Here is a 47,739-nt window from a genome sequence, read left to right as displayed (position 1 = left end):
CGGGTGCCCGTCACGTGCGGGAGGCGGATACGGCCGTGCGGCTGGGACCGGCACCGGCTCGGGAGTCGTACCTGAGCATCGAGAAAGTCGTTTCGGCCGCCGTGCGGTCCGGTGCGCAGGCCGTGCATCCGGGATACGGCTTCCTGTCGGAGAATTCGGCCTTCGCGGCGACGCTCGAGGATGCGGGGATCGCGTTCCTCGGCCCGTCGGCGCGGGCCATCGAGGTCATGGGCGACAAGATCACCGCCAAGAACGCGGTGGCCGAATACGGGGTGCCGGTGGTGCCCGGCATCGCCAAGCCCGGGCTCACCGATGCCGAATTGATCGACGCCGCAACCGAAATCGGGTATCCGGTGCTGGTCAAGCCGTCGGCCGGTGGCGGCGGTAAGGGGATGCGGCGGGTGGACGACCCGGCCGATCTGCCTGCCGCACTGGTGAGTGCGCGTCGTGAGGCCGGGGCAGCGTTCGGGGACGACACGCTGTTCCTGGAACGCTTCGTCACCCGGCCCCGGCATATCGAGGTGCAGATTCTGGCCGACCAGTTCGGGCATGTGCTGCATCTGGGCGAGCGCGAATGCAGCCTGCAGCGGCGGCATCAGAAGGTGATCGAGGAAGCACCGTCGCCATTGCTGGACGCGAGGACCCGGGCCCGGATCGGTGCGGCGGCCTGCAATACCGCGCGCAGTGTGGATTACGTGGGCGCGGGGACCGTGGAATTCATTGTTTCCGCGGATGCTCCGGACGAGTTCTTCTTCATGGAGATGAATACCCGGCTCCAGGTCGAGCATCCGGTGACCGAGCTGGTGACCGGCGTCGATCTGGTGGAATGCCAGGTGCGCATCGCGGCCGGGCAGAAGCTGGCGGCCGCGCAGGAGGACATCCGGCTCACCGGGCACGCCATCGAGGCGCGGGTGTACGCGGAGGATCCGGGGCGCGATTTCCTGCCGACCGGTGGCACCGTGCTGGCCTTGTCGGAGCCGGAAGGGCCCGGCGTGCGGGTGGATTCGGGGCTGCGGGCGGGGACCGTGGTCGGGACCGATTACGACCCGATGCTGTCGAAGGTCATCGCGCATGCCTCGGATCGGGCCGCTGCGATCGCCAAACTGGATGGGGCGCTGCGGGATACGCAGATTCTCGGGGTGCGGACGAATATCGACTTCGCGCGGTTCCTGCTCGCGGATTCGGATGTGCTGGCGGGGCGGCTGGATACGGGTCTGCTGGATCGGCGGGCCGTGGATTTCACACCTGCCGCTGTCACGGACGAGCAGTTCATCGCTGCTGCCGCGCAGTTGTGGGTGGGGCGGTTCCCGGATGGGCCCGCCGATCCGTGGCTGCAGCCCAGCGGTTGGCGAGTCGGGGAACATGCGCCCGTTGGGGTTCGGCTGATCGGAGGCGATCGGACGGCGCATGTGTACATCGAAGGGACCCCGTCGCAAGCCACCGCCTGGGTTGAGGAGGGCGAAAAGCGCTCGCTGGCCGTCCTTTCCGAGGGTTCCTCGCTGACGGTGACCCTTGACGGCCTTCGCACCGCCTTCCGCGTCGCCACCCAGCCGGGCCAGATCTGGGTCGCCGACCGGACCGGCACCGCGCTGCTCCGCGAGGTCGCCGAACTCGACGTCCGCGCCGGTGACGCGCACGTCGGTGACGCCGAAATCCAAAGCCCCATGCCGGGTTCCGTCATCGCCACCCCCGTCGCCGATGGCGCGCACGTCGAGGCGGGGACGCCCATCGTGGTGGTGGAGGCCATGAAGATGGAGCACGCCCTCACCGCACCCATTGCCGGCCGCGTCGAGCTGCTGGTCGAAGCGGGTGCGCAAGTGAAACTCGAACAGCCGCTGGCCCGCATCATCGCCGAGGAGAACATTCAGTCATGACCGATTTCCTGTCCACCGGAACTTTGCCCGACGAGTACCGCCAGCTCGCGCTCACCGTGCGTGATTTCGCCAATCAGGTAGTGGCCCCGGTCGCCGCCAAGCACGATGCCGAGCACAGCTTCCCGTACGAGGTCGTCGCGGGCATGGCCGATATGGGCCTGTTCGGCCTGCCGTTCCCGGAGGAATTCGGCGGCATGGGCGGGGATTACTTCGCGCTGTGCCTGGCGCTCGAGGAACTGGGCAAGGTCGACCAGAGCGTGGCCATCACGCTGGAGGCGGGTGTCTCGCTGGGCGCCATGCCGATCTACCGGTTCGGCAATGACAAGCAGAAGGCGGAGTGGCTGCCGCTGCTGGCCTCCGGTCGTGCGCTGGGTGCGTTCGGGCTGACCGAGCCGGGCGCGGGCAGCGATGCGGGCGGCACCCGGACCACGGCGGTGCTGGACGGCGACAGCTGGATCATCAACGGCTCCAAGCAGTTCATCACCAACTCGGGCACCGATATCACCCGGCTGGTGACCGTGACCGCGGTGACCGGCGGCGTGGACGGCAAGAAGGAGATCTCCACGATCATCGTGCCGACCGACACTCCCGGCTTCACCGCCGAGCCGGCCTACAACAAGGTCGGGTGGAATGCGTCGGATACCCATCCGCTGTCGTTCGACGACGTGCGGGTGCCTGCCGAGAATCTGCTGGGCGAGCGGGGTCGCGGCTACGCCAACTTCCTGCGGATCCTCGACGAGGGCCGAATCGCCATCGCGGCGCTGTCCGTCGGCGCGGCGCAGGGCTGTGTCGACGAGAGCGTGCGGTACGCGCATGATCGGCAGGCGTTCGGGCGGGCCATCGGCAGCAATCAGGCCATCGCGTTCAAGATCGCTCGCATGGAGGCGCGCGCCCATGCCGCCCGCACCGCCTACTACGACGCGGCCGCGCTCATGCTGTCCGGCAAGCCCTTCAAGAAGGAAGCCGCCATCGCCAAGCTGGTCGCCAGCGAGGCCGCCATGGACAATGCCCGCGACGCCACGCAGATCTTCGGCGGCTACGGCTTCATGAACGAATATGCTGTGGCCCGGCACTATCGCGACAGCAAGATCCTGGAAATCGGTGAGGGCACCACGGAGGTGCAGTTGATGCTGATCGGGCGGGAGCTCGGCCTGTGAGCTCTGTGAAGCGGGTCGTCCAGCGCGGCTTGTGGTTCGAGGAGTTCGAGACCGGTGTGGTGTACGAGCACCGGCCGGGCCGCACCATCACCGAGGCCGACAATGTGCTGTTCACGACGCTGACCATGAACACCCAGGCCCTGCATCTGGATGCCGCGTTCTCGGAGGCGCTGCCGCCTTTCCATCAGCGGCTGGTGAATTCGATGTTCACACTGTCCACCCTGGTGGGCCTGTCGGTGGCGCAGCTGACCCAGGGCACCATCGTCGCGAATCTGGGGTTCTCCGATATCGCCTTCCCCAAACCGCTTTTCCACGGTGACACGCTGTACGCGGAGACCGTGGTCACCGACCTGCGGGAATCCAAGAGCCGTCCGGGCGAGGGGATTGTGACCTTCGCGCACACCGGGCGCAATCAGAGTGGTGATGTCGTGGCCACCGCCGTCCGGAAAACCCTCGTCAGGAAGAAACCGGTATGAGTTGGGAAATGCCCGGTCCCGCTTGGCTTTTCTGCCCGGCCGACCGGCCCGAGCGGTACGCCAAGGCGCTCGCCGCCGCCGATGTGGTGATCATCGATCTGGAAGACGGTGTCGCCGAGTCGGACAAGGCGGTGGCGCGCGAGGCGCTGATCTCGACGCCGCTCGATCCCGAACGCACCGTCGTCCGGGTCAATGCGGCGGGCACGCTCGAGCACATGCTCGATCTGGACGCGCTGGTGCGCACCGAGTACCGGCGCATCATGCTGCCGAAATGCGAATCGGCCGAACAGATCACGCGGCTGGCCGACTACGAGGTGATCGCGCTCGTCGAATCGCCGCTGGGCGCGCTCGCGGTCGGCCGGGCGGTCATGGTGCGCAATGCCATCGGCGTCATGTGGGGTGCGGAGGATCTGGTCGCCGCGCTGGGCGGGAACTCCTCCCGGCACGCCGACGGCGGGTATCGGGATGTGGCGCGGCACGTGCGCTCGCAGTCGCTGCTGGCGGCCAAGGCGTACGGGAAGTTCGCGCTGGATTCGGTGTATCTGGATATCAAGGATCTGGAGGGGCTGGCGGTCGAGTCGCTGGACGCCGTGGCCATCGGATTCGATGCCAAGGTGGCCATTCATCCCAGCCAGGTTCCGGTGATCCGGACCGCGTACGCGCCGGGCGTCGACGAGGTCGACTGGGCGCGCAGACTATTGGCGGAAGCGCCGAATCATCGGGGTGTCTTCACCTTCGAGGGTCGCATGGTGGATATGCCGGTCATCCGGCATGCCGAGCGAATCGTGCAGCGCGCGGCCACGGCCGGCAGCGCGGGATTCGCGCAGTAGATGGGGTATAGCGTGGAACCACAGTGGGTGCCGGACGAGGCGGATATCGCCGAGGCACAGGTGACCAGCTTCGCGCTGTTCGTCGAGAAGCGGACGGGGCTGTCGCTGCCGGACTATCGGGCCTTGTGGCAGTGGTCGATCGAGGATCTGGCCGGGTTCTGGGGTGCGGTCTGGGACTACTTCGATGTGGGCGAGCGGTCCGACGAGGTGCTCGGGTCCACGGATATGCCCGGCGCGCAGTGGTTTCCGGGGACGACGCTGAACTATGTGGATCAGATCGTGCGCCAGGTCCGCGACGACCGGCCCGCGATCCTGTCCGTCGACGAGACCGGTGAGATCACCGAAATCTCTTGGGCCGCACTGATCGCCACCGCGGCCGCCTTCGCCGAGACCTTGCGCGGGCTCGGTGTCGGGCCGGGCGACCGGGTTGCCGGATACCTGCCGAACATCCCCGAGGCCGTGATCGCCTTCCTGGGTACCGCCAGCATCGGAGCCATCTGGAGTGCTTGCGGCCAGGACTATTCCGCGCAGGCGGCGCTGGACCGGCTCGGGCAACTGGAGCCCAAGGTGCTCGTCACCGCCGACGGCTACCGGTTCGGCGGGAAGGTGCACGACAAGACGGCCGATATCGAGGCGCTGCGGGCCGGGCTGCCGTCGCTGGCGGCGACCGTGCTGGTGCCGCGGATCGGTGGTTCGGTTCCCGATACGTTGGCCTGGCGGCACGTCGAGCCGGGTGATGGCGATGTCGATATCGACACCACCGCAGTCGATTTCGCGCATCCGCTGTGGGTGCTGTACTCCTCCGGCACCACCGGCAAACCCAAGGGCATCGTGCACGGGCACGGCGGCGTGCTGCTCGAGCATCTGAAAGCCGTTGCGCTGCAGTCCGATATCGGTCCGGACGACACCTTCTTCTGGTACACCAGCCCGAGCTGGATGATGTGGAACTTCCAGATCGCCGGTCTGCTGGTGGGTGCGAGCATCGTCTGCTACGACGGCAGCCCGGCCGCCCCGACACCGGATGCGCTGTGGCAGTTGGCCTCCCGGACCGGCGCGACGGTCCTCGGGACCAGTCCCGGCTACGTGCTGGCCAGCGCCAAGGCGGGCGCGGTGCCGCGCACCGATCACGATCTGTCGGCGCTGCGGCTGGTCGGCATCACCGGTTCGTCGCTGCCGCCGTCGTCCTCGCTGTGGCTGCGTGACAATGTCGGCGCGGACGTGCCGGTGGCCTCGATCAGCGGCGGCACCGATGTGGTGTCGGCGTTCATCGGCGGGGTTCGCACGGTGCCGGTCTGGCCGGGCGAGCTCTCCGCGCCGTATCTCGGTGTGGCGCTGGATGCCTGGGACGAGCAGGGCAATCCGGTGCGCGGGGAGGTCGGCGAGCTGGTCATCACGAAGCCGATGCCGTCCATGCCGGTGTCGTTCTGGAACGACCCGGACGGGTCGCGGTACCGGGACGCCTACTTCGAGATGTTCCCCGGTGTCTGGCGGCACGGCGACTGGATCACCATCACCGAGCACGGCAGCATCGTCGTGCACGGCCGCTCGGATTCCACCCTGAACCGTCAGGGCATTCGAATGGGCAGCGCCGACATCTACCAGGCCGTGGAGGCGCTCCCGGAGATCGCCGAGGCCCTCGTTATCGGCGTCGAACTGCCCGAAGGCGCCTACTGGATGCCGCTTTTCGTCACCCTCGCACCCGGTGTCGAACTCACCGACGAGGTGAAGCAGCGGGTCAACGCGGCCATCCGCGCCGAGGTGTCGCCGCGCCATGTGCCCGACGAGATCATCGAGGCGCCGGGCATTCCGCACACCCGCACCGGTAAGAAGCTCGAAGTGCCGATCAAGAAGCTGCTCCAGGGCGCGGACCTGAGCCGGGTGGTGGCCCCGACGGCCGTCGACGATCCGGCGCTGCTGGACTGGTACGCCGCCCGCAAGCGATAGCGGCCGGGGCTCAGCGGGGCTGGGCGATGACCAGCAGGACATGCGCCGGCTGGTCGTCGACCAGGTGCCAGCGGTCCCGGATGGTCGAGGGAAAGTCGACGAAATCCCTGGGGCCCAGGCGAATTCGGCCCACGCCGATCAGCTCCACCTCCAGCTGGCCCGACACCACGTAAACCCCGGTCACGCCGGTGGATTCGAACCAGCCGCCTATGAACTGGCCCGGTTCCACCAGGTATTCGATGACCTCCAGCGGACTGTTCGGGCGCATGTGCAGCGCCCGGCCCACCGCGGCGTCGGGGCGGTCGCCGACGGGGAGCCGCAGGCCCTCATCGGCCCGCACCACCGTGACCCGCTCGGACTCGGGCGCGGGCAGTAGATCGCCGGGCGTCACCCCGAGCGCGGTGGCCAGGCGATAGGTGGTGACCATCGAGGGCGCGCTGACCCCGCGCTCGATCTGACTCAGGAACGGCTGGCTGATGCCCGCGCGCTTGGCCAGCTCCCGCATCGACAGCCCTGACTTCTCGCGCAGGTCCCGGACCATGCTCCCGACCAGTTCGGCCAGGGTGGCCTCATCGGGGTCTCGGGGAGTGGCAGCAGTGTCGTTCACACAGGCCAGTGTGCCCGATCCGGGTTTCGCGCGAGCGGGCGGGCGTTAACACAATCGTGACGCGAGTGAACGTCCACGCCATACAAGAACGCCAATCTGATTGCTGTCACTTATCACTCCTGCTTTACTCGGAGCGTGCCCGATGTCGGTCATCGATGGCGACCCACCAGTCACCACCACTACCCAGCCCGTCCCGCGCCTGGTCGAACAGCGCGGCATCGACCATATTCCGGAGGCCGAGCGCACGGGCACCGTGCGACGGCTCGGATTCATGTGGAGCGGGGTCATTCTCAATGTTCAGGTGGTGGTGTACGGCACGCTGCTCGTCGCCATCGGCCTGAACCTCTGGCAGGCGCTGGCGGCGGTGGCCATCGGCACCGCCACCTGGGTGCTCACCGGGCTGGCCAGTCTGCCGGGGCCTGCCGCGGGGACGACGACCTTCGCGGTCAGCCGGGCCGCGTTCGGCCGAAACGGCATGCGGCCCATCGCCTTCTGCAACTGGATTATGCAGATCGGGTACGAGGTGCTCGATCTGGTGATCCTGGTGCTCGCCGGATCGGCGCTGCTGGATCTGGCCGGTGTGCACACCTCCACCGGGCTGAAAGTCGCACTGCTGGTGGTGTTCTCGATCGCGCAGAGCTTGTTGCCCAGTCTCGGGCACGCGGCCATCACCCGGGTGCTGAATCTGCTGGTCGTGCCGTTCGCGGCGCTGTTCCTGGTGATGGCCTGGCTGACCGCCGACAAATGGCATGTGGCCGTGGGGCATCCGGCCGGGTGGGCGGCCTTCCTGGGCGGTGTGGCGCTCGCGTCCAGTGCCAGCGGACTGGGCTGGACCCCCAATGCCACCGATTACTCACGCTATCTGCCCAGCCGCACCTCGCGCCGCGGCATCGTGGCGGCGGTGACCCTGGGCGGCGCGATCCCGCAGGCGCTGCTCATGGTGCTGGGCATCGGCGTGGCCATGCTCACCCAGGACGCGACCGATCCGATCAGCGGACTGCCCAGTGTGTACCCCGGCTGGTTCCTGGCCCCGTACCTGGTGCTGGTGATCGCCCAGATGATCTCGCTCAACGCCATCGACCTGTACTCCTCCGGAGTCACCTTGCAGGCCATCGGACTTCGGATCGGGCGCTGGCAGGCGGTGGTGCTGGACGGGGTGATCTGCGCGATCATCGGCGCGATCGTGGTGTTCTCGGCGAACTTCAACACCTTCGTCAGCAACTTCCTGCTGTTCATGATCGTCTGGTTCGCGCCCTGGGCCGCCATCTACATCGTCGACTACCTGCTGCGACGCGGCCGCTACCGGCTCGAGTCGGCGCGCGGCTGGCACCTGCCCGGCGTGCTGGCCCAGGCCGCGGGCATGATCGCCGCCCTGCTGTGCATCGAGACCACCGTCTTCACCGGGCCGATCGCGAAGCTGTGCGGCGGAGCCGATTTGAGTGTCCCGGCGGGGCTGCTGGTCGGCGGGCTCACCTATTACCTGGCTGTTTCCACTCGGAAGGATGAACTATGACATTCGAAGTACCGATCATCGATATCACCGCCTTCGTCACCGACGGCGACGCCGCAGCCCGCGATGCGGTGGCGCGCGCGATCGACGAGGCCGCCAGTACGGTCGGATTCATGCAGGTCGTCGGACACGGTGTGCCGCAGGCGATCCTGGACGATTTCGCCGCCGCCCTCGACCGCTTCTTCGGTCTGGAATTGACGGTGAAGAAGCAGTATCGGGTGCCACCGCCGATCAACCGGGGCTACTCTCCGCCCAAGAGCGAGAGCTTGAGCCTGAGTCTGGGCGTGGAGTCGGCGTCGCGCATGAACGACTTCTTCGAGGCGTTCAATATCGGTGTCGCGGCCTCCGAGCATCCGGGGCTGGATCTGTCCATCCTCGACTACGCCGAAAACGTGTGGCCGGAAGAGATTCCGGGATTCCGGGAACCGGTGGAAGCGTATTTCGCCGAGGCGGCGCGGGTCGCGCGGACGCTGGCGACGGCCTTCGCCCGGGCGTTGGAGTTGCCCGACGGATACTTCGAACCGTTCATCGACCACTCGCAGGATGTCCTGCGCATGAACAACTATGCGCTGCCGCCGGGCACGGTGGACCTCGACGGCGATCTCACCGGCATGGGCGAGCACACCGACTACGGCATCCTCACCGTGCTGTGGGCCGACCAGGTCGCGGGCTTGCAGGTGCTCGGCGCGGATGGAGTGTGGCACGATGTCGCACCCGCGGACGGGGCGCTCCTGGTCAATCTCGGTGATCTCATGGCCCGTTGGACCAATGAACGCTGGCTGTCCACGCTGCATCGGGTGAAGCCGCCGGTGGTGGACGGAACCATTCGGCGTCGGCGCAGCGCGGCCTACTTCTGCGACGGAAATGCCGACGCCGTAATCGAGACGCTGCCGTCGTGCATCGGCGAGGGCAGCAAGTACGAGCCGGTCACGGTGGCCGAGCATCTGCGCGTCAAACTGGCGGGTTCGCGTTACCTGCAACCGAATACGAACGCACCGCGAGAAGCGGCGCGGGTGCTGGCGGCGCAGCAGGGGGAGCGGGCGTGAGCATTCCCTACCGCATGTTGCCGAAGGTCAGCCTGCACTGCCATCTGACCGGTTCCGTGCTGCCGGAGACGGTGCTCGATCTGGCTCGCAAATACGGGGTCTCCCCGCCCGGCGGGCGCGGCGCGGATGATCTGTACGACATCGACAGTCACGAGGATCTGGACGAATTCCTGCGGGTCTACGACATGGTGGGCCGGGTGATGCGCGACGCCGACGACTTCCGGCGCACCACCTATGAATCGCTGACGGTGCTGGGCGCCGAACACGGCGTGCTCTACCGGGAGATCTTCGTCAGCCCGCAGTCACATCCCGGTGTCGAGTATCGGACGGTGCTCGACGGTGTGCTGGCGGGAATGCGAGAAGCCGAGCAGGACACCGGAATCGGCAGCAGGATGATTGTCGCGATCAATCGCGAGGACACGCCCGCCGCCGCGATCGAACTCGTCGAGCAGGTCATCGAGCACCGGCGCGACGAGGTGGTCGGAATCGGGCTGGACTATGCCGAGATCCACGGTCCGCCAGGGCTGTTCCACGAGGCGTTCCGGCTGGCCGGTCGAGCCGGATTGCATCGCACCGCGCATTCGGAATCGGGTCCGCCCGGGAATATCGAGATTCTGCTGGACATTCTCGGCTGCACCCGTGTCGACCACGGCTATCACGTCGTGGACGATCCGGCGCTCACGGCGCGCTGCCGGGACCAGGGGATCGTGTTCACCTGCACGCCGGTCAGTTCCGATATCGGCCGCTATTCCGGCAGCGGAAACGGTAAGCACGAGAAGATCGCCGCCATGGTCGAGGCGGGGCTGGCGGTCACCATCGACTCCGACGATCCGCCGATGTTCGGCACCGACCCGACCAATGATTTCCGGGTGCTGCACGAGGCGCTCGGTTATGACGCCGAACAGTTGACGGCCTTCACCCTTGCGGCGGTGGAAGGGTGCTGGCTCGACGAGACCGACAAGGCCGCACTGCGGGGTGCGGTGGCCGAACGGATGTCAGTGGGTGCCCGGTAGCCGGCGACGCCCGGTACTCACTTCCGACGCCAAATCCTCGTAGCCGACCGCCAATTCGGCCAGGTGCTCCCACGCCATGGTGAGTTCCACGCCGGATTCGCGGGCGAGCGCGGCATAGGCGGCGGCGGTGAGCCGGGCCAATCGGTCGATGACCGCGCCCAGGGTTTCGGTGTGGACCCGGGCCGCGCCGTGCGACGGCGGCAGTTGCGCGGTCACCCAGCAGTCGATCTCGTGCACCAAATCCGTTCGGATCGTGTCGAGTTTGACCATTTCATCCGGTTCGGCGGCCAATAGTCGCTCGTGTAGCGCGGTCAGATCGTGAGCGGCGCGTAGTAGTGGATGCCTGGGCTGACCGGTCCCTCGACAAGCCTGAAGGACTTGGTTCTTGGAAGGCAGTGTGTCCCTCATCGCGACTGCTCCTAATACCGCGAACTGCGAATTCCCAGCACATTAGACAGCGCAGATGACAGGGGGATGACTGCCGGTTCAACAACCTACTTCCAATTTGCTATTGAAAGTTCGCAGCGCCCGGCAGTCGACTGTGAGATCGCGGGATCAGGCGGTGGCGCCGCCGTCGATGACGAGATCGTGGCCGATGACGAAACTGGATTCGGGGGAGGCCAGCCACACCACCGCGGCCGCGATCTCCGCGGGATCGCCGACTCGGCCGAGCGGATTCGCGGTGGCCATGCGGGCATCACGATCCTCGCGAGTTTCACCGGGGCGGAAGGACATTCGGGTATCGGTCGCGCCCGGACTCACCGCATTGATGCGAATGCCTTCGCCGATATGGTCGCGGGCGGCGGTCTGGGTCAGCACGCTCACGGCGGCCTTGGAGGCGGCATAGGCGGCCAATCCCGGGCGGCGGCCGTGCGAGCCGATATTCGACGCCATATTCACGATGACACCGCCGCCATTGCCGCGCATATGAGAGATCTCGTGCTTCATGGACAGGAAAACGCCGTTCAGATTGACATCGAGGACCCGATGCCAGTCATTGTCGTCCATATCGCCGACCGGTGCGGGTGTGCCCAGGATTCCGGCATTGTTGAAGGCCACGTGCAGGCCGCCGTGGCGGCGCACCACCTCCTCGACCACGGCCGCGACCTGGTAGGCGTCGGTGACGTCGGCGACCACCCAGTCCAGCTTGCCGCCGTCGGCACTGATTTCCGCGGCGGTCTTCGCGAGTTGCTCGGCATTCCGGCCCGCGAGGACCACGGTGGCTCCACGGTCGGCGAAGGCCTGCGCGGTTGCCGTCGCGATCGTGCCGGCGCCACCGGTGATGAGGACAACTTTTTCGTCGAATCGGGCGCTCATGTGAATCAGCAACTCCTATGTAGAACGATCGGTCTTGAATTCGGACGGCCGGGATGACTGTGGATGAATCGCAAAGACGTTCAGGCGAGCAGGGATACGGCGGTTCGGGCCGCATCACGCAGGCGCGCAGCGGAATCCGGCGTGCGCTCGAGAACTCGGACACCCTGGAAGAAGACCAGCAGGAAACGGGCGAGTGCGCGCGGATCGGAATCCGCGGACAATTCACCCTGCGCGCGGGCGCGCAGCAGGGCCGATGTGAGAGTCGTTTCGAAGTGGGTCCAGCTGGACTCGACCAGCCTCGCGACGGCCTCGTCGCAACGCGCCATCTCGACGGCGCTGTTGACGACCATGCAGCCCAAATAGCTATCGGGACTGGAGGCTTCGCGAATGAACCGCTCCACCAACGCGCGCACCGCGGGCAGTACCGGGCCCGGCTGCGACAACTCGGCCATGATCACCGGATCGGTGCTGTCGAGGTAGCGCTGCAGGGCCTTCAGGTACAGCTCGCGCTTGCCGCCGAAGGTGGCGTAGATGCTCGCCTTGGCAATCCCAAGATGCGCAACGAGATCCGACATCGACGTCGCCTCGTAGCCGCGCTCCCAGAACAATTCGAGAGCGCGGCGCAGGACGGTGTCGGGATCGAACTCCTTGGTCCTTGCCATGGCGAGAACCTTACGTCTATCTAGACCGATTGGTCAAGAATGGGAGCTAGCGGAGCTTCGCGAAGAAAGTCTGGATATCGGCGGCGTGGGCCTCCGGGACGTCCATGGCCAGGAAGTGGTTGCCGGTATTGCCCTCGGGCCAGTGGACGATGGTGTTGTCCCGGTCGGCCAGGCGGCGCATGAGCGCGGAGCCGCCCGCGTACACGCCCACCGGGACCAGTTTCTGGCCGGCGGGCCAGGTGAAACCGTCGTCGCCCAGGCCGTTGTACATGGGCCAGGACGAGGTGGCGGCGGTATTGGTGAACCAGTAGACGGCGACGTTGGCGAGCAGGTGATCGCGGTCGACGGCTTCCTCGAGATGCGCTGCCAGCGGCGAGAATTCGTTGAACTTGTGGACCAGCCAGGCGAGCAGGCCGACGGGGGAGTCGGTCCAGGCGTGGGCGAAGGTCTGCGGGGCCTGGCGCAGCAGGACATGGTGGTTCACGCCGGACTGCCATTTCTGCATGAGGTCCCATTCGGCGAGTTCCTCGGCGGTCATGGTGGGGACGTCGGCCGCGGTGGGCAGGCCGATGCCGCCGTCGATATGAACGCCCACAATGTGTTCCGGATCGGCGATCGCCATTTCCTGGACCACGTACGCACCCAGATCGCCGCCCTGCACGCCGTAGCGGTCGTAGCCGAGCCGGGCCATGAGCTCCACCCACATGCGGGCCACGCGTTTCGGCTTCATCCCTGATTTGCCAGGCGCCTGCGAGAATCCGAAGCCGGGGACGGACGGGATCACCAGGTGGAACGACTTCGTCAGCAGCGGAATGGTTTTGGTGAATTCGACGAAGCTGTTCGGCCAGCCGTGAGTGAGGATGAGGGGCAGCGCGTCCGGGTCCTGTGAACGGATGTGGAGAAAGTGCACATCCAGGCCGTCGATCTCGGTCAGGAACTGCGGGTGGGCATTGAGTGCCGCTTCCTGTGCGCGCCAGTCGAATTCGGTGCGCCAGTACTCCGCGAGTTCGCGCAGATAGGCCACCGGCACCCCGCGCTCCCAGTCCTGGCCGGGTAGCTGCGCCGACCAGCGGGCGCGGGCCAGGCGATCGTGCAGGTCGTCCAGATCGGACTGCGGGATATCGATGCGAAACGGGCGAATCGCTGTGCTGTTCATATGTCCACCGTACGAACCATCTAGGACTACTCTCGTCCTATTTCCGGCGGAGGATGGAGGACATGAGCGATACACCCGCCCGGCTGCTCCGGCTGCTGTCCCTGCTGCAGACACCGCGCGAATGGCCGGGCAGTGAACTGGCCGAACGCCTCGGCGTCACCGACCGCACCGTTCGCCGCGATATCGACCGCCTGCGGGAGCTCGGCTATCCCGTCGAGGCCACCATGGGCGCCACCGGCGGGTACCGCCTGGTCGCCGGGGCCGCCATGCCGCCGCTGCTGGTCGACGACGAGGAGGCCGTCGCCATCGCCGTCGGCCTGCGCGCCGCCGCGGGCTCGTCCATCGCGGGCATCGAGGAGGCCTCGGTCCGGGCCCTCACCAAACTCGAACAGGTCCTCCCCACCAAACTCCGCCGCCGCGTCCGGGTGTTGGGCGCCGCCACCACCGCCCCCGGCGCCGCCAGTACCCCGATAGACCCGGAACTCCTCACCGCCCTCGCCGCGGCCGTAACCAACAGGGAGCGAGTCCGTTTCGCCTATCAGTCCGCCAGCGGATCCGAATCCCGCCGCAATATCGAGCCGGTCGGCCTGGTCCCCTACAAACAACGCTGGTACCTGGTCGGCTACGACCTCGACCGCGCCGACTGGCGCAGCTTCCGCGCCGACCGCATCGACCGCGTCCACGCCACCGGCGCCCGCTTCGCCCCGCGTGAGCTCCCCGCCGCCGACCCGGCCGCCTACGTCGTCGGGGCCCGAACCGACTGGGGCACACCGACCTTGCACTACCTGGTCGACATCGACGGACCGGCCGAAAAAGTAATCGGCCGACTGGGCGAGGCCCCGGGCGACGTGGTGCCCCGCGGCGACGACGCCTGCGTCCTGGACATGCACCGTGACGACGACCCCTTCTGGGTGGCCCACCGCCTGCTCGAGCTGGGATTCGACATCCACGTCCACGCCCCCACCGAGCTGGCCGACGAGATCCGCAAGATCGCCGACCGAGCCCGGCGAGCCGTCGAGGGCTAGGCGGCCAAGGCCGTGGATTGCTGGGTGAGGACGCCGTCGACCATGCGGTAGACGGAGTCCATTTGGTCCAGGTGGGACAGGTCGTGGGTAACCAGGAGGGTGGAGGCGCCGTGGTCGCGGACTATGCCGACGATCAGGTCGATGATGGCGGCGCCGCGTTCCTGGTCGAGGGCACTGGTGGGCTCGTCGATGACCAGCAGGGATGGATCGTTCATGAGGGCGCGGGCGATGTTGACGCGCTGGCGCTGGCCGCCGGAGAGTTGGGCGGGGCGCTTGTTCTCGTGACCGGTCAGACCGACCGCCGCGAGCAGATCCCGTGCGCGGGAACGGGCTTCGCGGCGCTTACCGGGGGAGACGAACCAGCTCTGGCCGAGGTGGACCATGGCCTCGAGCTGTTCGAGGGCGGTCAGGGCCGGAACCAGGTTGGACTGCTGGAAGACGATTCCGATCGAATCACGGCGCAGGGTCGCGGCGTCGCCGCGGCTCAGCGAGGTGAGATCGACCGTGCCGGTGGCGGTTTCGAGTTCCACCCGGCCCGAGTCCGGGCGCAGCAAGGTCGAGACGGTGGCCAGCAGGGTCGACTTACCGGAGCCGGAAGGGCCGGTGATGGCCGCGATCTCGCCGCCCGCCACGCGCAGATTCACGTGATCGAGGGCGGTGATGCGCTCCGCTCCGTCGGGGAAGGTGAGGGTCAGGTCGGAGACGGTGAGTGCGTTGGTCATCGCAATGCTCCTGGGAGACAAGGGAACTGTGGTGGTCATCAGCGGGCTTGGTTGAGGGCGGTCAGCGGGTCGGTGGTGACCAGGAAGCGCAGGGCGAAGGCCGCGCCCAGCAAGCCGAGGACGATCAGGGCCGCGGCGGGGAACAGGGTGGTGCTCACGCTGAGGATGAAGGGCACCGCGCCACCCATGAACAGCCCGGCGATGACCGTGATGCCAACGCCCACACCGACTCCGAGCAGCAGCACGATCAGGGCCTGGCTCAAGGCATCTCGGATCAGCGAGCCGGTGGTCGCGCCGAGCGCCTTCAGGGTCGCGATGTCCGGCTGCCGCTGCACGGTCCACACCGTGAAGAACGCGCCGATCACCAGGGCCGAGATGGCGAACAGCATGACGGTCATGAGCGTCAGCGAACCATTCTCGGCCTGGTAGGAGGCCATGGCGGAGAGCGAGTCCTTGGAACTGGTCGTCGTCGTGTGCGCGGAGGCGTTGACCGCCTTCTCATCGCTCACGCCGGAGACGGCGAGGATGGTGGCCGCACCCGAGTGCGGATTGAGGGTTTGCCAGTCGGACAGGGTCATCCACACCACGGGGGTGTGCGCGTACCAGTCGTCGTCGGTGACACCCTGCACGGTGTAGCTGGCCGAGCCCAGTTCGACGGTGTCGCCGGTCTTGGCATTCAGATCCTTGGCGGCCGCCTTGGACAGAATGACCGAGCCCGAATCGGTAGCCACACGCTTGCCGAATGGGGTTCCCTGGACGCCGAACAACGCCACCTGGGTGGGCGACGCGCCGTCGAGGGTGGCGCGGGTGCGGCTGATGCCGATCGGGTCGACGGTGCCGCCGGCTCGCTGCCAGGTCTGCACCTGCTCCTGGGTCAGGGTCGAGGCGTCGAAGGACGGTGACGAGCCGGTGTCGGAGAAGACGACCGTGTCGGTGTTCAAGGCCTGGATGGCGGAAATGTTCTGGTGCGCCAGGCCCGCCGTCAGGCCGCTGAGAAAGCTGACCAGCAGCGCGACCAGCGTGACCACCAGGGAAATGAGGAGGAAGCGGCCGCGGGCGGCCCGCAGATCTCGGAGTGCGACGAACATACATACAGCCTGTCGCCGAAACCGCTTCCGGCCATCGCGCCGCCGAACGAATCCCGCTCCGCCAACGGCACGGCGGCGTTTCCTACTTTCGATGGATGCCGGGGCAATAGCCGGGCATAAGCTGGTCGCGTGCATCGCTCGCCACTCACCCCTGTGTTCTCCGCCCTGCAGCTTGGGCTGCACGCGTTGGTGGTGGCATTGACCGTGGTCGTGGCCGTGCAGGAGGTTGTCGCCGGGTCGCACACGGCGGTGGTCATCGTGCTGGCCGGGCTCTTCCTCGGTGTCTATTTCGCGGGCGGCCGCTTCCGGCACGATCTGGTCGGCGCGCGGGTGTGGCTGGCGCTGCTGACGGTCCTCTGGCTGGGGTTGGTGACCGTCGCGCCCCTGGCCGTCTATCTGGTCTTCGGGCTGTTCTTCCTCTATTTGCACCTGCTGCCGCACTATTGGGGCCTGGTGGCGGTGACAGCCGCCACCGTCGTCGCGGTGGTCGGTTTCGCCGCGCACCGCGGCTGGACGGTCGCCGGGGTGATCGGGCCCATGCTGGGCGCACTGGTCGCGGTCGCCATCGGGCTCGGGTACGGTGCACTGTTCCGGGAGGCGGCCGAGCGGCAGCGGCTCATCGACGAATTGCTCGCCACCAGAAACACTCTCGCCGAGCAGGAGCGCACCGCGGGCAAGATGGCCGAGCGGGAGCGACTCGCCCAGGAGATCCACGACACGGTTGCCCAGGGGCTCAGCAGCATTCAGCTGCTGCTGCACGCCGTGGAGCGCGCCGCACCGGATCATCCGGCGCTGGAGAAGATCCGGCTGGCGCGCGAGACCGCCGCCGACAGCCTCGTCGAAACCCGCCATCTCATAGCCGAACTCACGCCTGCGCCGCTGGAGGGCCAGTCCCTCGCGGGCGCGCTCACCCGCGTCGCCGAGCGGGCCGCAGCGCCCGGCCTCGACGCCCAGGTGCTCGTGGAGGGTGACCCGCAGCGGCTGCCCATGCCCATCGAGGCCGCGCTGGTGCGCATCACCCAGGGCGCGGTCTCGAATGTGGTGCGGCACGCGCAGGCTCAGCGCATGCGGATCACCCTCACCTACGCCGATGACGCGGTGCACCTGGACGTGGTCGACGACGGTGTCGGTATCGCTCCCGCCGTGTTGGCCGAATCACCTTCCGGCAGTTTCGGTCTCAATGCCATGCGCAATCGTGTGGAGCAACAGGGCGGCACCATGGACGTCGAATCCGAACCCGGCCACACAGCCGTCACCGTCTCGTTCCCCTTGGAGGACCAGTGATCCGCATCCTCCTCGCCGACGACCACGCCATCGTCCGCGCGGGCCTGCGCGCCCTGCTCGACTCCGGGCTCGCCGAAACCGATTCCGACGACATCGAAGTCGTCGGCGAGGTCGCGACCGCCGAAGACTCCGTGTCCTTCTGCTCCACCACGCCGGTCGACCTGGTCCTCATGGACCTTCGCTTCGGCCCCGGCAAGTCCGGCGCCGAAGCCACCGCCGCCCTCCGCGCCCTCCCCAACCCGCCGAATGTCTTGGTAGTCACCAACTACGACACCGACGCCGACATCCTCGGCGCCATCGAAGCGGGCGCGGTCGGCTACATCCTCAAGGACACCCCACCCGCCGAACTCCTCGCAGCGGTCCGATCGGCCGCCGAAGGCGAAAGCGTCCTCTCCCCGTCGGTGGCTTCCCGCCTCATGACCCGAGTCCGCAAGCCCGACACCACATTGAGCCCCCGCGAAATCGAAGTCCTCCGCCTGGTAGCCGACGGCCACTCCAACCGAGAAATAGGCAAACGCCTCTTCCTCTCCGAAACCACCGTCAAATCCCACCTGGTCCACATCTACTCGAAACTCGGTGTCAAATCCCGAACCTCCGCCGTGGCCCGGGCCCGCGAACGCGGCGCCATCTGAGCCGTGACTCACTTGGGCGTCAGCGGACCCAGTCTTGCAGCGGTGTGGTGTCGATGATCAGGTCCAGCGGTGCCGGCACCGGCACCTGCTGGCCGAACGCATATTTGCAAATCTGTTGGTAGGCCTTGCCGTTCGGCTCGGCGTACACGACGACCTCGGCATTGTCACGATCGATGAGCAAGTAGAGGGGGATTTCGCTCTGTGCGAAGGCGCGCGGCTTCTCGATGCGATCTCGCCGGTTGGTATCGGAATCGCGTGAGGTGACTTCTACCGCCATAACCACTTGATCCGAGGGCGCCCATTCGCCGGTACCTACGAACGCTTCGAGTGGTGCAAGTACACCGTCTGGTCGGGCGCGGCCCTTGCGGTAGGACTCGACGGTCAACCCTTGGTTCTGGTGGAGCACCAATCCTGGGCTGAGGGGGAGCAGCAGCATCATCAGCCAGAGGATGATGCGATTGTGATCGCCGTCCGGCACGGCCTTGACCCCCATTCGCCCGCCGAGGTATTCGAGCTGCACACCTTCGGTTTCGCGCTCTGTCAAACGTGCGAGGGTTTCGAATTCATCGGTATCGATATCGGGCTCCCGATCGACGGCTGTCATGGCCTGCCTCCTGGGTCGATTCTACGAGCTACCCTGCCTCGCTACTCCGGTCGTTGCCGGTGTGGTGTGCGGTTGTTCGGTATTCGGAGCCGTTACGGTGGCGGGATGGCGACACTCTCCGACCCACGTGTACGCGAGTTCCTGACTGAGGGAACCCGGACCGGGAAGTTGGCGTTCGTTGCGGCGGATGGGCGGCCGTTGGTGGCGCCTATCTGGTTTGTGCTCGAGGGGGACGAGATTGTTTTCAATACCGGGAAGGGGACTGCCAAGGGGCGGTCTATTTTGCGGGATGGGCGGTTGAGTCTGGTGGTGGATGTTGCTGAGCCGCCGTATGCCTTTGTTCAGGTTCAGGGGGTGGCCGAGGTTTCGGAGGATCTGGATGAGTTGGTGCGGACCGCTACCGAGATCGGGGCTCGCTATATGGGTGCGGACCGGGCGGAGGAGTTCGGGAAGCGCAACGGCGTCCCGGGTGAGCTCGTCGTCCGTTTGCGGCCGACGAAGGTGATCGCGGACTTCAAGGTCAGCGGCTGATATCGCGACAGTGGCAGTCAGCGTGGTGCTCTTCGTCATCGCCGTGCTGGTGGCCGCCGGGCGGTTCTGAGGCCGTGTGCGAGACTCGGCCGGTGACAGTGCACTTCATCGGGGCCGGGCCGGGGGCGGCGGATCTGCTGACCTTGCGGGCGGTCGAGCTGCTGCGGCGGTCGCCGGTGTGTTTGTACGCGGGGACCTATCTGGATCCCGAGGTGCTGGCGCACTGTGCGCCGGATGCCGAGCTGATCGATACCCAGAAGCTGGATCTGGACGAGATCATCGCGCATTGCGCGCGGGCGCAGGCGCAGGGCAAGGACGTCGCCCGGCTGTGTTCGGGGGATCCCTCCTTATATTCAGCGCTCACCGAGCAGAAGGCCCGGCTCGACGCCCTGGGTATTCCGTGGGACGTGACGCCGGGCGTGCCCGCCTACGCGGCGGCCGCGGCCCTGCTGGGCGCGGAGCTGACCGTGCCGGAGCAGGTGCAGTCGGTGGTGTTGACTCGGACACATGCCCGCTCGACCGTTATGCCCGAATCGGAGTCGCTGGCCAACTTCGCGCGGACCCGGGCGACCCTGATCCTGCATCTGGCCATCACCCGGATCCGGACCCTGGCAGAGGAGTTGACACCGGACTACGGAGCCGACTGCCCGGTGGCCGTCGTCTACCGCGCGACCCAGCCCGAACAGCAGGTTCTGCGCGGCACCCTGGCCGATATCGCCGACCGCGTGGAGGCCGCCGGACTGCGGCAGGCGGCGGTGATTCTGGTGGGCGGAGCACTGGCCGAATCGGTCAACTGCGCGCAGTCGCACCTGTACGATCCTGCTCGCGATAGGTCGCATATCACTGGCTGAACGGCCGAAATGCGATGATAGCTAAGGGCTATGGCCCTTTCTGGTTGCGGCTTGCACCCTGACGGTAGATTGGACCGAGTGTCCGTCACCAAGATTGCGACTGTGGCCCGGCAAACGCCGGTGGGTGTGGTCGCGCCCATGTAACAAGATCGGCCAGCTGGGGGGATACCCCAGGGAGTCTCAATTTACGGTGAAGTGAGCCCCGAGCACTGGACGCCACGCTGAAGCGGTTGGCGTCCTGTTCGGGTTTATGGCGGGGAACGCTGCCGCGTGCGGTGTTCCGGAAGCGAGGTTTGGGTTGAACCGGCTGGATTTCGGCGGCAACGGCGACGCTGGCAGCGAAATCGCACCGGGAACGGGCGAGCTTTTCCCGTTGTCGCCCGCGCAGCTCGGTATCTGGTACTCCCAGCACCTGGACCCGCAGGTACCGATCAATATCGCCCAGTACGTGGAGCTGCGCGGCGAACTCGACATCGAGTTGCTCGAACGCGCCATGGTGCACGGCTCGGAGGAGTTCGGCTCGGGCTTCCTGCGCATCGTCGAACGTGACGGCGAGCCCATGCAGATGGTGGACCACTCGCTGGACCGCACCATCTACCACGTCGACTTCACCGCCGAGGCCGATCCCGCCGCGGCCGCCCACGCCTGGATGCGCGCCGACTACAGCGCCCCGCTGGAGCTGACCCGCGACCGTCTGATCAAGACGGCCATGTTGAAGCTGGCCGACGGCCATTACTACTGGTACGCCCGCATCCACCACATCGTGCTGGACGGCTTCGGCGCGGTGACCTACCTGACCCGCGTCGCCGAGCTGTACACCGCGTTCGTCAAGGGCGTCGAGCCCGCGCCGCACAAGCTCACCGATCTGCCCACCCTGGTCGAGCAGGAATTCGCCTACCGCGATTCCAGTCGCTTCAAGTCCGACAAGGAGTACTGGGCCGAGCGGGTCGCCGGGCTCGAGGACGGCACCAGCCTGGTCGGCCGTTCCGCGCCGCCGGCCGCCGTCAACCGGATCGCCACCGGTGCGCTCACCGGCGATCAGAACACCCTGCTGGACGAGGCCATCGCCCGCCACGAGTCCTCGCCCGCGGGCCTGCTCATCGCCGCGTTCGCCGCCTACCTCGCGCAGTGGACCGGCAATGAGGACGTCATCCTCTCGCTGCCGGTGACCGCTCGTACCACCGCGATCATGCGCCGCTCCGGTGGCGCCGCGTCGAATATCGTGCCGCTGCGCCTGCGTATCGGCCACGGCACCACCGTGTCCGAACTGCTCAAGCAGGTGACGGTCGAGGTCTCCGGCGCGCTGCGCCACCAGCGCTACCGGGCCGAGGACATTCGCCGCGACAGCGCGGGCGATTTCACCGGCGGCGACGTGGGCGCGCAGTTCTTCGGCCCGTGGGTCAACATCATGTTGTTCCACAACGAGGTCGTGCTCGGTGACATCACCGGTGAATACAGCGTGCTCTCAACGGGTTCCATTGAGGACCTGGGCGTCAACTTCTACCAGTCGGTGAAGGGCACCCGGAACCACATCGACTTCGAGACCAACCCGAACCTGTACTCCGAGGACGAGACCCAGCGCCATCACGCGCGGTTCCTGGAGTTCTTCGATCGCTTCCTGGCGGCGGGGGAGGGCCAGGCCGTCTGGGGCCTGCCCATCACCACCGCCTCCGAGCGCACCCGCACGCTGGTCGAGTGGAACGAGTCCGCGCACGAGGTGCCGGTCACGACGCTTCCGGCGTTGCTGGACAAGCAGATTCCGCTGAACGCCGATCGGGTCGCCGTCGAGTTCGAGGGCGAGCAGCTCACGTACGCCGAGTTCGGTGAGCGCGTCAACCGCCTGGCGCACTTCCTGATCGCGGACGGCGTCGGGCCGGAATCGCTGGTGGCCCTGGGCATGCGGCGTTCGCTGGACCTGGTGGTCGGCATGCACGCGGTGCTGCGCGCCGGTGGTGCGTACGTGCCGATCGATCCGGATCACCCGGCCGATCGCACCGCCTACATCCTGGAATCCGCGGGACCGGTCTGCGTATTGACCACCGCCCGCGACGAGCTCGAGCTGCCGGAGTCGGTGCGGCGCTTGGAGATCGACACCCTGGACGTGTCGGCGTACTCCGCTGAGCCGGTGACCGATGCCGACCGCATCGCCCCGCTGCGCCCGGACAACACCGCCTACGTCATCTACACCTCGGGCTCCACCGGCCGCCCCAAGGGCGTCGCGGTCACCCACCACGCCATCGTCAACCAGGAACTCTGGATGCTCGACGAGTATCCGATGACCGCGGACGACGTCTACCTGCAGAAGACCGCCACCACCTTCGACGTGTCGCTGTGGGGCTACTTCATGCCGCTGCTGGTCGGCGCGAAGCTGATCGTGGCCACCCCCGACGGCCACCGCGATCCGCTGTACGTGGCCGACATGATCGAGCGCCACGGCGTGACGGTCACCGACTTCGTGCCGTCCATGCTGACGGTCTTCGTCTCGCACGCGACGCGCGCCCAATGTGCCTCGCTGCGCTACGTTTTCGTGATCGGTGAGGCGCTGCCGCCGGAGACCGGCGCGGGCTTCCGCGCGATCTCGGACGCGGGCCTGCACAACCTGTACGGCCCCACCGAGGCCGCGGTCTCGGTCACCTACTGGGAGAACACCGAGGCCGACACCGTCACGGTGCCGATCGGTCTGCCCGAGTGGAATGTCGAAGTCTACGTACTGGATTCGCGTCTGCGCCCGGCCGCGATCGGTGCTTCGGGTGAGCTCTATCTCGCGGGCCGCCAGCTGGCGCGCGGCTACAAGGGTCGCCCGGATCTGACCTCGGATCGCTTCGTGGCCAACCCGTTCGGGACTTCCGAGCGCATGTATCGCACCGGTGACCTGGTGCGCTGGAACGAGTCCGGCGCGCTGGAGTACATCGGCCGCACCGACTTCCAGGTCAAGTTCCGCGGCCAGCGCATCGAGCTGGGCGAGATCGAGACCGATCTGCTCGCGCACCCGGCCGTGAGCCAGGCCGCCGTGCTGGTCATGGACACCGCGACCGGTCAGCAGCTGGTCGCCTACGTGGTACCGATGCCGGGCCTGACCGTGGACCCGGCCGAGCTGACCCGCTTCGTCGCCGAGAAGCTGCCGACCTACATGGTCCCGGCGGCGATCATGGTGCTGGATGCGTTCCCGCTCAACACCTCCGGCAAGCTGGACCGCAAGGCCCTGCCGGAGCCGGTGTTCAGCGCGGACGCCGCCGGTTACCGTGCGCCCCGCACCGCCGCCGAGGAGATCGTGGCGGGCGTGTTCGCCGATGTGCTCGGCCACGAACGCGTCGGCGTGGACGACAACTTCTTCGATCTGGGCGGCAACTCGCTGGTCGCCACCCAGGTGGTCGCCCGCATCTCGGCCGCGTTCTCGACGCGGCTGGGCGTGCGCGCGCTGTTCGAGACCCCGACGGTCGCCGGTCTGGCCGCGCGCGTGGAAGCCGCCGGCCCGTCCGATCTTTCGCGTCCGCCGCTGGTCGCGCAGGAGCGCCCGGAGCGGGTGCCGCTGTCGCTGGCGCAGCAGCGCATGTGGTTCCTCAACCAGTTCGACCCGACCGTCCCGACCTACAACCTGCCGTTCGTGGTGCGGATGCGCGGGCAGGTCGATATCGAGGCGCTGCAGCTGGCGCTGGGCGATGTGGTGGCGCGCCAGGAATCGCTGCGCACCATCTTCCCCGAGTCCGGTGACGGCGGCTTCCAGCGGGTGCTGCCGGTCGACGAGGTGGATCTGGGCATCGACATCGTCGACCTCGCCGAGGCCGAACTACCGTCGGCGCTGGCGGAATTCGCCTCGGCGGGCTTCGACGTGTCGACCCAGCTGCCGATCCGCGTGCGGGTGTTCCGCGTCGCCGACGAACCCGACGACGTCGATCTGGCCGTCGCCTTCGTCGTGCACCACATCGCCGCCGACGGCTTCTCGTTCGGCCCGCTCTCGCGCGATATGACCGCGGCCTACCTGGCCCGCATGTCCGGCCAGGAGCCGGCCTGGACGCCGCTGCCGGTGCAGTACCAGGACTTCAGCATCTGGCAGCGCGAGCTGCTGGGCTCGGAGTCGGATGCCGAATCCATGGCCGCCCGCCAGATCGCCTACTGGCGTGAGACTTTGGCGGGCCTGCCGGACCAGCTGGACCTGCCCTCGGACCGCCCGCGCCCGGCCGAACCGACGTTCGCCGGTGATCGGGTGCGCTTCGAGATCGACGCCGATCTGCACCGCCGCCTGGTCGAGCTGGCCCGCGCCAACGGCGTCAGCCTCTTCATGGTCATGCACGCCTCGATCGCGGTGCTGCTGGCCCGGCTGAGCGGGTCCACCGACATCTCGATGGGCACCCCGATCGCGGGCCGCGGCGAGCAGGCGCTCGACGATCTGATCGGCATGTTCGTCAACACCCTGGTGCTGCGCTCCGAGGTGGACGGCGACGAGCGCTTCGCCGACTTCCTGCGCCGCACACGGGAATCCGATCTCTCGGCCTTCGCGCACGCGGACGTTCCCTTCGAGCGACTGGTCGAGGTGCTCAACCCGGCGCGCTCGCAGTCGCGGCACCCGCTGTTCCAGGTCATGCTGTCGTTCCAGGAGATGTCGCACGCCGCGGTCGAACTGCCGGGCCTGTCGGTCAGCGCCGACGAGGTCGACGTCGACATCGCCAAGTTCGACCTGCAGTGGACGCTCACCGAGAAGCGCGGCGCCCAGGGCGATCTGCGCGGCATCGAGGCCGTCGCACAGTACGCGAGCGATCTGTTCGACAAGGCCACCGTCGAGTCCTTCACGACGCGACTGCTGCGCATCCTGGAGACGGTCACCGCCGATCCGGAAGCCGTCATCGGCGATATCGACCTGCTCGACGACGCCGAACTTGCGCTGGTCACCGGCGAATGGATCTCGGCGGGACCGGATTCCGGCCGCGAGCTCACCCTGGTCGACCTGTTCGAGACCGCGGTGGCCGAGCACGCCGACCGCACCGCCGTCGTCTTCGACGGCGAGCGCCTGACCTACAGCGAGCTCGACGAGCGCGCGAATCAGTTGGCGCGCGCCCTGATCGAGGCCGGGGCACGCCCCGACACCCTGGTCGCGGTGGCCCTGCCGCGCTCGGCCGATCTGGTCGTGGCGCTGCTGGCGGTGCTCAAGGCGGGCGCGGGCTACCTGCCGGTCGACCCGACCTATCCGGCCGAGCGCATCGCCTTCATGCTCTCCGACGCCGATCCGATCTGCGTGGTGACCACCGCCCGGCACGAATTGCAGCTGCCCGCAGCGGTTCCCGTGCTGACCGTGGACGATCCGGCTGTCGCGGAGCTGGATTCGTCACCGCTGACCGACGCCGATCGCCGCGGCACCCTGCGCCCGGCCGATATCGCGTACGTCATCTACACCTCGGGCTCCACCGGCCGCCCCAAGGGTGTGCTGATCCCGCACCGAAATGTGGTGCGGCTCTTCGACAACACCGATGCCTGGTTCCACTTCGACGAGAACGACGTGTGGACCATGTTCCACTCCTACGCGTTCGACTTCTCGGTGTGGGAGCTGTGGGGCCCGCTGCTGTTCGGCGGCACCCTGGTCGTGGTCGACTACTTCACCTCGCGCTCGCCCGAGCAGTTCCTGGAGCTGCTGCGCGAAGAGCGCGTGACGGTGCTCAACCAGACCCCGTCGGCGTTCTACCAGCTGGCCGAGATGGACCGGATCGCCGGCAAGTCCGCGGATCCGCTGTCGCTGCGCTATGTCGTGTACGGCGGTGAGGCGCTGGAGCTCCGCCGCCTCAACGACTGGTACAAGCGGCACGAGGACGACGCGCCGCGCCTGATCAACATGTACGGCATCACCGAGACCACGGTGCACGTCACCTACCGTGCGCTCGACAAGGCCGCGGTGGCCGCCGCCAACGGCAGCCTCATCGGCCAGGCCATCCCGGGCCTGCGGGTCTACCTGCTCGACACCCGCCTGCGCCCGGTGCCGGTGGGCGTGCCGGGTGAGATCTATGTCGCCGGTGAGCAATTGGCGCGCGGCTACCTGGGTCGCCCGGATCTGTCCGCGGCCCGCTTCGTGGCCAGCCCGTTCGACGGCGAGTCCGGCGCCCGGCTGTACCGCTCCGGCGATATGGCCAAGTGGAGCGCCGAGGGCGATCTGGTCTACCTCGGCCGCGCCGACGACCAGGTCAAGGTGCGCGGCTTCCGCATCGAGCTCGGCGAGATCGAGGCGGCCGTGCTGGCGCGCCCGCAGGTCAGCCAGGCCGCGGTGATCGTGCGCTCGGACGACCGGCTCGGCGATCAGATCGTGGCGTACCTGGTTCCGGCCAGCGGCGTGATCGATCTGGACGCGGTGAAGGCCGGTGTGCAACGCAACCTTCCGGCCTATATGGTGCCGTCGGCTTACGTTGTGCTGCACGAGATCCCGCTGACCCCGAACGGCAAGCTGGATCGCCGCGCCCTGCCCGCGCCCGCCTTCGAGGTGCGCGAGTTCCAGGCCCCGGCCACTCCCATCGAGGAGATCGTCGCCGAGGTCTTCGCCGATGTGCTGGAGCTGGGTTCCGACCACCGCGTCGGTGCGCACGACGACTTCTTCACCCTCGGCGGCAACTCGCTGATCGCCACCCAGGTGGCGGCCCGGCTGGGTACCGCGCTCGACACCAAGGTGCCGGTGCGCGCGCTGTTCGAGGCCCCGACCGTCGCGGGCCTGGCCGCGCGGGTGGAGTCGCAGGTCGGTGCGGGCGCGCGCAAGGCCCTGGTGGCCCGCGACCGGCCGGCCGATGTGCCGCTTTCCCTTGCGCAGCAGCGCATGTGGTTCCTCAACCGCTTCGACACCGCCTCGGCGGTGAACAACATCCCGGTCGCCATCCGGTTGACCGGTGAGCTGGATATCGCGGCCCTGCAGGTCGCGGTCATCGACGTGATCGATCGCCACGAGTCGCTGCGCACCGTCTTCCCGGAGACGGCGCACGGCCCGGTCCAGCAGATCCTGGACGCCGCGCAGATCGTGCCCGACCTGACGCCGGTGCCGGTCACCGAGGCCAACCTCATCGACCACTTGGTCGAGTTGGCCACCACGGCTTTCGACGTCACCGACGAAGTGCCTTTGCACGCGGCGCTTTTCGAGATCAGCGAGTCCGAGTACATCCTCGGCATGGTGGTCCACCACATCAGCGCGGACGGCTGGTCCATGGGCCCGCTGGCCCGCGATGTCATGGTCGCCTACGCCGCCCGCACCTCGTGGGAGGCTCCGGCCTGGGCGGAACTGCCGGTGCAGTACGCCGACTACGCGCTGTGGCAGCGCGAGGTGCTGGGTTCGGAGAACGATCCGGAGTCGTTGATCGCCAAGCAGATCCGGTACTGGACCGACGCGCTGGCCGATCTGCCCGACGAGCTGGTGCTGCCCTCGGACCGGCCGCGTCCGGCGGTGGCCAGCTACCAGGGCGGGACCTACCCGTTCGCCATCTCCGCCGAGACCCAGCAGGCGCTGGTGGAGTTGGGCCGCAGCCACAATGCCTCGCTGTTCATGGTCATGCACAGTGCGCTGGCGGTGCTGCTGGCCCGGCTCTCGGGGACCTCCGATATCGCGATCGGCACTCCGGTGCACGGCCGCGGTGAGGCCGCCCTCGACGATCTGATCGGCATGTTTGTCAACACCCTGGTGCTGCGCACCGAGGTGGACGGCGCGGAGACCTTCGCCGATCTGCTGGCCCGCTCCCGCGATGCCGACCTGCACGCCTTCGCGCACGCGGACGTGCCGTTCGAGCGGCTGGTCGAGGTCATCAACCCGGCGCGTTCGCAGTCCCGGCACCCGCTGTTCCAGGTCATGCTGACCTTCCAGAACACCCGGCAGGCCAGTCTGGAACTGCCCGGCCTGTCGGTCAACGGCATCGACTACGACGCCCGCCTGGCCAAGTTCGACCTGCAGCTGACCCTGCAGGAGGCCCAGGACGACCATGGCGAGAACGCGGGCATGTCCGCCGAGATCTCCTACGCGCTGGACCTTTTCGACGAGCCGACCATCGAGGCGTTCGCGCGGCGACTGGATCTGATCCTGGCCGCCGTCATCGAGAACCCGGAGCTGCCGCTCGGGGATATCGACCTGCTCGTCGGCGATGAGGGCACGCGCGTTCTGCGCGACTGGAACGACACCGCGCACGAGATCGAACCGGGCACGCTGGTGTCGCTGTTCGAGGCGCAGGCTCTGACCAGCCCCGATGCGCCCGCCGTGGAGTTCGAGGGGACAAGTCTGTCCTACGCCGAGTTCTCGGCGCGGGTGCACAAGCTGGCCCGCAAGCTCATCGCGCAAGGCGTCGGCGCGGAATCGCATGTGGCGCTGGCCATCCGGCGCTCGCTGGATCTGGTCGTCGCCATGTACGCCGTGCTGGAGGCCGGTGGCGCGTACGTGCCGCTGGATCCCGATCAGCCCGATGAGCGCATCGACTACGTGCTCGACACCGCGCGCCCGGCCGCCATCCTGACGACCAGCCGCGACGACTTCGTCACCGGCCGCAATGTGCCGGTCCTCGAGGTCGACACCCTCAACCTGGACGCCTACTCCGACGCTCCGATCGCGGATGCCGAACGGGGACAGGCGATCCGGCCCGAGCACACCGCGTACGTCATCTTCACCTCCGGTTCGACCGGCCGCCCCAAGGGTGTCGCCGTCGAGCACGGCGCGATCGTGAACCGCCTGCTGTGGATGCAGCACGAGTACCCGATCGACGCGAACGACGCTGTGCTGCAGAAGACTCCGGCGACCTTCGACGTGTCGGTGTGGGAGTTCTTCTGGCCCTTGCAGACCGGTGCGCGGCTGGTGGTCGCCAAGCCGGACGGGCACCGCGATCCGGTGTACCTGGCGCAGATCATCGCCGACGCCGGCATCACCACCGCGCACTTCGTGCCGTCGATGCTGTCGGTGTTCGTGGCCACGCTCGGCAACGAGAACGGTGACTCCGCGGTTGCCGCAACGCGTTTGCGGCAGGTCTTCGCCTCCGGTGAGGCGCTGCCCGCGCCGACCGCGCAGAAGCTGCGTGAGCTGACCGGCGCGCGGCTGCACAACCTGTACGGCCCCACCGAGGCCGCCGTCGACGTCACCTACCACGAGGTCGTCGACGCCGACACCGTGTTCGTGCCGATCGGCCGTCCGGTGTGGAACACCCGGACCTACGTGCTCGACTCGCGCCTGAACGCGGTCGCGCCGGGTGTCGCGGGTGAGCTCTATCTGGCGGGCGATCAGCTGGCCCGCGGCTACCTGGGCCGTCCGGACCTGTCCGCCGATCGCTTCGTGGCGAACCCGTTCGCCGTGGGCGAGCGCATGTACCGCACGGGTGACCTCGTCTCCTGGACCGCCGATGGCGAGCTGAACTACCTGGGCCGCACGGACTTCCAGGTGAAGCTGCGTGGTCTGCGCATCGAGCTGGGTGAGATCGAGGCGGCACTGCTGGCGCAGCCGTCGGTGGCCCAGTCGGTTGTGGTGGTCCGCACCGACGCCCATGCCGGTGATCAGCTCGTGGGTTACGTTGTCCGCGAAACGGATTCGGTCGTCGACATCGATGCGGTGAAGAGCTCCTTGGCCAGCTCGCTGCCCGCCTACATGGTTCCGGCCGCGATCGTCGTGCTGGACGCCTTCCCGGTGAACGCCTCCGGCAAGCTGGACCGCAAGGCCCTGCCAGCTCCGGTGTTCGAGGCCAAGCGGTTCCGCGCACCCTCGACCCCGATCGAGGAGATCATCGCGCAGATCTTCGCCGATCTGCTCGGTATCTCCGGATCGGAGAATGGCACCGGGCGCGTGGGCGTGGACGACGACTTCTTCGAGCTGGGCGGCAACTCGCTGGTCGCCACCCAGGTGGTGGCGCGGCTGTCGGCGGCGCTGTCCGCCGAGATCGGCGTGCGCGCCCTGTTCGAGGCCCCGACCGTGGCGGCGCTGGCCGCCCGCGTGGAATCGCACGCGGGAACCGGTGTGCGCCAGGCGCTCACGGTGCAGACCCGGCCCGAGTACCCGCCGCTATCGCTCGCACAGCAGCGCATGTGGTTCCTCAACCGGTTCGATCCGGAGTCGGCCGCCAACAACATCCCCGCCGCTGTAAGGCTCACCGGCGCCCTGGATCTCGACGCCATGCGCGGCGCCATCGCCGATGTGATCGCGCGCCACGAATCGCTGCGCACCATCTACCCGTCGCACGAGGGCGTCGCCTACCAGAAGGTGCTGCCCACCGGCCGCGCCGTGCCCGAGCTCGAGGTCATGGACGTGACCGAGGGCGAGCTGTACGCCGCGGTCTACGCCTTCGCGGCGCAGGGCTTCGACGTCACCGCGGAAACCGCGGTGCGCCTGCGCGCCTACCGTCTGGCCGCGGACGACCACGTGCTGGTGCTGGTGGCCCACCACATCGCCGCCGACGGTTTCTCGATGAACCCGCTGGTGCGCGACCTCATGGCCGCCTACATCGCGCGCAGCCACGGCGAGACCCCGGGCTGGACCGACCTGCCGGTGCAGTACGCGGATTACGCGCTGTGGCAGCGGGAAACGCTGGGCTCCGAAGAGGATCCGCGCTCGCTCATCACCGAGCAGCTGGACTACTGGCGAGAGACGCTGTCCGGACTGCCGGATGAGCTGCGGCTCTCGGCCAAGCCACGTCCGGCCGTTGCGTCCTACGACGCGGGCACCCACCGCTTCCAGGTCCCGGGCGAGCTCATCGCCGGGCTGAACCGAGTGGCGCAGACCAACGGCACCACCCTGTTCATGGTGGTGCACAGCGCTTTTGCCGCGCTGCTGGCCCGCCTGAGCGGCACCGACGACATCGCCGTCGGTATTCCGGTGGCCGGTCGTGGTGAGCAGGCGCTCGACGATCTCGTCGGCATGTTCGTCAATACCCTGGTGCTGCGGGCGTCCGTGGACACCGGCGCGAGCTTCACCGAACTGCTGAAGTCGGTGCGCGAGCGCGACCTTCAGGCCTTCGCTCACGCGGATGTCCCGTTCGAGCGGCTCGTCGAGGTGCTCAACCCGGCGCGTTCGCAGGCGCGGCACCCGCTGTTCCAGGTCATGCTGTCGTTCCAGAACCTCGGCCGCACCTCGCTGGAACTGCCGGGTCTGAGCGTGTCCGAGCTGGCCATCGATCAGCAGTCGGCCAAGTTCGATCTGCAGATGACGTTGAGCGAGGTTGTGGACGGGGACTCGGCCATGGATGCCGAACTCGTCTACACGACAGACCTTTTCGACGCCCAGTTCGCCGATGTCTTCGCCCAGCGCTTCGTCGCCATGCTCACCGCCGTGGCGGCCGATCCGACCCAGCTGGTCGGCGAGGTCGAGCTGCTCAGCGACTGCGAGCGCCGCAAGCTGCTGCTCGGCTGGAACGAGACCGCGTTCGAGCTGGACACCGCGCTGCCGGAGGCGACGGAAGGCGCCGCGGCGACGCTGGTTTCGCTGTTCGAGGCGCAGGTCGCGCTGACTCCCGAAGCGACCGCAGTCACGTTCGAGGGGACAAGTCTGTCCTACGCCGAGTTCGCGGCGCAGGCGCGGCAGCTGGCTCGCCACCTCATCGTCGAGGGTGTCGGCCCGGATTCCTATGTGGCCCTTGGCATGCGCCGTTCGCTCGAGCTACTGGTCGGCATGTACGCCGTCACGCTGGCAGGCGGCGCGTACGTGCCGCTGGACCCGGACCACCCGGTCGAGCGCAACCAGTACGTGCTCGAGACCGCCCAGCCGGTGTGCGTGCTCACCACCTCGCGCGATGCTTTCGAGGTCGCAATCCCTCGTCATCCCGGCGCGCTTCTTGGCCGGGATCCACACGGCGAGGTGGATTCCGGCCAAAAGCACGCCGGAATGACGGGGGTGCTGCTGCTCGATGAGTTGGACGTGTCCCACTATTCCGATGCGGTGATCACCGACGTCGACCGGCGCGCCCCGCTGCGTCCGGAGAACACCGCGTACGTGATCTTCACGTCGGGTTCGACCGGCCGCCCCAAGGGCGTCGCGGTCTCGCACGCGGCCATCGTGAACCGCCTGGTGTGGATGCACGCCCAGTACGGGCTGGCCGCCTACGACGTGGTGCTGCAGAAGACCCCGGCCACCTTCGACGTGTCGGTGTGGGAGTTCTTCTGGCCGTTGCAGGTCGGCGCGCGCCTGGTGGTCGCCAAGCCGGACGGCCACCGCGATCCGGCCTACTTGGCCGAAATCATCGTGCGCGAGGGCGTCACGGTCACCCACTTCGTGCCGTCCATGCTGGCGGTCTTCGTGGCCGAGCCCGCGGCGGCCGAATGCGTCAGCCTCACCAATGTCTTCGCCTCCGGTGAGGGTCTGCCCGCGCCGACCGCGCAGAAGCTGCGGCAGCTGACCGGTGCGCGCCTGCACAACCTGTACGGCCCCACCGAGGCCGCGGTCGACGTGACCTTCCACGAGGTCACCGATGCCGACATCACCTCGGTGCCGATCGGTGCGCCGGTCTTCAACACCCAGGTGTACGTGCTGGATTCGCGTCTGAAGCCGGTTCCGGTGGGTGTCGCGGGTGAGCTCTACCTGGCGGGCGATCAGCTCGCCACCGGGTACGTGGCCCGCCCCGACCTGACCGCGGATCGCTTCGTGGCCAACCCGTTCGGCGACGGCAAGCGCATGTACCGCACCGGTGACCTCGTCACCTGGACGGGCAATGGCGAGCTGGAGTACCTGGGCCGCACCGACTTCCAGGTGAAGCTGCGCGGTCTGCGCATCGAGCTGGGCGAGATCGAGTCGGCGCTCGTCGCGCTGCCGTCGGTCGCCCAGGCCGTCGTGGTCGTTCGACACGACGAGCGCACCGGGGATCAGCTGGTCGGCTACCTCATCGCGGCGGATGGCTGGGTAGATGTCGATGAGGTGCGGGACGCTGTCGCCGAACAGCTTCCGGCCTACATGGTCCCGGCCGCGTTCATGGTGCTGGACGCCTTCCCGCTCAACGCCTCCGGCAAGCTGGACCGCAAGCAGCTGCCCGCCCCGACCTTCGCCGTGCGCGCCTTCCGCGCGCCGGAGACCCCGGTGCAGCAGACCGTCGCCGGCACCATCGCCGATGTGCTCGGCCTGGACCGGGTCGGCCTGGACGACGACTTCTTCGAGCTCGGCGGCAACTCGCTGATCGCCACCCAGGTGATCGCGCGCCTGTCGGCCGCCCTCGACGCCGACATCCCGCTGCGCACGCTGTTCGAGGCCACCACCGTGGCTTCGCTTGCCGCGCAGCTGGAATCGCGCGTCGGTACCGGCGCCCGCGCGGCGCTGGTCGCCCAGGAGCGCCCGGAGCTGGTGCCGCTGTCGCTGGCGCAGCAGCGCATGTGGTTCCTGAACCGCTTCGACAACCGCACCGCGGTCAACAACATCCCGGTGGCGCTGAAGCTCACCGGCGCAGTGGATCTGGACGCCTTCACCGCCGCCATCGGCGATGTGCTGGCGCGTCACGAGTCGCTGCGCACCATCTACCCCGAGGTCGAAGGCGACGGCTACCAGCGCATCCTGCCGCTGGCCGAGGTCGACTTCGAGGTAGCCGCCCAGACGGTCACCGAGGCCGAACTGACCTCGCGCATCGTGCAACTCGCGAGCGTCCACTTCGACGTCACCCGCGAGCTGCCGTTCCGCGCCACCGTGCTCAGCCTGAGCGAGACCGAGCACGTGGTCGTGCTGGTGCTGCACCACATCAGCGCCGACGGCGCCTCGCTGCGCCCGCTGCTGCGGGATGTGGTGGGCGCGTACCTGTCCCGCGCCAATGGCGAGGCTCCGGCCTGGACGCCGCTGCCGGTGCAGTACGCCGACTACACGCTGTGGCAGCGCGAGATCCTCGGCGCGGAAACCGATTCCGAGTCGGTGGCCGCGCAGCAGATCGCCTACTGGACCAACCAGCTGGCCGACCTGCCCGAGCAGATCGAGCTGCCCGCCGACCGGCCGCGGCCGGAGGTCGCCACCAATGCCGGTGGCATCCACGACTTCTCGATCGACGCCGAATCGCACCGCGCTCTGACGAGCGTGGCTCGCGAGCACGACGTCACCCTGTTCATGCTGGTCCACGCCGCCCTGGCGGCCTGGGCGTCGCGCCTGTCGCGCGCCACCGATATCGCGATCGGCACCCCGATCGCGGGCCGCGGCGAGCGTGCGGTCGACGACCTGGTCGGCATGTTCGTCAACACCCTGGTGCTGCGCAGCGAGGTCAAGCCGGATGCCGCGTTCCGCGACCTGCTCGCGCAGGTGCGTCGCACCGACCTGGCCGCTTTCGCGCACGCCGACGTGCCGTTCGAGCGGCTGGTGGACGTGCTCAGCCCGGTCCGCTCGCAGGCGCACCACCCGCTGTTCCAGGTGGCGCTGACCTTCGAGGCCGCCTCCGCCAAGGACGCGCAGACCGTCGAGCTGCCGGGCCTGGAGCTCGAGGTCGTCGAATTCGACGCGGGCACCGCCAAGTTCGACGTGCAGCTCACCGTGAGCGAGCGCGCCGACGGCTCGCTGGGCCTGTCGTGGAATTACGCCACCGATCTGTTCGACGCCGAGACCGTGGCCTCCTTCGCTGACCGCCTGGTGCGCGTGCTGCGCGCGGTCGCCGAGGATCCGGCCGCGCTGATCGGCGATATCGACCTGCTCGGTGAGGCCGAGCGCCACGATGTGGCCGAGAACTGGGTGTCGGCGGGCGAGGATGTCGGGGCCACCGCCTCGACTCTCTCCAGCCTGTTCGACGCGGCCGTGGTCGCGAACGCCGACCGCGTCGCCGTGCGCTTCGGCGACGAGGAGCTCACCTACTCCGAGCTGGACCGGCGCGCGAATGTGCTGGCGCGCAGGCTGATCGGCGAGGGTGCGGGACCGGAATCGCTGGTCGCGGTGCTGCTGCCGCGTTCGGCCGATCTGGTCGTGGCGCTGCTGGCCGTGATCAAGACCGGTGCGGGCTACGTGCCGATCGATCCGACCTACCCGGCCGATCGCATCGCCTACGTGCTGTCGGACGCCAAGCCCACCAGCGTGGTCACCGACTCGACCGTGCAGGTCGAGCTGCCCGCCGGGCTGAACACCGTGCTGCTTGACGGCTTCTCGCTGGAGGCCGGAGATATCGAGGACGCGGCCGACGCGCCCGTCACCGATGCCGACCGCACGGCCGCGCTGCGCCCGGACCACGTCGCCTACGTCATCTACACCTCCGGCTCCACCGGCCGCCCCAAGGGCGTGGCCGTGGCGCACCGGAACGTGGTGCGGCTCATGGCCAACACCGATCGCGAGTTCGGCTTCGGACCCGAGGATGTGTGGACGCTGTTCCACTCCTACGCCTTCGACTTCTCGGTGTGGGAGCTGTGGGGCCCGCTGCTCTACGGCGGCAAGCTGGTCGTGGTCGACTACTACGTCTCCCGCTCGCCCGAGCAGTTCCTGGAACTGCTGCGCCGCGAACAGGTCACGGTGCTCAACCAGACCCCGTCGGCGTTCTACCAGCTGGCCGAGGCCGACCGCATTGCCGGCGACCAGCAGACGCTGGCGCTGCGCTACGTGATCTTCGGCGGTGAGGCGCTCGAGCTGCGCCGACTGTCGGATTGGGTTGCCCGCCACGGCGATTCGAGCCCGTACCTGGTCAACATGTACGGCATCACCGAGACCACCGTGCACGTGTCGGTGCGGGTCCTCGATGCCGAGACCATTGCCGCGGCGACCGGTTCGATCGTGGGCCGGGCCATCGCGGGCCTGCGCGTGTACGTCCTCGACGACCGCCTGCACCCGGTGCCGGTGGGCGTCGCGGGCGAAATGTACGTGGCCGGACCGCAATTGGCGCGCGGCTACCTGGGCCGCCCCGACCTGTCGGCGGCGCGCTTCGTGGCCAGCCCGTTCGGCACGCCGGGCGAGCGTCTCTACCGCTCTGGTGACGTGGCGCGCTGGAACCGCCGCGGCGAGCTCGAATACCTGGGCCGCGCCGACGATCAGGTCAAGGTGCGCGGCTTCCGCATCGAGCTCGGCGAGATCGAATCCGCCGTGCTCGCGCAGGCCGGTATCGCGCAGGCCGCGGTCATCGTGCGCGAGGACCAGCCGGGCGATCAGCGCATCGTGGCCTACGTGGTGCCCGCCGAGGGCGTCGCGCCCGCCGTGGACGCCGTGCGCGACGGTGCGGCCGAGCTGCTGCCGGCCTACATGGTCCCGTCCGCCATCGTGGTGCTGGACCGGATTCCGCTGACCGTCAACGGCAAGCTGGACCGCCGCGCCCTCCCGGCCCCGGCCGTGCAGGCGCGGGCCTTCCGCGCGCCGGAGACCCCGGTGCAGGAGACCGTCGCCGCGGTCTTCGCCGAGGTCCTCGACCTGCCGCGGGTCGGCCTGGACGACGACTTCTTCGACCTGGGCGGCAACTCGCTCATCGCGACCCGCGTGGTCTCGCGCATCGGCGCGGCCCTGGACACCACCGTCGCGGTGCGCACGCTGTTCGAGGCCACCACGGTCGAGGCCCTGGCGGCCCGCATCGAATCGCACGCCGACGGTGCTTCCCGCGCCAAGCTGGTCGCGCGCACCCAGGCCCCGGGTGAGCTGGTGCCGCTGTCGTTCGCGCAGCAGCGCATGTGGTTCCTGAACCAGTACGACACCTACTCGGCGGCCTACAACCTGCCGCTGGCCATCCGCCTGACCGGCGAACTCGACACCGCCGCACTGGAACTCGCGGTCGCGGACGTGGTCCGCCGCCACGAGTCGCTGCGCACCCGGTACCCGGAGCACGGCGGCACGCCGATGCAGCTGGTCGTCCCGGCCGAGGAGATCGCCCTGGATCTGCGGCCGGTCGCGGTCGCGGCCGAGGATCTGACCGCTACCGTCACGGCCTTCGCCACGCTGGGCTTCAATGTCGCGGAACAGGTTCCGCTGCGCGCCCGGCTCTTCCGCGTTGGTGCCGAAGAGGCCGCCGAGCACGTGCTCATGGTGGTCGTGCACCACATCGCTGGTGACGGCTTCTCCATGACGCCGCTGGCCCGCGACGTCATGGTCGCCTACACCGCGCGCACCCAGGGTGCGGTGCCCGGCTGGGCTCCGCTGGCCGTGCAGTACGCCGACTTCGCGCTCTGGCAGCGCGAAGTGCTGGGCTCGGAAGAGGATTCGTCCTCGATCATGGCCCGCCAGGTCGCCTACTGGCAGCGCGTGCTCGGCGGCGTGCCCGACGAGCTGGCGCTCCCGACCGACCGTCCGCGCCCGGCCATCGCCTCGCACCGCGGCGCGACGCTGCAGCGGACGCTGTCGCCCGAGCTGATCGGCAAGCTGGAAGACGTTGCCCGCCAGCGTGGTTCGTCGCTGTTCATGGTCATGCACAGCGCCCTCGCGGTGCTGCTGGCCCGCCTGTCCGGTGGCGACGATATCGCCGTCGGCACCCCGGTCGCCGGTCGCGGTGAGGCCGCGCTCGACGACCTGGTCGGCATGTTCGTCAACACGCTGGTGCTGCGCACCGGCATCGACCCGGCCGAGTCGTTCACCGATCTGCTGGATCGCGTGCGCCACACCGACCTCGACGCCTTCGGCAATGCCGACGTGCCGTTCGAGCGGCTGGTGGAACTGCTCGCGCCCGAGCGCTCGCAGGCCCGCAACCCGCTGTTCCAGGTCATGCTGGCGTTCCAGAACCTGGACCGCACCAGCCTGGAACTGCCGGGGCTGACCGTCGGCACCCTGGATCTCGACGAGAACATCTCGCGCTTCGATCTGCAGTTCACGCTGTCGGAGAACAACTCCGGGATGCTGCTGGCGCTGACCTACGCCACCGATCTGTTCGACGAGGCCACCGCGGCCGGGTTCGCGCAGCGCTGGTTGCGGGTCCTGGACGCCATCGCCGCCAACCCCGAGATCGGCGTCGGCGCGATCGACATCCTGGATCAGGACGAGCGCGCCGATCTGGTGGCCCGCTTCGGTCTGCCCGCCGTCCCGGCGCGCACCCTGCCGGAGCTCATTGCCGACGCCGTCGCCATCAACCCCGACGCCCCCGCGGTCGTGTTCCAGGGGACGAGTCTGTCCTACGGCGAATTCGATTCGCGCTCGAACCGCCTGGCGCGCTTGCTCATCGAGCGCGGCATCGGCACCGAGGATCTGGTCGCCGTCGCCGTCCCGCGGTCGGACCAGTCCTACTTCGCCGAATGGGCGGTGTCCAAGACCGGTGCGGCCTTCGTACCGGTGGACCCGAGCTACCCGGCCGACCGCATCGTCCACATGGTCACCGACTCCGGTTCGCCGGTCGGCCTCACCGTGGCCTCGGTGCGCGCGGACATGCCGGACTCGGTCGAATGGCTCGTCCTGGACGAGCTGGAGCTGAATGCCTTCGCGGACACCGCGATCGCCGACGCCGAGCGGGTGCGCCCGCTGCGTCCGGAGCACCCGGCCTACGTCATCTACACCTCCGGCTCCACCGGCGTCCCGAAGGGCGTGGTGGTCAGCCACGCCGGTCTGGCCAACTTCACCGTGGAGCAGGCCGAGCGCTACGCTCTCGACTCCGATTCGCGCGCACTGCATTTCGCCTCGCCGTCGTTCGACGCGTCGATGCTGGAATTCCTGCTCGCCATCGGCAAGGGCGGCACCCTGGTGGTCGTCCCGCCGGGCACTTACGGCGGCGAGGAGCTCTCCGAGCTGATTCGCGCCGAGCGCGCCACCCACGCGTTCATCACCCCGGCCGCGCTGTCCACCTTCGGACCGGCGGGCCTGGACTCGCTGCGCGTGCTGGTCGCCGGTGGTGAAGCCGTTCCGGCCGACCTGGTCGAGAAGTGGGCGGTTCCGTTGGCGGACGGCACCATTCGTGCCTTCCACAACGGCTACGGCCCGACCGAGACCACCATCATGACCAACATCAGCGACGCGCTGGTGCCGGGCGATCTGGTCACCATCGGTGGCCCCATCCGGGGCATGCAGTCGCTGATCCTGGACAACCGCCTGCGGCCCGTTCCGGTGGGCGTCGCGGGTGAGCTGTACCTGTCGGGCATCCAGCTGGCGCGCGGCTACCACGCGCGGCCGGGCCTGAGCGCCGAGCGGTTCGTCGCCAACCCGTACGTGGACGGCGCGCGCATGTACCGCACCGGTGACGTGGTGCGCTGGACCGCGGACGGCCTGGTCGAATACGTGGGCCGCTCCGACTTCCAGGTCAAGGTGCGCGGCTTCCGCATCGAACTGGGCGAGATCGACGCCGCGCTGGCCTCGCACGAGAGCGTGGACTTCGCGGTCACCGTCGGCCACAAGAACGCCGCGGGCGCGACCGCGCTGGTGTCGTACGTGGTTGCCACGCCGGGCCATTCGATCGATGTGGCGGCCGTGACCGCGCACGTCGAGGGCCGCCTGCCCGCGTACATGGTGCCGTCCTCGGTCATGGTCATCGACCGGGTGCCGCTGACGCCGGTCGGCAAGCTGGACCGCCGCGCCCTGCCCGAGCCGGTCTTCGCCACCGAGGTGGTCTTCCGGGCCGCGCGCAATGCGCTCGAGCAGACCATCGCCGAGGTGTTCGCCGAGGTGCTGGGCCTGGAGCGGGTCGGCATCGACGACTCGTTCTTCGCGCTGGGCGGTGACTCCATCGTCTCCATCCAGCTGGTGTCGCGGGCCAAGGCGCGTGGCGTGGTGTTCTCGCCGCGCGACGTGTTCGAGCAGCGCACCGTGTCGGGCCTGGCCGCGATCGCGGAAACCGCTGACGCCCAGGGTGATTCGGCCCCGCAGCTGACCGAGCTGCCGGGCGGCGGCGTGGGTGTCATGCCGCTGACGCCGGTGGTCCGGTTCATGGCGGGACGGCCGGGCGAATTCGGCCGGTTCAACCAGACCATGGCGCTGGAACTGCCGATCGGCATCGATCGCGCGGGCATCGCCGCCACCGTCGGCGCGGTCATCGACCGCCACGACATGCTGCGGGCGCGCCTGCGCCGGGTGCCGGACGCGGACTGGATCGTCGAAACCGGCGCTCCCGGGACCGTGGACGCCGATGCGCTGATCGACCGCACCGAGTTCGACGCGAGCGCGACCGACGAGCAGCTGCTCGAGATCGCCACCGCCGCACTGGATGCCACGCTCGACAAGCTGGATCCGGCCGCGGGCGTGGTCATCCGGTTCGTGTGGCTGGAACCGTCGGACAACTCTCGTGCCGGACGCCTTGTCGTCGCCGCCCACCACCTCGTGGTCGACGGCGTCACCTGGCGAATCCTGGTGCCGGACTTCGTGACCGCGTGGGGCCAGCTGTCCGCCGGACAGACCCCCGAGCTGGTCGCGCCCGCCACCTCCATGCGCACCTGGGCGCACGCCCTCGAGCGTGAGGCCGCCACCGAGGACCGGGTCGCCGAGCTCGACTTCTGGCGTGGTGTCGTCGAGGGCCCGGATCCGCTGCTCACCGAGCGCGCCATGGATCCGGCCGTGGATGTCACCGCCACCGTCGTCAAGCATCGCGTCGAGCTGTCGGCCGAGGCCACCAAGGCCCTGCTGACCACCGTGCCCGCGCTGTTCCACGGCGGCGTCAACGACGGTCTGCTGACCGCACTCGCGTTGGCGGTGGCCAAGTTCCGCGCCGCCAAGGGACTGGGGGAGAAGTCTGCCCTCATCCGCCTGGAAGGCCACGGTCGTGAGGAAGAGGTCGTGCCGGGCGCCGACCTGTCGCGCACGGTCGGCTGGTTCACCGCCATCTTCCCGGTGCGCTTCGACCTGACCGGTCTCGACGTGGACGCCGCCCTCACCGGCGGGCCCGCCATGGGCCGGGCCATCAAGGCCGTCAAGGAACAGCTGCTCTCGGTGCCGGACAAGGGCATCGGCTACGGGCTGCTGCGCTACATGAACTCCGACACCGCCTCGCAGTTGCCCAAGCAGACGCCGGGCCAGGTCAGCTTCAACTACCTGGGCCGGGTCGGCGACGGCGATGTGCCCGAGGCGCTGCGCGGCTTCGGGTGGATTCCCGCGCCCGAGCTAGCGGACCTGGCCGGCGCCTACGACGCCGACATGCCCGCCATGGCCCCGATCGATATCAACGCGATCGTGGTCGGCGAGAAGCTCATCACCAATATCGGCTACCCGAGCACGCTGCTCGACGCCGAGGAGATCGCGGAATTCGCCGCGCTGTGGACCAGTGCGCTGGAAGCCGTTGCGCAGCACGCGGAATCGGCGCAGGCGGGCGGGCACACGCCGTCCGACTTCGGCCTGGTCCGCATCACCCAGCGCGATATCGACGGCTGGGAGCAGCAGTACGGGCAGCTGAGCCAGGTGTGGCCGCTGTCCGCGCTGCAGGCCGGTCTGCTGTTCCACGCGCAGCTGGCCGCCACCTCCGTGGACGTGTACACCGCGCAGGCGGTGCTCACCCTCGAGGGCCGCGTCGACGCCGACCGGCTGCGGTCGGCCGCGCAGGCGCTGCTCGAGCGGCACGAGATTCTGCGCACGGCCTACGTGAACGATGCGTCCGGTGTTCCGGTGCAGGTGGTTCTCGACAATGTGAAGGTGGCGTGGACCAACCACGACCTCACCGATGCCGCCGACGTCGAGGCCCGCGCCGCGGAGATCATCGCCGCCGACCGGATGCAGCGCTTCGATCTCACCGAGCCGCCGCTCATCCGCTTCACCCTCGTGCGTACGGGTCCTGCCGCCTACCGCCTCGCCGTGGCCAACCACCACATCCTGCTCGACGGCTGGTCCATGCCGCTGCTCATGCAGGACCTGCTGGTGCTCTACGCCACGCACTCCGACACCGCGGTGCTGCCGCCGGTGCGGTCCTACCGCTACTTCCTGGAATGGGTTGCCGCGCAGGACCGTACGGCGTCGCTCAACGCCTGGCAGCAGTCGCTGCGTGGGGTCTCCGAGCCGACCCTGCTGACCCGCCCGGACCCCGGCCACGAGATCACCGCCCTGTCCGGCGAGTACTTCTTCGACCTGGACGAGGCCGCCACCGCGCGCCTGACCGCCCTGGCCGCCGAGATCGGCGTCACCCCGAACACCGTGCTCCAGGTCGCCTGGGGCATCCTGCTCGGCCGCCTCACCGGCCGCGACGACGTGCTGTTCGGCACCACCGTGTCGGGTCGCCCGGCGCAGCTGTCCGGCGTCGAGTCCATGGTGGGTCTGTTCATCAACACCGTCCCGGTGCGGGTCGCCTTCGATCCGGCCGAGTCGGCGCGCTCGCTGCTCACCCGCACCCAGGGCGAGCAGGCCGACCTGCTCGACCACCACTACGTGGGCCTGGCCGACATCCAGTCGGCCGCGGGCATCGGCGGGCTCTTCGACACCCTGGTGGTGTTCGAGTCGTATCCCGTTGACGCCGAGGGCATCCGGTCTCAGGCCGCCGATATCGACGGTATGGCCGTCACCGGCCTGGACGCCGCCGACGCGACGCACTACCCGCTGACCCTCATCGCCCAGCTCGACACCCGCCTGCGCATCCGCGCGGGTTACCTGCGCGACCTGTTCGACGAGGACACCGTCCACCGCATCGCCGATCGCCTGATCCGCGTGCTGACGGCCATCACCACCGAACCGGCCGCGGCCGTCGGCGATATCGAACTCGTCGACGCCGCCGAGCGCGAGCAGGTCGTGAAGCGTTGGAACGACACCGCTTTCGACGTGGATGCCACACTCGCCGATACCTACGCTCTGTCATCCCGGCATGCTTTTGGCCGGGATCCATTGGACACGGGTGTGGATTCCGGCCAAAAGCACGCCGGAATGACGGGGGATGCCGCTGCGACGCTGGTGGCGCTGTTCGAGGCGCAGGCCGCGCGGACGCCCGACGCGACCGCACTGAGCTTCGAGGGGACAAGTCTGTCCTACGCCGAGTTCGGCGAGCGGGTGCACCGCCTGGCCCGCTGGCTCATCGAGCGCGGCGTCGGCGCGGAATCGTTTGTGGCGCTGGGCATGCGGCGCTCCCTCGATCTGGTCGTGGGCATGTACGCCGTCGCCGCCACCGGCGCCGCGTACGTGCCGCTGGACCCGGACCACCCGGCCGAGCGCACCGAGTACATCCTCGAGACCGCCGACCCGGTGACCGTGCTGACCTCCGGTGAGGATCTCCCGATCAACACCGCGCAGGTGCGCATCGACCTGCTGGACCTGTCGAGCTACTCGGCGGCCCCGCTGACCGATGTGGATCGTCGTGCGCCGCTGCGGGATTCGAATGTCGCGTACGTGATCTTCACCTCCGGTTCGACCGGTCGCCCGAAGGGTGTGGCGGTGCCGCACTCGGCGATCGTGAACCGTCTCGTCTGGATGCAGGCCGAGTACGGTCTGACCGCCGATGACGTTGTGCTGCAGAAGACCCCGGCCACGTTCGACGTGTCGGTGTGGGAGTTCTTCTGGCCGCTGCAGATCGGCGCGAAGCTGGTCGTGGCCAAGCCGGACGGTCACCGCGATCCGGCCTACCTCGCCGATCTCATTGCCCGCGAAGGCGTCACGGTCACCCACTTCGTGCCGTCCATGCTGGCCGTGTTCGTCGCCGAGGAAGCCGCCGCGCGCTGCACCAGCCTGCGCATGGTCTTCGCCTCCGGTGAGGCGCTCTCGCCGAAGCCGTCGCACAAGCTGCGCGAGCTGACCGGCACGGAGCTGCACAACCTGTACGGCCCGACCGAAGCGGCCGTCGACGTCACCTACCACGAGGTCGTCGACGCCGACACCGACTCGGTGCCGATCGGCCGCCCGGTCTTCAACACCCAGGTGTACGTGCTGGATTCGCGACTGCGGCCGGTTCCGGTCGGCGTCGCGGGTGAGCTGTACCTGGCGGGCACGCAGCTGGCCCGCGGCTATGTGGCGCGACCGGATCTGAGCTCGGATCGCTTCGTGGCCAACCCGTTCGCCGACGGCGAGCGCATGTACCGCACCGGTGACCTCGTCACCTGGACCGCGGACGGCGAGCTGGAATACATCGGCCGCACCGACTTCCAGGTGAAGCTGCGCGGTCTGCGCATCGAGCTCGGCGAGATCGAATCCGCGCTCACCGCACTGGATTCCGTCGCGCAGTCGGTGGTCGTGGTTCGCAACGACCCGCACGCCGGTGACCAGCTGGTCGGCTACGTCATCCCCGCGTCGGGCCGGACCGTCGAAGTCGAGGCCGTGCGCGCCGAGATCGGCGAGAGCCTGCCCGCGTACATGGTGCCGTCGATCCTGATGGTGCTGGACGAGTTCCCGCTCAACGCCTCCGGCAAGCTGGACCGCAAGGCGCTGCCCGCGCCGGTGTTCGAGGCCGCGGTGTTCCGCGCCCCCGTCACCGCGGTCGAGCAGATCGTGGCCGGTGTGTTCGCCGAGATCCTTGGACTCGAGCGGGTCGGTCTGGACGACGACTTCTTCGCCCTCGGCGGCAACTCGCTCATCGCCACCCAGGTGGCGGCGCGCCTGTCCGCCGCGCTGGACACCCACCTGGGCGTCCGCGAGATCTTCGAGTCCTCCACCGTGGCCGCGCTGGCCGCCAAGGCCGAAACCCATTCCGGCGCGGGAACTCGCGCGCCGCTGGTCGCCCAGGAACGCCCCGAGCGGCTGCCGCTGTCGCTGGCCCAGCAGCGCATGTGGTTCCTCAACCGGTTCGATCCCGAATCGGCCACCGAGAACATTCCGGCGGCCGTGCGTCTGTCGGGTCTGGTGGATCGCCAGGCCCTGCAGATCGCCGTGGCCGACGTGCTGGCGCGGCACGAGTCGCTGCGCACCCGGTTCCCGGAGATCGACGGCCAGGCGTTCCAGGAGATCGTGCCGACCGGCCAGGTCATTCCGGACCTGACCCCGGTCGAGGTCAGCGAAACCGAACTGCCGCAGGCGCTCTCGGCGCTGGTGCTGCGTGGATTCGACGTCACCGTGGACGTGCCGTTCCGCGCCAGCCTGTTCGAGGTCAGCCCGACCGAGCACGTGCTCGCGCTGGTGGTGCACCACATCTCGGCCGACGGCTTCTCCATGGGCCCGCTGACGCGGGACATCATGACCGCCTACGGCGCGCGCGTCGCCGGCGGCGAGCCCGAGTGGCAGCCGCTGGAGATCCAGTACGCCGACTTCGCGCTGTGGCAGCGCGAAGTGCTCGGCGACGAGAACGATCCGGAATCGGTGATCGCCCAGCAGATCTCGTACTGGCGCGACGCGCTGGCCGGACTACCCGACCAGCTCGACCTGCCCTCGGACCGGCCGCGTCCGGCCGTGGCCTCGGGTCGCGGCGCCACCCACCTGTTCGAGGTGGACGCCGAAACCCACGCCGCCCTGGCCGAACTCGCCCGCACCCGCGGCGCGACGCTGTTCATGGTCATGCACTCGGCGCTGGCTGTGCTGCTCTCGCGCCTGTCGGGTGAGCGGGACATCGCCATCGGCACCGCCATCGCGGGCCGCGGTGAGCGTGCCCTCGACGATCTGATCGGCATGTTCGTCAACACCCTGGTGCTGCGCACCGAGGTGGACGGCGGCCAGGGCTTCACCGAACTCCTGGAAACGGTGCGCGCCACCGACATCCAGGCCTTCGGCCGCGCCGACCTGCCCTTCGAGCGCCTGGTGGAGATCCTCAACCCGGCCCGCTCGCAGGCGCGGCACCCGCTGTTCCAGGTCATGCTGTCGTTCCAGAACACCGGCGTCACCGAACTGGAACTGCCGGGCCTCACCGTCAGCGGTGTCGATCTGCCGCTGGACACCGCCAAGTTCGACCTCCAGCTGGTGCTCACCGAGCAGCAGGGTGCGGCCGATGTGTCCGGCAACAGCCACGGACCCGCGGTGTCCGGCATGACGGCCGAGCTCATCTACGCCACCGACCTGTTCGACGCGGCCACCATGGCGCGCTTCGCCGAGCGATTCAACCTGCTGCTGAAGGCCATTGCCGCGCAGCCGGATCGGGCCGTCGGCGATCTCGGGATGCTGGTCTCCGGCGAGCGCGCACGGGTGCTGCTGGACTGGAACCAGACCACGGTCGACTACGCGCCGACCGACACCCTGGTCGCGCAGTTCGAGGCGCAGGCCGTGGCCACCCCGGACGCGACCGCGGTCACGTTCGAGGGGACGAGTCTGTCCTACGGCGAGTTCGCCGCCCGCGTGAACAAGCTGGCGCGTCGCCTCATCGAGGCGGGCGTCGGACCGGAAGCCCTGGTCGCACTGCACATCCGGCGTTCCATCGACTTCGTGGCCGCCGCCTACGCGGTGGTGACGGCCGGTGGCGCGTACGTGCCGGTGGATCCGGACCAGCCCGCCGAGCGCATCGGCCACGTGCTCGATACGGCGAACCCGGCCTGCGTGCTGACCACCTCGAGCTCCCGCTCCGAGGCCGAGGGCTACTCGATCCTCGAGGTCGACACCGTCGACCTGTCGGAGTACTCGGCCGATCCGATCGTCGATGCCGACCGCCTGGCCCCGCTGTATCCGCAGCATCCCGCGTACGTCATCTTCACCTCGGGTTCCACCGGAAAGCCCAAGGGCGTCAGCGTCTCCCACGCCGCCATCGTCAACCAGGTCGACTGGATGCAGGCGGAGTACCAGCTGACGGCCGACGACATCTACCTGCAGAAGACCCCGAGCACCTTCGACGTGTCGCTGTGGGGCTACTTCATGCCGCTGCGCGTCGGCGCGGAGCTGCTGCTGGCCACCCCGGACGGGCATCGCGATCCCGCGTACCTGACCGAGCTGATCGAGCAGCGCGGCGTCACGGTCACCGACTTCGTGCCGTCGATGCTGAGTGTCTTTGCCGCCCAGGGCGATCCGGAGCGCCTGCGGGCCGCGCTGGCGACCCTGCGCCAGGTGTACGTGATCGGTGAGGCGCTGCCCGCCGAGACCGTGCGCGCCTTCGGCGAGGTCAGTGCCGCCGAGCTGCACAACCTGTACGGCCCGACCGAAGCCGCGGTGTCCATCACCTACCGCGACGTCACCGGTGAGGTCGACCGGATCGTCATGCCGATCGGTCGCCCCGAGTGGAACAGCCGTGTCTACGTGCTGGATTCGCGCCTGCACCCGACTCCGCCGGGTGTGGCGGGCGAGCTGTACCTGGCCGGTGTCCAGCTGGCCCGCGGCTATGTCGCGCGCCCGGACCTCACCTCGGACCGCTTCGTCGCCAACCCGTTCGACGCGCCCGGCGAGCGCATGTACCGCACCGGTGACCTCGTGCGTTGGGACGACAGCGGCGACACCGCCGAGCTGGTGTACCTGGGCCGCACCGACTTCCAGGTGAAGTTCCGCGGCCAGCGCATCGAACTCGGCGAGATCGAGGCCGCGCTCACCGCGCACCCGTCGGTCAGCCAGTCCGTGGTCGTCCTGCACACCGCCGAGCACACCGGCGACATGCTGGCCGCCTACGTGGTGCCCGCCGCCGGTCCGATCGACCAGGAGGCGCTGCGGGCGCACCTGGCCGAGCGACTGCCGTCCTACATGGTCCCGGCCGCGCTGGTGGAGCTGGACGCGTTCCCGCTCAACACCTCCGGCAAGCTCGACCGCAAGGCCCTGCCCGCCCCGACCTTCGAGACGCGGGAATTCCGCGCCCCGGTGTCCTCGGCCGAGCAGACCGTCGCGGCCGTCTTCACCGAGGTCCTCGGCCTCGAGCACCCGGTCGGCCTGG

At 68.6% G+C, this 47,739-nt stretch carries 22 protein-coding genes; 14 read left to right on the top strand and 8 right to left on the bottom strand.

From position 1 onward, the window contains the following. The 5 genes from ON43_RS30185 to ON43_RS30165 all read left to right on the top strand — a co-directional run. The coding region (locus tag ON43_RS30185; protein WP_040813029.1) for an ATP-binding protein at positions 1-1,874 on the top strand (1,874 nt) is incomplete at its 5' end. Further along, the gene (locus ON43_RS30180; protein ID WP_040813019.1) at positions 1,871-3,031 is read left to right on the top strand and encodes an acyl-CoA dehydrogenase family protein; all 1,161 of its coding nucleotides are present in this window, start codon (positions 1,871-1,873) and stop codon (positions 3,029-3,031) included. The genes ON43_RS30185 and ON43_RS30180, both read left to right, overlap by 4 nt. Continuing rightward, complete coding sequence (locus tag ON43_RS30175; RefSeq protein WP_040813017.1) at positions 3,028-3,507, top strand: MaoC family dehydratase; 480 nt, start codon at positions 3,028-3,030, stop codon at positions 3,505-3,507. Before ON43_RS30180 ends, ON43_RS30175 begins: the two co-directional genes overlap by 4 nt. Beyond that, the gene (locus tag ON43_RS30170; RefSeq protein WP_040813016.1) at positions 3,504-4,337 is read left to right on the top strand and encodes an HpcH/HpaI aldolase/citrate lyase family protein; all 834 of its coding nucleotides are present in this window, start codon (positions 3,504-3,506) and stop codon (positions 4,335-4,337) included. Before ON43_RS30175 ends, ON43_RS30170 begins: the two co-directional genes overlap by 4 nt. Next, entirely contained in the window at positions 4,338-6,281 is a 1,944-nt protein-coding gene (locus ON43_RS30165) for an acetoacetate--CoA ligase (RefSeq protein ID WP_040813015.1), read from the top strand. Between the two features lie 10 nt (positions 6,282-6,291). Here ON43_RS30165 and ON43_RS30160 read toward each other — a convergent pair whose 3' ends face one another. Then, positions 6,292-6,888: a helix-turn-helix domain-containing protein gene (locus tag ON43_RS30160; RefSeq protein WP_040813014.1), complete on the bottom strand. Its 597-nt coding sequence runs from the start codon at positions 6,886-6,888 to the stop codon at positions 6,292-6,294. A gap of 142 nt (positions 6,889-7,030) precedes the next feature. On the opposite strand from ON43_RS30160, the gene ON43_RS30155 reads away from it, so the two are divergent. Genes ON43_RS30155 through add form a run of 3 tightly spaced genes read left to right on the top strand, consistent with a single transcriptional unit; the run spans position 7,031 to position 10,457 of the window. Further along, the gene (locus tag ON43_RS30155; protein WP_051179444.1) at positions 7,031-8,401 is read left to right on the top strand and encodes a purine-cytosine permease family protein; all 1,371 of its coding nucleotides are present in this window, start codon (positions 7,031-7,033) and stop codon (positions 8,399-8,401) included. Continuing rightward, entirely contained in the window at positions 8,398-9,444 is a 1,047-nt protein-coding gene (locus ON43_RS30150) for an isopenicillin N synthase family dioxygenase (protein WP_040813013.1), read from the top strand. The genes ON43_RS30155 and ON43_RS30150 overlap by 4 nt, the downstream gene beginning before the upstream one ends. After that, on the top strand, positions 9,441-10,457 hold the full coding sequence (gene add / locus ON43_RS30145) for an adenosine deaminase (protein WP_245568811.1): 1,017 nt from the start codon (positions 9,441-9,443) through the stop codon (positions 10,455-10,457). The genes ON43_RS30150 and add overlap by 4 nt, the downstream gene beginning before the upstream one ends. Here the strand turns inward: add and ON43_RS30140 are convergent. The 4 genes from ON43_RS30140 to ON43_RS30125 all read right to left on the bottom strand — a co-directional run bounded on the left by ON43_RS30140 (position 10,440) and on the right by ON43_RS30125 (position 13,592). After that, entirely contained in the window at positions 10,440-10,865 is a 426-nt protein-coding gene (locus ON43_RS30140; protein WP_040813012.1) for a DUF4254 domain-containing protein, read from the bottom strand. The genes add and ON43_RS30140 overlap by 18 nt on opposite strands. Before the next feature lie 147 nt (positions 10,866-11,012). After that, the gene (locus ON43_RS30135; RefSeq protein ID WP_040813025.1) at positions 11,013-11,774 is read right to left on the bottom strand and encodes an SDR family NAD(P)-dependent oxidoreductase; all 762 of its coding nucleotides are present in this window, start codon (positions 11,772-11,774) and stop codon (positions 11,013-11,015) included. Positions 11,775-11,854: 80 nt separating this feature from the next. After that, entirely contained in the window at positions 11,855-12,436 is a 582-nt protein-coding gene (locus tag ON43_RS30130; protein ID WP_040813009.1) for a TetR/AcrR family transcriptional regulator, read from the bottom strand. Between the two features lie 46 nt (positions 12,437-12,482). Then, positions 12,483-13,592, bottom strand: a complete 1,110-nt coding sequence (locus ON43_RS30125; RefSeq protein WP_040813008.1) for an epoxide hydrolase family protein — start codon at positions 13,590-13,592, stop codon at positions 12,483-12,485. Between the two features lie 62 nt (positions 13,593-13,654). Here ON43_RS30125 and ON43_RS30120 point away from each other — a divergent pair, with 62 nt between their 5' ends. After that, positions 13,655-14,617: a helix-turn-helix transcriptional regulator gene (locus ON43_RS30120; protein ID WP_040813023.1), complete on the top strand. Its 963-nt coding sequence runs from the start codon at positions 13,655-13,657 to the stop codon at positions 14,615-14,617. Here the strand turns inward: ON43_RS30120 and ON43_RS30115 are convergent. Both ON43_RS30115 and ON43_RS30110 read right to left on the bottom strand, forming a co-directional pair. Beyond that, positions 14,614-15,339, bottom strand: coding sequence for an ABC transporter ATP-binding protein (locus ON43_RS30115; RefSeq protein WP_040813006.1), 726 nt, complete (start codon positions 15,337-15,339; stop codon positions 14,614-14,616). The two genes, ON43_RS30120 and ON43_RS30115, sit on opposite strands and share 4 nt — an antisense overlap. 38 nt (positions 15,340-15,377) lie before the next feature. Then, positions 15,378-16,427: an ABC transporter permease gene (locus tag ON43_RS30110; protein ID WP_040813004.1), complete on the bottom strand. Its 1,050-nt coding sequence runs from the start codon at positions 16,425-16,427 to the stop codon at positions 15,378-15,380. A gap of 129 nt (positions 16,428-16,556) precedes the next feature. Here ON43_RS30110 and ON43_RS30105 point away from each other — a divergent pair, with 129 nt between their 5' ends. After that, positions 16,557-17,711 (top strand): sensor histidine kinase, encoded by a 1,155-nt coding sequence (locus ON43_RS30105; RefSeq protein WP_040813002.1) that lies wholly within the window; start codon positions 16,557-16,559, stop codon positions 17,709-17,711. Beyond that, complete coding sequence (locus tag ON43_RS30100) at positions 17,708-18,343, top strand: LuxR C-terminal-related transcriptional regulator (protein ID WP_040813000.1); 636 nt, start codon at positions 17,708-17,710, stop codon at positions 18,341-18,343. The genes ON43_RS30105 and ON43_RS30100 overlap by 4 nt, the downstream gene beginning before the upstream one ends. Positions 18,344-18,362: 19 nt before the next feature. On the opposite strand, the gene ON43_RS30095 is transcribed toward ON43_RS30100, so the two are convergent. Beyond that, entirely contained in the window at positions 18,363-18,947 is a 585-nt protein-coding gene (locus ON43_RS30095) for a Uma2 family endonuclease (protein ID WP_040812998.1), read from the bottom strand. Positions 18,948-19,052: 105 nt separating this feature from the next. On the opposite strand from ON43_RS30095, the gene ON43_RS30090 reads away from it, so the two are divergent. From ON43_RS30090 to ON43_RS30080, 3 genes are all read left to right on the top strand, one after another. After that, positions 19,053-19,478 (top strand): PPOX class F420-dependent oxidoreductase, encoded by a 426-nt coding sequence (locus ON43_RS30090; RefSeq protein WP_040812996.1) that lies wholly within the window; start codon positions 19,053-19,055, stop codon positions 19,476-19,478. A 92-nt stretch (positions 19,479-19,570) separates the two neighbouring features. Then, positions 19,571-20,329, top strand: a complete 759-nt coding sequence (cobM, locus tag ON43_RS30085) for a precorrin-4 C(11)-methyltransferase (protein WP_040813021.1) — start codon at positions 19,571-19,573, stop codon at positions 20,327-20,329. Between the two features lie 298 nt (positions 20,330-20,627). Continuing rightward, the coding region (locus tag ON43_RS30080) for a non-ribosomal peptide synthetase (protein ID WP_040812994.1) at positions 20,628-47,739 on the top strand (27,112 nt) is incomplete at its 3' end.

The sequence above is a fragment of the Nocardia concava NBRC 100430 genome, from assembly GCF_000308815.1.
In the GTDB taxonomy this organism is placed as follows: Bacteria; Actinomycetota; Actinomycetes; order Mycobacteriales; family Mycobacteriaceae; genus Nocardia; species Nocardia concava.
Note: the sequence above shows the minus strand (reverse complement) of the source record. Positions and strands in the feature narration are given on the sequence as shown.

Excerpts from the sequence above, each read along its gene's own strand:
- ON43_RS30180 (WP_040813019.1), top strand. The coding sequence starts at position 1,871 with ATGACCGATTTCCTGTCCACCGGAACTTTGCCCGACGAGTACCGCCAG.
- ON43_RS30170 (WP_040813016.1), top strand. The coding sequence starts at position 3,504 with ATGAGTTGGGAAATGCCCGGTCCCGCTTGGCTTTTCTGCCCGGCCGAC.
- ON43_RS30165 (WP_040813015.1), top strand. The coding sequence starts at position 4,338 with ATGGGGTATAGCGTGGAACCACAGTGGGTGCCGGACGAGGCGGATATC.
- ON43_RS30155 (WP_051179444.1), top strand. The coding sequence starts at position 7,031 with ATGTCGGTCATCGATGGCGACCCACCAGTCACCACCACTACCCAGCCC.
- ON43_RS30150 (WP_040813013.1), top strand. The coding sequence starts at position 8,398 with ATGACATTCGAAGTACCGATCATCGATATCACCGCCTTCGTCACCGAC.
- ON43_RS30140 (WP_040813012.1), bottom strand. The coding sequence starts at position 10,865 with ATGAGGGACACACTGCCTTCCAAGAACCAAGTCCTTCAGGCTTGTCGA.
- ON43_RS30135 (WP_040813025.1), bottom strand. The coding sequence starts at position 11,774 with ATGAGCGCCCGATTCGACGAAAAAGTTGTCCTCATCACCGGTGGCGCC.
- ON43_RS30130 (WP_040813009.1), bottom strand. The coding sequence starts at position 12,436 with ATGGCAAGGACCAAGGAGTTCGATCCCGACACCGTCCTGCGCCGCGCT.
- ON43_RS30125 (WP_040813008.1), bottom strand. The coding sequence starts at position 13,592 with ATGAACAGCACAGCGATTCGCCCGTTTCGCATCGATATCCCGCAGTCC.
- ON43_RS30120 (WP_040813023.1), top strand. The coding sequence starts at position 13,655 with ATGAGCGATACACCCGCCCGGCTGCTCCGGCTGCTGTCCCTGCTGCAG.
- ON43_RS30115 (WP_040813006.1), bottom strand. The coding sequence starts at position 15,339 with ATGACCAACGCACTCACCGTCTCCGACCTGACCCTCACCTTCCCCGAC.
- ON43_RS30110 (WP_040813004.1), bottom strand. The coding sequence starts at position 16,427 with ATGTTCGTCGCACTCCGAGATCTGCGGGCCGCCCGCGGCCGCTTCCTC.
- ON43_RS30095 (WP_040812998.1), bottom strand. The coding sequence starts at position 18,947 with ATGACAGCCGTCGATCGGGAGCCCGATATCGATACCGATGAATTCGAA.
- ON43_RS30090 (WP_040812996.1), top strand. The coding sequence starts at position 19,053 with ATGGCGACACTCTCCGACCCACGTGTACGCGAGTTCCTGACTGAGGGA.